Raw genomic sequence first — 57,671 nt, 5'->3', positions numbered from 1 at the left:
CGCACAGTTCGGCGTCAAGGTTGCAAACTTCGGCGACAGCACTGGCATGCTGAAAATCTCCTAGTCCGGTCGTATTCCCATATTATGGCTCGACAGACTTTGAAAGATGCCAACGTTCTTAATTGCTCCGGTAGCTAAATTTCCGGAGTACGAAAAACCTTGAGGCGACTTTCAGTGATGAAATACTGAAAGAAAAGCAGATCTAACCAACGATTAAACTTTCGGGCGACCTGTCGCATTTCACCGCATTCTTCGAAACCGAATTGCAAATGCATTTGGATACTGGCCGAGTTCTGCGAATCTATGCCGGCGATCATGCAATGCTTGTTTTGGAGACGAGCTTCCTCAACTAATTGTGATAACAGCCAGCGTCCCAGACCGCGTCGACGATACGAACTGGCCACGTAAATCGAATGTTCTACCGTCGTCTGGTACGCTTCGAATGGGCGGAAAATACTGTAACTGCCAAACGCTCGCACTACGTCTTCGTCATCGACCACAGCGATTACCGGCAAGTCGGATTTATGCCGCGCCACGATCCATTCTCTTACGGTCTCGACACTACGTGGAGAACAATCGTAGATGTCGCACGTCTTTTCAATCGCATCGTTCAAAATTGACGCTATATCCTTAGCATGTTCTTCGTCACATTGAATCAGTCTCAGGCTGCTCATCTTCATGATTTTCCTCGACTCCTTTCGCTTGTGATAACATGCAGCGATTCACTGTTGAACGTTGGTGACTTCGAATGAGAGGTCATTGTATGTCATTTCCAGACGCTCATGGTAAACCGCAAAACAATTTCTTACGCTCTAGTTTGCCACCTACTTTGACTTGCAAATAGACTGATGCTCCAACATTGTCGCAACCAAAGCGGTCCATCCAGTTTGATGGCTTGCTCCCAACCCTTTGCCGTTGTCTCCATGAAAATATTCATAAAAGAGTAGCAGGTCTTGGCAGTTTGGATCGTTGGCATGAAGCGAACAATCTCCATGACAAGGAACTTTGCCCGACGAGTCCAGCTGGAACACGGAGATTAATCGGCGCTCTAGTTCTTGGGCAACTTCCTCTAAGTTTAACAAGTTTCCGGAACTGGTCGGGCATTCAACTTTAAAGCTCTCGCCGTAGTATTCGTGGTACGTCCGAAGTGATTGAATAATCAAATAGTTGATCGGAAACCAAATCGGCCCGCGCCAATTGCTGTTTCCACCAAAGAAGTAACTATCGCTTTCACCGGGGACGTAACTTACACTTTCTTTGCCACCTTCGTGCTCAAAAACAAATGGCTTTTCACCGTGGATAGCCGACATGGACCGAATGCCATAGGCAGAAAGGAATTCGCGCTCGTCGAGCATGTAGCGCAAAAGCCGTTTAAAGCGATCTGCGGAAGGAATCGCTAACAGGCGTTTTCCAGGCATGCCATCACGAGTTCCATTCCGTTCCAAAATCGACATATGCTCCGATAGTTCTGGCTTATTTTTCAAAAACCAGTTCATTCTTCGCTGGAACCCCGGCAGTTCAGAGATCAGATCATCGTTCAATATTACCGGCGTGCACAGAGGCATTAACCCAACCAACGATCGCACTCGTAAGGCCGTGCTATTGCCATCGCGATGGATATGATCATAGTAAAATCCATCTTCCTCTTCCCATAGACCAGTCCCGTGCAGAGAATTCATAGCAGCCGCGATCGAGACGTAATGCTCGAAGAACTTGCTAGCCATGTCACCGTAAGCTTGATTTTCTTGGGCGAGCTCCAATGCAATTTGAAGCATATGCCCACAAAAGAAAGCCATCCAGGCGGTGCCGTCCGCCTGTTCAAGCACACCTCCACCAGGCAGGGGCTTGTTACGGTCAAAGACTCCGATGTTATCCAGTCCGAGGAATCCACCGCTGAATAGGTTTTGCCCACGGGTATCCTTTCGATTTACCCACCAGGTAAAATTCAAAAGCAACTTGAGAAAGACTCGTTTCAGGAAATCACGATCGCGACCTTCAGCTTGACCACTCATCTGATAAATTTGCCAGCATGCCCATGCATGAACGGGCGGATTGACGTCACCCAATGCCCACTCGTACGCAGGGATTTGCCCGTTTGGATGCATGTACCATTCACGTAGGAATAGTATCATTTGCTCCTGAGCGAAATTCATGTCAATTCGAGCCATGGGGACCATATGAAACGCAAGGTCCCACGCCGCATACCAGGGATATTCCCATTTGTCGGGCATTGATATTACATCGCGGTTAAACAGGTGCTGCCATTCACTGTTCCTCCCGCGAGCGCGCCAGTCAGGAAGTTGTGGCAATTCGGGATCGCCGTCCATCCAGCGTTCGACAGCATAGAAGTAAAATTGTTTCGTCCACAGTAATCCGCCATACGCCTGCCTCGCGATGCGTTTCTCTTCGTCAGTAAGATTGCTTGGAATACGTTGTGAATAAAATTCATCAGTCTCTTTTTTTCGCAAGCTGAAGACCGATTCGAAACCGGACTGTAAATCAAGCTGCCCAGCCTTAGCATCATCGACCTTGGACAGTCGAGCACGCATAACAAGCGGACTCCCATGTGCAATCTCAACTTGCAGATCTACCGTGCATTTTGTTCCAGTCTGCTCTGGATTGACTGCTTCGCGTCTTCCGTCGACAACGTACTCATGAAAAGCATCCTTGTAGTACTTACTGTCCGAAGTAATCTTGGCATGACGATTCGGATTTGTTTCGTTCTCCGTAAACAACCATGGCAATTCCAATATCTTGCTGTCGTTGCAAGTAGCTTCTAGGTCGCACCGAAAAGTACCGAGCGTCGAGTGCTCGAAGATCACGCCGCCATCGCTGGTCGCAAAACACTGCGGCCGCTCGAGCGTATCTTCTGACATTTTCCCCCACGCCCAAGTATTGCGAAACCAGAACTGAGGTAGAAGGTGTAAAAGTGCTGGATCTGCACCTCGATTGTGAATCGAAATTTCAATTAGAATGTCATCGGGCGATGCCTTGGCATACTCAATTGAGCAGTCAAAGTAAGCGTCGTTAGCAAATGCGTCGGTGTCTACAAGCTCATACTCAGGTTCGGAACGTGAACGTGTTTTATTGGTCTCCGACAAGTCCTCGTAAGGAAATCTCGCGTGCGGATACTTGTACAACGCCTTCATATACGAATGAGATGGCGTTGAATCAAGATAATAGTACAACTCCTTTACATCTTCACCATGATTGCCCTCGGGACCCGGAACTCCAAACAGACGTTCTTTAAGAATAGGATCATTCCCATTCCAAAACGCTGGCGCAAAGCACAAACGGCACTCACGATCACAAATTCCGAGCAACCCATCTTCACCCCAACGATAAACCCGAGAGCGGGCATGATCGTGAGGAAAATAAAACCAAGGCTCTTGTGATTCTGAATAATCTTCTCGGACAGTTCCCCACTGTCGCTCTGAAAGGTATGGCCCCCATCGCTGCCAGTTTTCGATCCTCTTTCTGGCCAGGGCCAAGCGTTGCTCTTCAGCAACCCCTGGTACCTGCGCAGCTTGATTGCCCCTCTTCGTTGTCGCTTTCGCCACTGTTGTACACCCCTATGATGAGAGTCGTTCATTCTTACTGGTTACCAAGCTCCGCCTGATAAACCACTGCGCTGCTCTGCCTGCGTACCGTCAAGTCAACCTTCTCGCAAAAATAGGCGGAGCCCCTGAGTCACCGTTTTACCAAGCGGAGCCTGGGAACGAGAAGCATTTGCTCAATACTATTTAATGCTGGAATACTGCCCTTTTGATCAATCTCCAAACAGCCAGCATGGCTCCCATGAGCAGGAACAATGCGACGAAAATTATGATGAGCTGATAACCCATTGCGAACCGCTCTTGAAGCGTTTGATTCCAAATCGCGTCCCAACGGAGCAGGCAGTAAATCGTTGCAGCGCACAGATATGGCCCAAATGGCGTTGCCGTATTCCCAGTGATGATTGCCTTAACCAAAACAATCCCAAGAGCAAAAAACGGAGCGTAGAAGAATGATATCGCAACAGGTTGCCAACCTAAAAACGCTCCGACCATGGCCATCAAAATGACATCACCAAATCCCAACGCCTCCATGCCAAGCGCAAGTCCAGCGACGATCCGAACAGCCCAAACAATTGATCCGCCGATAGCGATTCCGCCAAGCGAACAGAACAAAGAATTCCATGCTGTAGCGCTTGCCGCAGAATAAACGACAAGGATTAGCAACGAACCGACAATTGCCATCGCCAAAAGAAACAACCAAGTTGGACGTCGAACAAGCCCCGCAAAAAAATACTGAATCGACTTTTTAAATCCACGCCGCAAAATGATACGACGATCGGCAAGCGCGAAACACCATCCCAAAAAGATTCCAATTGCAACGCAAAGTCCAATCCAACTTCCCGCCCAAGTCGGCATCTGCCCAGGGCTGGTAAGCTGAAGTTGATGAGGCCATCGCCCATTAGGTCCAACGAGGTCGATCCATAAATGCCACTGTGGGATTAACACACTCCCTACGAGCGCAAACAACGTCCCTGGGATGGTAATCGCGTCAGGGATAAGCATTTCGTCGAAGTCGATAAATGTTGCGGCGACAAGCAGCAGCATAAGAGCAAGGTGCCCAACAACTTGCCAATGCAAATCCACGCTAGTTAACGGCATGGGTGCAACGGCTAAGGTGGGATTGGGTAGCAAGCCCCCTGTTACTTCCCAGTAGTAAACGAAGGTTATGGCGATTGGCACCAATAGCTCAAGCAGCAAGGGGCGGACCCAGTAATGTTTTGACCAGCCTTCCTGGTGATCCTTTCGAAATAGCCAACCAATGATTGGCACAAAGTAAATGAGTTGCCTTGAAGTCTGGGGCTCTCTTGTTGTACGGCTCCAGGGACTAACCCTCTGCCCAAAATACGATAGGCTTGAGATCGCCCAGTTAACCAGCGGGCCGCAAAACAGCGTAGCGATCAATGCTACGGTAAAGATGCGTTGCTCAAGCGGAAGCTGCGCAAACCAATTCATCGGAACCGGATTCCTATAAGTATTCTGTAAATCATTTTTGGTACGCGTATGCTACCGCGTTTTCTGCCGCTACAGCACCCTGGCTCTGACATAAAAATCACTTGCCTGCTACAGCTTCAAATCACACCATCAAACAAATATCACTTGGCCAGCACAACCCAAGAAATTTAATCGCATCTAGCCGTTCTCAGCCAGTGCTGGATCTGCCTTGCAACGCGATAAGTTGACCTTTCTTCCGTATCGATCTGCAGTTGAGCACACTCGGCGTACAGTGGGTAGCGTTTAGCGAGAACCGTTCTAACTTCGGCCAACATCGACGACTCGGCTGTGAGCTGCGGGCGGCGCCCCCCTGAAGTCTTGTCACGCGTGATACGTACCGCCAACGTTTCTGCACTTGCTTGCAACCAGACGACTAATCCCTGCCTAATCAATCGCCGATTCTCTTCACGCAAAATTGCACCTCCGCCAAGCGATATTATTTGACGCTCGGGGGATCCTGAAACGAATTCGATCGCCTTGGTTTCCATATCCCGGAAAGCTTCTTCACCGTCATTTTCGAAGACTTCACGAATTGTCTTGCCAGCCATTTGTTCAACAATGTCGTCCGTGTCAACCGAAGTCGTCCCTAACAGTTCAGCAAGTTTTCTACCGACGCTCGATTTTCCGCATCCACGGTAGCCTATCAAATAAATATGCCTCATAAGCCCTCACTCCGGCTCACGCTTGTGTTTTTTAAAAATTGCTCAAGACTACTCTTTTGAACCATCGCGAGCCTCCTTACTAATCTTCTGCTTCGCCCACACATGGGCTGTTCCCCGATAAATTGCATATTCTCCCAGCTTGCCTGTAATTTGGTCAGAGACCGCATCGAGCCGATGATTGGCAGCTTTCTCTTGTCGGTCAAAAAGGTCAAGTTGCTGCGGAACATTTTCCGCAGTAAGTTCAGAGACAGCGATTCCAATCAGGCGTACGGGAGCTTGAGCTTTCGCCTGCATAGCCCGGACAAGCGAATCCACTATTGGCCACACATCGTCCAAATGACAAACTATCTTCTTAAAGCTATGCGAACGAGTGTGTGTTCTGAAGTCGTGCGTGCGGTATTTGAGCGTTACGGTTTTTGCAAAACGTTGGCTTTGGCGCAAGCGTCGGCATACTTGGTCGGTCAAAAAATTGGCAACCGCCAAGATCGAGTTTAGATCATCGATATCCTCCGAAAATGTTCGCTCATGGCTAATCTGTTTTGCCGAATGGTCCGTTTCAACTCCGCGCGGATCGATACAGTTTGCAAGAGCGAACAGATGGTCGGCCCAGTTACCTAGCAGCGACAGATGTTTTGTTGACAGCTTGCGCATATCGGCGATCGTTCGAACACCGAATCGCTCAAGTCTTTTTTCAGCAACAGTGCCGACACCCCATAACCTTGCAATTGGTAAGGGATCTATAAAGTCCTGCATGTCGCTCCCATCGACGATTACACAACCATTTGGTTTTCCAATGTCGCTCGCTATTTTCGCGATGAACTTTAAAGGTGCCGCGCCCACGGACGCGGTTAATGAAAGTTCATCCTGAATCGTTTTTTTAATCTCCGCGGCAATACTATGTACGGAAGCAAAATGTCGCAATGTACCAGCAATGTCAAGAAAAGCTTCATCGCATGAGAGAGGCTGGATCACCGGCGAAAACCGTTGCAAGATTTCGCGAACCTGCTTGCCAACCTGAGAGTAGAAACGACCGTTCGATTTAACGAAAATGGCATGCGGGCATAGAAGTGCTGCCTGCCTGCCACTCATTGCCGAGTGGATACCGAACTTGCGGGCTTCATAGCTAGCCGCCGCTACGACACCTCGGCCATACTTGGATCCCCCTACGACTACGGGCTTGCCTCGCAATTCCGGATTGTCACGCTGTTCGATGGACGCAAAAAACGCGTCCATGTCGATATGCAGGATCATTCGAAAAGTGTTCCAGCGTCTTCTGCTTCTTGAAGCGCTTTGCTGTACTCACGAAGCTCTTCAGGCATCTCCTTTATAAGCGTTGCCGCTGAGACATTGCCTACCTCAACGGTTGGCTTAGAGTCGTCCGACGCCTCTGAAGTCCACTGCAGATTCAACGTTGCACTGCGGTAGTTGATATTCAAAATGTGTTGTGATGGAAAAACACTGGAGGCAAATCCGATTCCTTGTTGCGTCGGCAGATAGTCATTCTGATAGAGCAGCTTACCAGTCTTCAAATCGATAAACGCTACCGACGAAAGTTTAATCCGCCTGTTCGCCTCCAGACGCAAGTTCAGCTGACGAACAAGCACCATCGCTGGTGAGATTCGCGGCTGACGGACGGGGAAATGAAAATGGTAAACGTCCAATGGCTTTTCCCAAATCGGTTTCCCAGTCGCGATGTCAACTGCGAGCACTTCACCGGCGACTATATGCGAATCGAGCTCCGCTTCATCCTGCACAAACTCCAGTTTTTTACTGGGCACGTAAGACATCAGCACGGCGACGTTTTCAAAGCGTTCAAGTCGGATTTGGTTTATCCTGGAACTAGCTACCAGTGGATACGAAAACCTTTCCGCTGACTTCAGATTCCAGTATTCCAGCTCTTGGTCTGGGCCCCATATAGCCAATGACGTATCGTCCAGAAGCTCCGCTCGAGAGCTACCGGGCGTTTCCAGCTTCAACAGCGATTCGCCGGTTTGTGCATTAAATAGCTGGAACTCGTACTTACGTTCGCTCGTTTTGCGGCCGGTCAGAAATTTCCCCTCGGTCATCAGCCAAATACTTCCCGAACTTTCGAACGTACCGATTTCGTCGACGGCACCGGTGCTCGCCTTGATATTAACCCGAGTGCGTCCTACCGCGTCGATGGCCGTCAAAATGCCATTGTCGAAAGTCAGATAGGGCTGCGAGGCAAACCCTGACCGGTTGCTGCCCGGGAACTTCATCGCTTCGACATTCACTGTCCAGATAACTTCTCCGCTTCGGAAGTCTTTGCATTGGATCGTTTTATCAGTCGCTACGATCAAGCCAAAAGGGTAAGCGACTAATGCCGTAAACCCAACGGAGGCGCGTGAATTTTCCGCACCCCAATCAAGCGTCTCATTCCTTCGATTGCGATCTATGCCCAATCGGCCTGTATTTGCACGCCCGAACTGCTCTTGCCATAACACAGTGCTAGAATCGAGAAAATCAGATTCAAGCCCTCGACCACTGGAGGCTTCTTTCTGAGCCGCGAGTGTATCAATTGCAGTAAGCTCGCCACCTTGCTCGACAATCAGAATAGAATTGACCATGTAGGCGGAAGCTTGGTTGGTTGTAAAACCACTGTTGCTTGGGATTGAGATCTTGCGGCGATGCGCTGCATCGACCAGATCAATGGAACTTGGCATCATTCTTACGGTCCAGCCCTGCAGAGCGTCACCAATTCGCGTATTGATGCGGCATACAGATTCGGCAAATCTCATGTCGCCAACGCTAACATTTTCCTTTGATACAACTACTTTCCCCTGAGGCCAGTCCTGACTATCGCTGTTGGCGAAAGCTTCAAGTTCCTCTGGCGTGTAAGTTTGCTCAGCATATGCCTCCGCTAACCAAATACTCCCCCCAAACTCTTCCTCAATACGACTGGGCGAAGCAATTTTTTCCACCGGCGCAAAGCTAGCGAACTCTGACAGCGCACCATCGGCAAGGATCGAAACTTCATCTATTTCATTAATTTTATCGACGGGAATCCCAATCGTGAGAGCAAGCTTTGCCGCCGTCTGAACTCTGCCAACTTCGTTGTAAAGCATCACTCGCAATTTCTTGGACGCAAGCGTTAATCTGTCGGCCTCTGCTTTGTCTTCAAACAGTTGCGCAAGTGACTCGCATCGAACAGCTCGTATTTCAGCATCGAGCAAATCGCCAGCCCGATACGCTTGAATCGCCCGCACGAGAAAGTACGGACTCGCTTGTGGAACATAACGAAAGTGCAGATCCAATACCACGCTTTCGTCGATTGAACTGATCGATTTCTGCAGAATCGACTTAACTTGCTCAACTGCCTCGACCTTCATTTCAGGCGAAGCCTTTTGCAGCAAAGTTGCAAGCGTCGAAGCAATCCACTCTTCTTCGCGTATCGACCAGTGTTCCTCTAAATCGATTGTTTCGGCATAACCACTGTGAACTTTAACGGCATCACGTTTCAATTCCGTCAGCTCTAACAGTTGCCCAAGAGCGGCGTCATAGGACTCGCGCAGGAGCAGAGCTCGTACTAAACTTGCAACGTACTGACTACGATTCGGTCCTTCCTCCATCAACGCGTTAAGCTTTTCAAAACGAGGTTCGAATGATTTGAAATCTTCTTTAAGTACTGCCAGACCAACTTTTCGAACGACGCTCTTGATTTCGTCATTCTCGGGCGCTGCCTCGTAAGCCTGCAACGCAAGGTCAAATGCCGCCTCCCAATCGGAATCACCGACCGCCAACTCGGCACGCCTCGCTAAAAGCAAGGGACTCTGCTGGTTTGACGCCAACTCGTTCTGCAACTGCAAACGCACTTGATCCCGGATGGGATAGCTCGCTAGCACCACGGGCCCGAGGGAAATTAGTGAGTCCGCCGTAGCGACTAGATTTCCAAGCGGTTTTTCGGCTCGAACCACGTCGACGATTTTACCCTCCTGCGCGTTAACTTGTAATATAGCTTGACTAGTTGTCGGGAAAAAGATCTGGTCGTTGTTCCGTGCGGAACGCCCTGCGACTTTACCATACTCGGAAACGTTAATATCCCAAACGCGTTCGCCGGTTTGTAAGTTCAAGCAAGTTACAGCGTCGTGAGACGCAAAAACCACGGTGGAATTCAAAACCGCAGCTATGTAAAGAACTTCGGAGTTGGGTGAATTCCAAAGAGAGACTCCACTGTGCAAATCAATCGCGGATAGCCCCTTGCCATCAGGTGGAGCATGAATCACTACACCGTCGCCGATAACAACAGAAGTCTCCGATGACCTAGCCTCAAGTGGCTTGAAATCCCGGTTCGGTGCAATCCCGAATACATTAATCCGATCATTTCCACGCGACTCGCTATTCTGCGCGTAACGAGTGGACCAACGCAAGCTCCGCGAGGCAAGGTCGACCGCTACGAGTTCGCCACTGAGTGTTGGGCAAACGACAACGCCAGCGTGAACGGCAGGACTACAAGCAAAATTGCGTCGCACTACATCGGCCGCGATCGTCGATACGCTATTCGCCGCTAGCTGTTGCTTCCAAAGCAGATGCCCATTATTTGGATCGACACTATAAAGAATTAACTCGCCATTCACTTCGCCAATAATCAGCAGTTGTCCATCGTAGGGCAGGGGAGGGCCCAGAAACAAAACGTTAGCCAAGAGTGGTTCGCTAAGCCCCTCTTCGCCGCCGACTTCCCATGCCAAACTGGCTTCACGCTTTATGCTGTACGCTTGAAGCACATTGAAATTCTTCTGGGGAATGGGGACCGTGATGCTTGCATTAGCACCACGCCTGAGGCTTTCCGCCGCGTCGACCGAAGCTTGCTCAACGACGACATAAATATTTTGATCGTCCGAGGTTAGCTGCCCCGTCGCTTGTTGGCCCCAAATGCGCTTGGCAAGATAATCGACGATCGGCAGTTTCGTACTGCTGAATTCTCGTCGTGGATAGACGTTGTCCGATTCTCGGGAGGCACCGGCAAACGGCGTCGCCCATTTCAGCTGCCCCGTGCGCATGTGCACTGCATGCACGCGTTGGTCGTAGGTCATGGCGATTACATATGGAGGAACAACGATGCTTGAACGTGATGGAATCAAGGAAATCTTCTCGTTCTTCTTCGACTGCTCCTGCATGGTTTTCAGAGCGTCATTCTCGTGCAAGAGAGATTCATGGAGCAACGAATGCCAGGAGACAAATGGCAAAGGCAGACCAGCCAACGAATCTGCATTCCGATCGGGTGCACCGCCAATCACATTTGGAGACGTTTGTTTTTCAGAGCGAGACTTTAAGTCTGCTGAACGCAACTTCTGAATCGTTTCGTCTTGATTCGCAAGGCTCAGCCGCACCGAGCCGACCGAGACGTCCTTGTTCGCAAACTTTACATTGGCATCCGCAAGGACTTCCCGGGCGCGAGTTTCGTTTCCAGCGGCTAACCAAGCAGATGCCGACGCAACCCCCAGGACCGGGCCAAACTGCTCTCGTGCGCGACGGTATCTCAGCAGCTGTTGCCATCGCCACGCGGCCCACGCCGGGTTGCCCAGTGCCGTCTGATGTTCCGCCGCCAGAAAGCTTGCTTGTCGCCCAACCTCGGTCATTAAATAGCGGCTTGCAATCGCATCAATGCGTTGCCAGTCCCCTGTCGCGATTGCTTGGTCGAGCTGTTGTTTGGCTGACACACCGTAGCGAAGCTCAACCGTGGCTTGGCCTTCTTCAGGAATCGAATCGAATAGCTCCAGAGCCCGTTCGTGAATTGTTGCCCGAGCGGTATCGGCTTCCATTTCGCTCTCGCGGAAGTAATCCTGGCCTTGCCCCTCAATGCGAACCGCGTCGGCCTCGATTCCCAGCACGAGGCCTAGCGATTTGGAAGCCTCGCTCCAAGCCCGGTTTTTGATTGCGTTTTCGGCTTGAGTCAGCAATCGCTCGATTTCGCGCGGCGGGTTGATCCGCGATGAAAACTCAGAACTCGCTTCAGAAAAGAAGGCTTGCCCCCGCACTTCCCTGAGTGAACTCGTGAAAAAAATGAGCGACGCCAGAAAAAGCGAGCCGCGTAAAAGTTGGCATCGATACAACCGGTAGTTTTGATTCATATGGATCGATTACACGAGGTCCAAAGTCCGTAGAAGTGTCAGTCACAACGATTATATCAGACACACCGTCAACAGATCAGACGCACGTTGCATCACTTCGTTGCAATTCCAGTCTTCTTTACCATGAAATTGCCGCAGTTGAGGTCTCCCACGAGCTTCATTTGGCCTCCAAAAGATTGGAAAACAGGCTTTCTAGAAGGTGACAATTCGAAAATGCGCACGCTGGTATGTACAAGCTAGACTTGAAAGCAACGGTCGAAAAACCTCGATCTGCTTGCGATGATGGGAACGCCATCGTCGCAAAAGCGTGTCCCGGATAGCGGTTGAATTATGGCAAAGAAGCACTTTGTAAACTACCAACAGATTCCTAAGATCGACGATGTCGAGGTCTTAGATACTCAGCTGTTGCTTGAACGCTGTGAAAACTCCATTGGTGAAGCGGAAGAACAGATTCGGACTTTCTTAGACTCAAATGACCGCGATTTGCCAGAATTGGAGCGAGCTCTATCGTGCGGAGACATCGCTCGGGTCGCATCTATGGCGTACCGAATCCGGCAAATCGCTGAATCGCTGGGCGCAGTACAGACTTGTTTGGTGACGTCGGAATTGGAAAAGAGTTGCCGTCGAGGCACCTGCGAAACTCTTCCGCTTCACATTTCGCAGCTTCGCTACAGCCAGAAGGCGCTCCACTCCGCCATCGCAAACTTCTCTAGCGATATTAAGCATGCTTAACGGCTTGCGACACCCCAACGGTCTTGTGCAATATTGGGTTGAGCTACGATGTCTCCTTGGCTGAAAATTCCTATTGGAATTGGGCCAAAATCTCTTGCGGATTGCCGCTGCATCAAAGAAAATAGCGCCGCGTAACGAAAGTTGGAAATGGGCATTTTTTTCGAATGATCGGTCGTCTAAAATAGCAGCCCCCACGATTCAAGCTCCTGCCCTGCTTGCTGCCGTCTGCGGATACGCAACTCAAATTGGAGTAGATCAGCATGCCTGATTGGTATTATCGCGATACTCAAGATCGCACTGTTGGCCCCATTAAACCCTCCGATCTTCTCAGCCTTATTCGCGGCGGCGAAATTAGCGAAGAAACTCCGGTGCGCAAGGATAACTCACCCTGGGTCCGCTCTGTTGAAATCAATGGGCTATGGAATGCCGCTTCGCGTCCCGACACCGAATTTAGCTGCCCGGTTTGCAATGCTTCGATCTCGAAACCGCCCGTTCGTTGCCCCAGTTGCATGAAATACATCGACAAAGCGGTTGGCAAGATAAAATCACAAAACGTTTCCGCCAAGCAGCTGCAGCGCATGCGTCAGGCGGCTACCGCACCTCAACAGCCTTCCAACAACGCAGCACGGCTAAATCGAGCAACCGTTGAAAACAGTCATGTCGTAACAGCGTCAACCGCAGTGAATAACGTCCAGAAAAACACTCGCTGGTGGCGTTCCTTATTTGGACGCCGCAAAGGCCAATAGCCGACCTTTGCCACAACCAATACCGCTTAGAACGGTGTCGCGAGGCTTCGATCATACAGCCGATAAGTCTTAGTGCGCCGCGCTCCGCCACGCTCCAGAGTCCCCTTAGACAACTGGTTGCTCTCTAGCACCCACGAGAACTCACACTGATTGATTCCACGTGCGAGACAGTCAGGTGTTATGCGGTCTGCTGCGACTAGGCCTAACCCCCAACGCTGAAACTCGGGTAGCACATTGCTGCTCACCATCCGAATCTTCTTCAGATGCTTGCGACCAAATAAGATCTTTAAAAAGCCAAAAGGGAACAGCTTGCCGTCAATCTGCTTAATGATCGGATTGTAGTCGAGCAAACCAAGGACTACGCCAACAGGCCTGCGATCAACTTCGATAATCGTTGTCAACTCTGGGACAAGAAGCAATCGAAGTCCGTCAGCGGTATGGGCCGCTTCAGCATCCGACATCGGCACGAACCCCCAAGTCGAGACTAACGCTTCATTGTAAAGCTTTACAAACAGTTTAGCCTCTTCTAACAGGTTGCTGCGATCAGCCTTTCGCAACGTTACGTTGAATCGCCGCTTCACTTCCTCGATGACAAAGTAAAGTTTGGTATCGAGTGTTTTCAGCATCGAAGATTCGGCTTCAAACGCGTACAAATCCTGCGTTTTCTGAAAACCGAGCCTTGTTATTAGCGCTTCATAATAAGGAGCGTTGTAGGTCATCATGAAGGCAGGTGGCGTATCGAAACCTTCGACCAACAATCCAAGTTCATAATTGAGAGACGGGTTGCAAGGCCCCCGAACGTCGGTCATGCCGTACGACCGCAAATAATCCGAGGCCGCAGCAAACAACAGTCTGGCCGCTTCCGGATCATTCTCACAGTCGAAAAAGCCAAAGAAGCCACGCTTTTCGTTAAAGCGTTCGTTATGACCAAAATTGACAATCGCCGCAATTCGACCAACGACTTGATTGTTTTTGCGGACGAGGAAAGTCCGGATTTTGTTGCGGTCGTAAAACGGATGCTTGCGAAAACCAGCCAGTTCCTCTTGGTTCAACCGGATCGGTGGCACCCAGTTTTGATCGTCCTTATAAAGTCGCCAAATCAGCTCAATGAATTCGCGTTCTTGCGGATATTTTTCGACGGTTTCTACGCTATACAACGCTATTGCTCCCGCAACTTTAACTATTCAATCGTCGCCGGCAAACAGGCTGCTCGCGACAGAGGAGCTAACACTATAGCTTTTCAATCGTTTCCTCCAACGCCACAACTTTGCAACGCACGGAATAACTTCGATCCCACACGTAAGAAACCGACCAGTTTACTGACAAAGAGCCATGGTATAGCGATTCAAATTGAGTTCAATCGCCGCTTGAAACGGTTGGCATTTTTAAGATCTGGCCATCGCTTTCCAGTTGCCGTTGGAGAGCATCGTACGGCACATCTTGAACCGCGATGTTGGAGTCCAAAGCCATCGCCGACACCGTCGCTGCACTTTGCCCCAAAATCATAAAGACCGGTTCCATTCGAATCGAACCGAACGCCACATGCGAACTGCTGACACAAACAGGCACTACGAGATTGTCACAATCTCCCTTCATTGGCAATAATGAGCCGAGGGCGATTTGGTAGGGGCCGGGCGTATGAACGCCAATATCGCCTTCGTTCTGAACAACCCCCTCGGGCGTAACATAGCGTTGAACATTGTGCGAGTCGATCGTGTACGCCCCCATACCAACTGAATCAGGAGTTGCTTTCTTACCCAGCAAATCGTGTTCTGTCATGACATAACTACCTAGCATCCGACGAGCTTCGCGGACATAGATTTGGTGGGGCCAATTCTGATTGTCAGTAAACTCGTCTTTTGCCAAGCCCCATTCCTGCATCGCCTGCTGCACTTCCGCAGGCACACTGGGATCATTTGCAATAAAGTAGAGCCAGCCAAGTTGGTAGTTGCGATGGGCGGCGATTATTTCCGCGCGACGAGCGTAGCTAGCTTCAGGGTAGTCGTAGTTTTCACCGAGAAAGTCGGTGCTGACAGGGCCATGGTTGTTCGTGTCCGTTTTGTAGTTCGGAATTGGATCGAACTTTTGAAATGTTTCACGCCAGCCTGCTTCAAACACCCGTCGCAGAAGCTCGTATCGATCGGGATCGTATCCCTCAGGCTTGGGAAACGCTACTCGATTCTCCGCATGCTTCGTCAGACACATGCGAAAACAATAGGCTTGGATTCGTTTATCCGCAGAGCCGAAATCGCCGGGTGGCTCAGGACTAATTAATGGTAATAGGTCGCTGCTTGGATCGCCAGGAGTCTTGTATGGGCTGATCGACGGCAGATTTCCAAAATGATGGCCATGGTGTAGCACACCAGTTTGCACTCCGGCCCATCGCTCGTCGTAGGTGCTTTGCGATTCGCGACCAACGTGATACGGCACTTTGCTAGCCGCCATCAAGTCGCCTTCGTAAGTCGCATCAATGTAGACTTTTGCTAGGAATTGAGTTCCGGAAAGCGTTGTCAACGATTCGATACGCGATCCATTTAGCGTGACGCCGTGCTCTCGGTCAAGCCATTCGTTACGAAAGACGGGAATAGCGTTCTCTCGGACGAAGTCTTCAAAGATACTTTCGGCCACATGCGGTTCAAAGATCCACATCGTCCGTTGTGAGCCATCGATTGCCGGCGTACCTTGCCCGACATTGCCATACTCAGCGGCTTTTTGCCAACGCCATGCTTCTGGCTTCTGGTAATGTAGCCAAACACGATGATAAAACTCGCGAGCGATGCCACCAATCACGGCCTTGTTCCCAGTGTCTGTGAACCCCAAGCCCCCGCTGCTAAGACCACCTAAATGCAAAACTGGAGACACGATGGCAACCGTTTTATCCATCCGTTTCAATTGAACCGCAGCGGCGACGCCAGCACTAGTACCCCCATAGACAACAACGTCGAATTCATGTTGCTCACCGCGCAGTGAAGCAGCCATGATAGATTGCAATCCCAACACAAGGCAAAGCCCGGGAGCAACAACACGGTTCATAGTCGATACATACACTTGGTGGATTTTCGTTTCAGCCAGCACATTCAACTATACCATACCGCCAGCCTTAAAATCGGGGAGCAGGAACGGAGCAGCTCTTTGGTCAGCCTCCGTTGTCTCCGCAGGATGGATGGCTCCGGAATGAGAGAACACTAATAAGCATCAATTGAACACTAGGATTGAAGGCACAAAGCCACAATTTCGGCCGGGCGCCGCATTAGTGAAGATTAGTGTTACTAGCTTCTTCCAATTCTAGGCAAATTGGTGTTAACCAATGCGCAGCAAAGGACGACGAGAAGCAAAGGAGTGACGACGGTTGCCTTCGATGAGGTTAGACGGCTGGCTTTCCGGGCAAAGCGGCGAACTTGCCTGTCTCCAGCAACGCGTTTTTCGCAGCGATTGCCGGAGAGCGGAGAAAGTAGCAAAGAGCGGAAATCATCAAAACGGCGCTGATCGCATGCCAATTGCCTGTATACTCTAGCCCCTCGCTTCCAGCCTGGACAAATGGCTGAAGCACAGCCGGCGTACTTTCCGTCAATGTCGCCATGCGGACCATCAACATCGATAGCGAGTTGTGGCATACGTGAATCAGGATACAGCAAACAACGGAACCTGTACGCCAAGCTACTACGCCCAGCACCAGACCCATCACCGAAGCCGAGATCGATTGCTGCAAGACGCCGTGAGAAAGTCCGAACAACAACGACGTTAAGAATATTGCACGCACGACACCTCGATTGTGCGCTAAGCCGGCGAAGATAAAACCGCGAAACGCAAGTTCTTCACAAATCGCTGGAATTACAGCTAGAACCATGATCAAACTAAGCAATGGTGCACCAGCGAGCACTTGATCGATCCCAGCGAGAGCTAGTTTCGTCTCGTCGCCAAACGGAAATTCGATTTGTATTCTCTGAGCCAAGAAGATGTAAGTCGGATGAATGCTTACAGCCAGAACCACTGCTACAGCAAAATCAAGTACGCTAACTGTGTGGAGTCTAAGAGCCTTGCGGATGGATGTGGTCAAGAAGATTGCCATGATAAGGCAGGGCGCTAGAATCATCGCTAGTTGTGTAGCGATCGTCGATTGAGCGATACGGTGCCAAGTGATCTCGCCACCAGCCGATTGTAACCTTCCGTAAAACAGTGCAATCAGTACGATTGCGCCACACACGACGGCCATTGACGGCGAAGCGACACTTGAGCGGTCTCGCCACAGGTGGTGAAGCCAGGCAGCCATATCAAACCTGTCTGTTTCTCGAAAAAGGACAGTCTCAGTTTCGAACTGGCGGACCGCCCAACGCGTTGCCAGCCAACAACTGATGCCTGTGACGAGAATAACGAGCGGCGAATACATTACAGCTTGTGCATATTGTCCTTCTACTAACGATCTAGCCAACAGGATAGCGCCTGCTACCGGGAACATACTTGTGCCGACAGAAAGGCGAATGCCTGGCATCATTGGCAACATGACCAAGGGCATGCCAACAATGAGAAGCGGCATGAGGTAATATTGCCCCTCTTTACTGCTTCGCGCGAGAGCGGCTATGGCGAGTGCAACGGCGCTGAAGAGGATCGAAATCGGCAACAACATAACCAATAGCCAACCAATGGAACCGAGAGGTAACGGTCCCATGGTGATAGCTAGGTCCGGGCTCAAATTTGAGAACTGTCCAGCGACAATCGCAATCGTCACCTGCATGCTCAATAAGTTGAGCACCGCGGTTAGCACACTGAAACAAATTACGGCAAATAGCTTGCCGTAAACAATCTCGCGCCGTGTGGCAGGTCCGCTTAATAGTGTTTCAAGAGTACCTCGCTCTTTTTCGCCGGCGCACAAATCGATCGCCGGATAGAACGCACCGGTCAGTGCCCAAACAAACATAACCAACGGGAGCACTTTCGCCCACAGCATGACTTGGCGGGTTCGATCTTCGGCCACATCGATCGTCGATACACTTGCCGGCTCCAGCAGCATTGGATCAAGGTCACTTTCAAGCAAATTGGCTCGCAAATTTCTTTGTCGCCAGCCTTCGATCATATCAACAACATGGTTGTGAGCTATCTGCGAATCGTCCGACGCAAGGTCAGCAATTATTTCGAATCGCGGTGCATCATCTGCAGATGACACCAACAAAATTGCGTCTGCGCCGTAGCGATGCAACCATTCTTTTCGAATCGCCGAATCCAACTTCTTTTGAACGTTAGCAGGGGAAGTGGAGTTCTCTTCGACGGCGACGATTTCGGAGGAAGGATACTGCAGCCATTTTATTTTGTTTCCTGACGCGTCCTTGCTATTCAAAGCTTGCGATGGAGCCACACTTTTTTCGCTCAAGTCGATTTTTTGGACTTCTTCGGCGTCAATAAAGTGCTCGGGCAATAAATCGGCTCCAAGGATCGCAACATCAAGTTGTCGAGGAGTGCGGAGCTGTGCCACTTGCAGCATCAAAAGCCCCATCAATGGATAGAGCAGTAGCGGCAAAATTAGGATCGTGAACATTGTTCGACGATCCCGGAACTGATCTTTTGCTTCTCGCAAAAACAGCCATCGAACGCGATTCCAATTCATCACACGCTCCCTCCCTGAACCGAGTCGCTAAGCTCAGCATGTACTGTGGCGAGCCCAATTGGGATGTCATGCCCCAAAAAATGACTGACTGCATTTTTGGGTTCGCGAGATTCGGAAGTGAGCAATTGGATAAACAATTCTTCGAAGTCCTTTTGCTGATGACGTTCGGCAAGCTCTTCTAGTGTGCCACTATCAAGGATCTTGCCGCGATACATGATCGCAACATGATCGCAAAGCCGTTCAACTTCACGCATGATATGTGTTGAAAAGATGATGCAACGCCCGTCCTCTTTCAGATCTGCAATGATTTCTAACAGCGATCGAGCAACTAAGACATCTAATCCGATCGAGGCTTCATCAAAGATCAAAACTGCGGGATCGTGAATCAACGCTCTTGCAATCGATACTTTTTGCTTCATCCCAGTCGACATTTTTGCGCCTGGGCAATTCCGGATCTCATCGAGTTGCAAACGTCGAAAAATTTCGTTGCTTCTAGTGTCGATTAGGTCTTCAGGCAATTCGTGCAGCCTTCCGAAGTACCGAACAATCTCCCAAGCGGTCATGCGATCATAAATCGCGGTGTTGTTAGACACGAAACCGATATTCTGCCGAACCAAATCCGCATCGAGGGCGACGTCGATCCCATTGACGAGCACTTGCCCGGAGGTCGGCGGAAGAATGGTGGCTAGGATGCGTAGAGTGGTTGATTTGCCGGCGCCGTTTGGTCCCAACAAGCCAAAAATCGTTCCCGAATCCGCCTTAAAGGAAATATCGTCCACGGCTCGAAACTCGCCGATGCGGAGATCCGAATAGGTTTTGGTAAGATTTTTGACGCTAACTCCAGCCACAACACACTCTCAATTCGGGGGCTAACAGGGGAGCGAAACTCCGGTTATGCGGATTTTTCAGCCCTATTCCAGACGCATCTTGACTTGTCGACCCTTTAAAGTGCGCTCCGCAGAGGGGCCGGGAGCGAAGACTTTTGCCGAATCAGCAAAAAAGCGCAACTGTGTGAGGGGCAATTGGAAAAATTAGTTAAAATCGGCAAATTCAGTCGACTTGTGAACGGACCTGTCTATACTGTCAGTGCTCTCAAGATCGAATTTTGTCACATCATGAATTGCGATGGGGTCTGAGCTTATTCGGTAAGCTTTTTGACCTGACTACTGATCCAAACCGAACGAGATAAAAATGACTGTTCGAAAAAATATCCGAAATGCATTTTCTGCGGCCCTCGTCGTTTGCTGTGTCTCTTCGGCTTTCGGCCAGGAAGCTGTGCCAGCTGAACCTGAAGGCAGTTCGTCGCCCGCCGTGCTGACTAACGCGGTAGCAAACCGAGCTCTGAACAACTTGTACGTCCACCAATGGGTGCAAGGCCGTCCGAGTGGCGAACTAATTGGCCGTGTCGTTCGGGTCCAGGGCGAAACAGCTCAACCTGCTGACGAAATGCGCGTAGCACTGACACAAAATGGACGTGTTGTTTCGGAAAGCGTCACAACCGCCCAAGGCTCATTTACACTCGAGAATGTACAACCTGGTCGATATACGCTTGTTTCCCGAGGACAGAACTCGATCGGTCTGTTTTCCCTCGTAATCCTTGATCCACAATCGGGTCGCCATTTGCCTGCAGAAGTCAATGTTCCTGTTGCAAACGTGGCAGAGTCCGTTCTAGAGAAAACGTTCGCTTCGCAAATCGTACCTAACGCGATGCCGCTTCCTGCAGCATCGGGTGGTGATCCTCTGGGTGAAAATCGTAACGTTTGGTCTCGTGATTTCCGTGTAAGTTTGAATAGCAATGGCGGGCTTGATGGCCAACTGTCGCGTGCTGGTGTAGCACCCGTGGAAAGCGACATTGCTGGTACCAACGTCATGCTCTTTGAAGATGGCCGCGAAATCGCTCGAACGCAAGCAGATTCGAACGGCAGCTTTACATTCAGCTCGCTTGAAGCAGGTTGCTATGGACTTGTTGCTTCGGGTCGTGCTGGTGTTGCTGCAGTAGGCTTCTGTGCTGTTGACAACGAATCGTTATCGCTGAACACGTCTAATGGTGGTGAAAGATTTGTTGCCGCTGTGCAAGACTCGACGCCCGGCGTTTTAGGTGTTGAAATGGGTGAACAATCGCCAGCGATCGTTGAATATGCACTGGAGCCGATTCCTGAAGAAGAAGACGAAGGAGCGTTTGTACCACTTGGAGGTCCTCCCGGTTTCGCTGGTGGAATCCCTGGTGGCGGAATCGGCGGCGGTGCTGGTGGCGGCGGCGGTGGGTTGCTTGGTGGTATCGGTGGAGGCCGTTTTGGCGGGCTTGCTATGCTGGGAGCGCTCGGTGGGATAGCTGCCGCAGTCGCATCGAACAATGAAGACGACGTGGCTCCAGTTTCGCCTGGTACTATCATCGTGCAACAGCCGTAGTAAGAAGCGATAATTTATAGAAGGCGAGTGTTCAAACTACTCGCCTTTTTTATTGGATACTTGTTGTGGTACCGAGTGCAAAACTCGGAACCCAGCTTTCTTAAAGAGAAGTAGTCGAGCTAGAAGTTTGGATCTAACCTCGGACCATCCCTACTGGTTTGTTAAAAACGGCCTATTGAATGCCTATCCGTTTTTAGAGCACGATCTCGCTTGCGACGTTCTTGTCGTCGGTGCAGGCGTAACGGGCTCGATGATCGCCGATCGACTTGCGGCGCGCGGTATGTCCGTCGCAGTCGTTGACCGTCGCGACGTCTGCCGCGGTAGCACCTCGGCGAGCACCGCGCTATTGCAATACGATATCGACGTTTCGTTGACGGAGATGGCGGTTAAGATTGGATTAGAGAAGGCTACACGTGCTTACAAACTTTCGTACAGCTCGATAGATCGTATCGCGGAGCTTATTGCAAGCCTGCCTGCTTCGTGCCAGTTCGAACATAAGACCAGCCTGCATTTTGCCGACGATCGCCGCGCGGCTCGCAGCCTCGCTCTCGAAGCTAGGGCTCGCAAAACTGCAGGTGTACCCGTGCGTTACTGCAACGCATCCAAATTGAAGAGTGAATTCGGTCTGAATGGAGTCGCTGCGTTAGTCACTGACCAAGCAGCTTCATGTGATCCATATCAGTTGGCACACGGCCTGTTGTCTCGCGTTCTTGCCAGTGGCGGGCAAGTGCTCGATCGGACGGAAATCGATCGGTTTGAGCCAAACGGAAATGGAGTCGACGCGCACACTACGCGAGGACCACGCATTTCCGCCAAACGGCTCGTAATTGCCGCAGGCTATGAGTCACAATCCTTATTGAAGCAAAAGGTCGTAAACTTCGACAACACTTACGCCCTCGTATCGCAACCGCTCAACTCCCTCGGTTCCTGGAATCGCAACTGGATGCTATGGGAAGCCAAGCAGCCGTACTTATACATGCGAGTTACCCGAGATAATCGCCTGCTCATTGGCGGCGAGGACGATGCGTTTCACTCCCCCGTACTTCGCGATGCATCTTTGGAAAAGAAGTCCGAAGTGATCGCGCGAAAGTTCCGTAAATTAGTGCCAGACGTTGAATGGGAGACGGAGTTTTCCTGGGCAGGCACTTTTGGGAAAACGTCCGACGGGCTAGCCTACATTGGTTCGCCGAAAGAGATGCCCTATGCCATCTTCGCTCTTGGATTCGGTGGCAACGGAATAACCTTCAGTTCGATTGCTACCGACTTGATTGAAAACCTCATTATCGATCAAGACGACAAAAACTTCGATCTTTTTGCTTTTGATCGAAATTGAAAACTTGGCAACGTGGGCCGACCTTCAACGCGAACGCTACGGCTTGATGGCGATGCACAATTGCGTCCCCCCTCTCGATGACTAAACTGAATCAGTCGAGTCGCGGAACCTAACCAATCACCTTTCGTCGCAACATGCTGCCTCATCCCTACTTAGCCATCGTCGTGTCTCTTGGGCTAGGAATGCTAATCGGCTTGCAAAGGGAATGGAAGAAGTCAGACATCGCTGGAATCCGCACGTTTCCACTTATATCTTTGTACGGATGTCTATCAAGCTTATTCGTGGAAGTCCAAGGTGGTTGGATTCTTGCCGCGGGTATACTCTCCATCGCAGTCCTCATGTTGGTCAGCAACGTTTCGAAACTGCAGACGGTAGGTGCAGAGTCGGGAATGACTACAGAAACGGCAGCACTGCTCATGTACGTCATTGGTGCTGCAATCGGGCTTGGCCATCTCGGACCGGCAATCGTGACGGGTGGCATGATGGCAGTGCTATTACACTGGAAGAAACCGCTTCATAGTTTCGTTAGCAATCTTGGTGAATCTGATTTTCGCAGCATCATCCATCTAGTCTTGATCGCTCTTGTCATACTGCCTGTTCTGCCAAACCAAACCTACGGTCCCTATGACGTTATCAATCCGTATAAGATTTGGCTAATGGTCGTGCTGATTGTCGGGATCAGCATGACAGCATACGTTGCGTTTCGGATCCTCGGCCCAAAAGCGGGCAGCATCGTTGGAGGAGTCCTAGGCGGCTTTATTTCCAGTACTGCAACGACTGTAAGTTATGCTCGTCTGAGCAAGAATGATGATTCAGCAACTTCGGTTGCCGCTTTGGTCATCACCATCGCATCAGCAATCGTAAACCTTCGCGTTCTCATCGAAATTGGCGTTGTTTCACCATCTCTACTACAAGCCACTTGGGTCCCAATTTCCATCCTACTCGGGATTATGCTACTGGAAGCAATTGCGATCTACTCGATGATCTCCAGTGCTGAGACAGAGCCGCCCAAGCATGACAACCCGACTCAGTTTCATGCAGCTGTTATATTTGGGCTGCTTTACGCCGTCATACTTTTCGTCGTCGCTGTTGTCCGGGCTAATTTTGGAAACCAGGCGCTGTATGTCGTGGCCGCCGTGTCTGGACTAACAGACGTTGATGCAATCACGCTTTCTACGGCTGAACTCTACAACCAAGGCACGCTACCAAGCGACAACGCGTGGCGGATCATACTAATCGCAATCATGTCGAACCTTCTGTTCAAGACCGCCGCGGTCATATTCCTCGGCCATCGTAAACTCCGAGTTTATATCGTCACGATTTTCGGATTAGCGTTTGCCGCCGGGCTCGTCCTGTTCTGGTTATGGCCTACCATAGAGTAGTCGCTAACAAGAACGAGCCTATGTCAGAGTCTGGCACTCCAAGCTAAAGACGGGCATCTAGTGCGACGCGTCAGCCGCTTCGGAAGAATGTGTCTCAAGTCCAGTTTTAGGAATGGACGCTTCCAGAGTGTCCGCATTAATGATATCGCGATGGTAACCGGCGGCATCGGTCAGCGTAAAACCTAGGAATAGAGCGACGAAAATCAAAGAGCTGAAAAAGATGATCCCGTTCATCAATTTGTCCCACAGCATATGCATGAAGAACATGATAACCAATCCAGCCTTGACCGTCGCAATGAACAACGACAGATAGATTTCAGAATCACCGAGATCCCAAGTTGATTGATATACAGTAAGTCCAGTAAGCGCAAGCAGAATCACGAAAATGATCAGCAGCATAGACACCGGCGCTGGATGAGAAAACTCACCATCGTGATGTCCATGACTGTGTGAATCGTGATTTTCGACCGCAGCGTGGTCAACGGAATGTGACATATTAAGTTATCAAATAAAGCAGTGGGAACAGGTAGATCCAGATAAAGTCAACCAAGTGCCAGTAAAGCCCCACATTATCAACAGGGCCAAAATACTGCGAATGAAATTCGTTTCTAGCGGCGCGGAAGATCAGCCAAGTGATGACTCCCATTCCCGCAAGAATGTGAATCGCATGGACACCGGTCATTGCGTAGTAGATGCTGAAGAAGATTCCAGCCATGCTTTTTTGGTTCACATCCGCACGAGGCACATCTGCCGCGACTGGATCGATCGCCACTTGGTTTGCGTAAGCTTGAGACGCATACATTGAAGGCAGTGCTATTGCATCAGACGAATGGCTCGGTTCGGTCGTTGTATGTTGATCGACTGATGCTTGGAGTTCGCCGGGTGAAGACACGTGGGCCGTTTCTCCGTGTGAATCGTGCGCTTCGGCTTCGGTCAAGACCGTTCCTAAGTAAACCCCGCCGAAAAAGCAGATCGCGGCAGTCAAGATTGGACCGGCAACATGCATCTGGTACTTGTCTTTTTTGAGCAGCGAAGAGGCGTACCAAAACGCCGTGCCTACCACGATAATAGCTGGTATAACACACAACCACGCAAGGTAATTCGAGTGTTCGACAGTCTGCCCCATCTGTGCAACATAGTCACGAGCAGCAAACAAACCTAGGTCCCATTTGTGTGTGTATTCTACTGCTTTAACACCGAGAAAGATTGCAGCACAAGAGAGGGTTGCCCCTAACATTCCGACTAATGTTTTATGCTGAGACAACTGGGCTGCACGTACTGCCCAAGCCATCGTTAAGGAGCTAAACAAGAGAATGCCGGTATTGATAGCCCCCAAGAACTTGTTGAGGAACTGGCTTGCAAATTCGAAAACTTCTGGGTGCTGGCTGCGATACATCGCGTAGGCGCAGAACATTCCACTGAAGAAAAGAACTTCCGTGACCAGAAACAGCCACATTCCTAGTTTGCCAGAATCATACTGTTGTTCAGCAGATTCGAAATGATGCGCTAACCATGATGGATGATCATGGTGTTCATCACCGTGCGTTTCGTGCTGCAATTCATCTACAGTTGCGCTCATACTGGCCGTTGGCCCCTAATCAAATCTCTGTGGAAGCGTAATGTTAAAGTTATATTATTCGGTTGGAGCAGACGTTAGTTTCTAAGTGGTCGTCTTCGTAACATACTCGCCCTTACGTTCATCGTACTCCACACGCCTGAAATCGTACGGATCGCCAACTGCAGGAGTATGGCTGAAATTGTCGTGTGGCGGAGGCGAACTGCAAGCCCACTCGAGCGTTGCTCCACCCCATGGATTCGCAGGAGCCTTCTTACCAGTGAGTATGCTCTGAATCAATACGCCCAACGCGATGAACAAACCTACGCCCAGTAAGAATGCCCCGTAAGTCGACATCTGGTGCATCGACTCAAACTCCGGCATGTACGACGCATAACGCCGAGGCATACCGCGGCTGCCAAGCACAAACTGTGGAAGGAATGTCAGGTTAAAACCAATGAATACGATGATAGCTGAGATCTGACCACCCAACTCGTTAAACATTTTGCCAGTCATCTTCGGCCACCAGTGGAATAGTCCACCCAAGAATGCGACGAGCGTTCCACCCATCATGACATAGTGGAAGTGAGCCACCACGAAATACGTATCATGAAAATGACGGTCGGTCGAAAGAGCGCCAAGTGGCAGTCCAGTAAGACCACCGATGGTGAACAGTACGATGAAGGACAACGCATAAAGCATCGGAGTATTCAACGTTACCGTGCCACCGTACATCGTCGCAAGCCAATTGAAGACCTTAATGGCCGAAGGGATTGAAACAGTGAACGTGAGTGCGCTGAAAACGATCGTCGTTACGGTTGCCATGCCGCTGGTGAACATATGATGTCCCCAAACAAGGAAACCAAACAGCGCCAAGGCAATTGAAGAGTAGGCAATAAAGCGGTATCCAAAAATACCCTTGTGGCTGTGAACGCTCATCAGTTCGCTAATTACACCCATCGCAGGCAGAATCATGATATAGACTGCAGGGTGTGAGTAAAACCAAAAGAAATGCTGGTAAGTTACCGGGTCGCCGTTGTAGTCAGGATTGAAAATCCCAAGACCTAACAGGCGTTCTCCAGTCAACAGCAGAACCGTGATTCCCAAAACAGGCGTTGCGAGTACTTGGATAATCGAGGTTGCGTATACCGCCCAAAGGAACAGCGGCATCTTGAACCAAGTCATGCCCGGTGGACGCATCGTGTTGATAGTCACGATGAAGTTCAGACCGGTAAAAATTGAACTAAAGCCTAAAACGAAAACTCCCAAAGTAGCCAGTACAACGTTAGCAGTCGTGTCCAGCGAATATGGAGTGTAGAAAGTCCAACCGGTGTCGAGATTCAGGGTGATCATCGTCGCGAGGAAAAAGATCGCCCCAGTAACCCACAGATAAAAGCTGCTCAGATTCAATCGCGGAAACGCGACGTCCTTAGCTCCAAGCATGATCGGCAACAGGAAGTTGCCCAACGCTGCCGGGATGCTAGGGATGATAAATAAGAACACCATCACCGCGCCATGCAAGGTAAAGACGCGGTTATAGGTTGTCGGATCAGTGAAAAGAGCTCCGTTAGGCGAATACAAATGCGCGCGAATCAGCAACGCAAGGATGCCCCCTAACAAGAACGAAGCCATAATACCGACAAGGTACATGATTCCGATTCGTTTATGGTCGAGTGTCAACGCCCAGCTGAGCACACCTTTAGAGTGTGTCAGGTAGTTGCCGTGCGGCGCCTCTGGCTGCGTGATGATGTCACCCGGATGTGCGACAACAGTACTCATAATGCTTATCTCAAATTTTGTAATGCGTAGGATAACAAACGACTTGGCTTACGATCTATTCGGCCAATGTCTTCATAAATGCGATTAGCTTGTCGATTTCAGAATCTTTGAGCTGACCTCGATACGAGTTCATCTTGACGCTCTCGAACCCCAGATGAATCTTTGATTGAGGATCTAGAATTGATTCGCGAACGTAGTTTTCGTCGTACTTAACACTGAGTCCACCGGTAAGCGGGACATCTTTGCCCCAGGCACCTTGCCAAGTCGGACCTGTGTTCTTGGACCCGTCAATGCTGTGGCATGCCTTGCATCCCTTGCGTTCGTAGAGCCACTGGCCGTGTTCCGCTGCTCCCGTCGGTGGCTGAGCCGCCTCAGCCAACCACGCTTGGTAATCTTCTTCGCTATGCACAATGACGCGAACATTCATCATGCTGTGCTTTTGCCCGCAGTATTCCGTACAGAACAAGTGATAGAATCGCTCACCCTTTTCAGTGAAGCCCAGCCCAACGTAGTCCCATGGAATATCTTTCGGCTCGACGTTCTTTTCAGCCGCCGCAGCCGCCCGCGCATCGACTGCCGCTTGCAGCTCCTCTGGCGTTACTTTGTCACACACCCGCGTTGGTTGAAACCACATGTAGGTGTAACGACCGGGAACAATGTCTTGCTTGACGCGAAATACCGGAATAAAAAGACTGTGAATTACATCTTCGGACCGCATCGTCAGACGGACAGGGCGGTCAACCGGCAAGTGAAGCTCTTCGGCTGTGACCGCACCGTTGGGGTATTCGAACTGCCAGGACCATTGGCGGGCCGTGACCGATACATCCTCGGTGTCGACCGGAGCCTTCATCATGTCGAGGTAACCGACGACTCCTTGAGCAAACATCCAGACGACCATAAACGTCGGCAGGACGGTCCAAGTAATTTCCAATGCGTTGTTATGCAACGCTTCTGGTGAACCTTCGTAGCCTGGGCGTTTGCGGAACGCGATAGAAAACCAGATTACTGCGACGACGATTCCCACGAAGAAAAACATCGAAATCCAGAACAGGACGTAGAAGAACCAATCAACTTCACCTGCGAAAGTAGATGCTTGCTCTGGAAAAAAGTAGTCGCCGCCGCGAGTCGCTGCCAAAATATTCATGTCCAACCTGTCCAAGACAGCTGAATTCGAAAGTAAATTTAAACTAAATCGTGTCACAACTCACTGTGAGCCTGTCACACTGAATTCCATCCGTACAAACCGCCGCCCGAAATCATTTTATCGAGCTCGTCAAACTAGCTATGATGCGTCGCCCGGAACGCTTTCGCCTTCAGACCTAGACGCGGGTGGTTTTCCCCTGCGGTTAAGCCAAAACGGAACAGACGCGGCGAGCACAATTGCGACAAAAAATCCACCACCGATCGACATTAAACGCCGTGCACTGGTCACATAACGATTGTCGGTCTCATCGAAGTGGTAACACCATAGCAGAAGTTGCTCACCGATACTCCCCAATTTACCCTCGGATGTTTCCACCAGCGCGAGACGCAATGTCGCACCACTGAGTGCCAAGTCATACAAATAGCGGGTTATGATTCCAGTCGGTGAGATTCCGATGGCTACCGCAGCATGGTTATACTGACCACTTTCTGCATCGTACGTGTAGCGAAATCCAGTTCGATCACAAACCTTCTTTATCTGAGAAGGCGATCCACGCAGAAAGTACCAACCATCTTTCGAGTGCCGTTCGTCCAACAAGCCGGCATACCGGTCCTTCGTTGAGGCTAACCGCTCATTCGTTTCACTTGGGTCTATGCTGATTGAAACAAGCCGAAAATCTTTGCCGAGCGTCATTCCCTCTAGCTCATTGATCGTCTTCGTCAGATTGCCTAACTGGCTGACACAAAGCCCCGGGCAATTGCTGTAGTTGAGCGTCACGAAAACAGGCAACGTACCATCGAAAATATTTTTCAGCGGAACAGGTTCGCCCAACTCGTTAAGGAACGTCAAGTCCGTCGGAAACTGGCCTCCGATGTGGGGATCGATACCGATTCCTTGTGCATTCTTCGGCACGCCGTACTGCACTTGCGCAAGGACGCTTGAGCAGTTAAACGCTGCAAAAACGACCATCAAAGTTAGCAAACAAAAACGTTGCATCGCAGTTCGAAATCGATTCGTTGATCCAACCAGGAACAAAATAGTATTATGGATTCTAAGTTCCAGCTCCAACCATCTCAGCAAGGATTACTTCCTGTGCCCTCTCGATGGGAATGTGAAGCTTCTTTTCGGCAGTTTCAGTGGGGGCTGGTTGGCCTTCTTCTTGCTCAACTTGCGGCACCACCCATTTGTAACCGCTAAGGCTACTGCGTTGTTCACGAATTGAATTGACGCTTGACCTATATTCGAAATTTGCAAGCGCTCGTTCTTCTGCTTGATTCGTCCAGAAGTACGTCAAAGCCTGTGTCGCCTGAATGACAACGAACAGAAAAACACAGGAAATAATTGCCGCGTATGCGACCATCGGTGCATTAATATCGTCGTATCGTGCCATGATTTTCTTACTGTCTCGAAATGCAGAGTGAACTATAGAATCGGATTGGCATAGGACAACGCTTCGTGCAGTCGCGGGTCCCCCTTAGCGATCAACGGTATATGGTTAGCCCGCATAATTGCGATGCCCAAGAATATGCACATCATTCCGACGCCACCCACCGCGTGGGCGATCAACATGGGAGCGTTCAGTACGCTTGCATTTGGCATTACCAAGTAAGCCATATCCATCCAGTGGACCACCAAGCACCAAATCGCACCGATCATCAACCCCGTTCGATTGCGTCGAACGTGTCGGCTGAGCATAAACAAGAACGGAATTGCAAAATGCACCGCAATCAGACCAAGGCTGTAAACGTCCCAGCCATATTCCCAACGAACGCGATACCAGTTCGTTTCTTCTGGAATATTCCCGTACCAGTACAACAACAGTTGCGAGAACGCGATGTACGACCAGAACATGATGAAACCGAACAGGAATTTAGCCATATCATGATAATGTTCAATCGTGACAGTCTTCTTGACTTTGCCAGCGGCTTGCAACATCAGGTAGCCTAGAATCATCAACGCAAACATGCCAAACATGCTGGCGGCAAAATAATACACACCGAAAATCGTGCTGTACCAATCTGCGTCCAAGCTCATCACCCAGTCGAATGATGCGAACGAGACCGTCAATGCAAAGAGCATGATAAATGGCCCCGACCACTTTTGGCGGACGAGGGTTGAATCGATGTCCTTCGTCGTATCCTGACGCACAGACATGCGGAAATACCAAACGGTGATTACCGTCCAGACAACGATATAGAATATTGATCGAACCAGGAAAAACCACGCATTCAAGTAATCGGTCTTCTTAGCGACCAAGCCGTGCACGTCAGCTCCATTCCATTCGTAAAGTGCTGCGCCGTTTGATAAAAACAACGTCAATGCAATGGGAATGAATAACAGTGAGACCCAGGGAATTGTAACGGAAAGGATCTCAGCCATACGTCGAATCGACGCGCTCCAGCCAGCTCGTGTCAAAAATGAGACAAGCGTCAGAAACATCCCGCCAATCCCGAAACTCAGGATATACATAAAATTGGCTAAGTAAGAATGACAAAACAGCGAGAAAACGCTGCTGCCTTCTTTCACTGGCGCCATCGCGAACAGCGGCCAACTTGCTACAACCAAACCGACACCCACAAGGGCCATCGGAATGCTTAGCGTCTGCCATTTTGCAGGCAGCAGGTAGTCTTCAGGTTTTGCTTCAGTAATTTCCATGGAATTCAAATTCACGCTGTCTAAATTCTATTCTGGCCCTTCGATCGATCCACGTTGCTCTTTTGGAACATCGTCAATCTTCGCATTCTTAGATCGTTGCAAAGCTTTAACATACAACACGATAGCCCAACGCTCATCTGGCGAGAGAACCGGACCGTAGCTGCCCATTTTGCCTTTGCCGTTTGCAATCGTGTAATAGGTCTCTCCGACCGGTTGCGCGGCAACTCGTGCATCGTGCAGTGAAGTTGGTGGCAGCCAATAGCCTTGTGCCAGCGCGGCCGCTCGCTGGGCAACTAGGCCATCGCCATCGCCTGCAAATCCATGGCACGCGGAGCAGTATGTTTCATATTTCAGTTTACCCAGCGCCATTCGCTCGTCAGTCGCTTCGAACGGAAGCTTCTTCAGGAATGGCAACGCTGGCTGCGCCGCAGGTGGAACTGCGCCTCCGACTTCGGGAGCCGCAACGGAGTCTGTGGCAGGCGTAGCTTCCGCAGCAGACTCAGACTCGGTCGCGCTGGCTGCTTCCGGTTCCACTGCGGCAACGTCCGAATCATCATTAGCAACTACGGTCGACTCATCCTGAGTTGCTTCAACCGATGCTGCCGGAGCCTCGGTTGCAGCCTCGGACGTCGCTACCGATTCATCCTCATTTGCATCGACTTGATCCTGCAAAGCGACAAACTTCTGTTCGCCTTTGCCCAGAACTGCAAGTTGTTCGGGATCATACCCAAGAATGTAGGGATCCACTTCAAGCAATTGCCCACGAGCAACTGTTCCTAACACTTGAGGTCTACTAGCTCGACCATCTTCGAAAATCGCTGACTTCGACTGAGCCTTTAGCGAAGGCTGAAAGTCCATGTCGAAAAATACGTGGTACCGTGGTTCTTCAGACCGACCAGCCCTAATATTCAACAACATCGCAACGGGGACCAAGGCCACACAGACCAGCAAGACCACGCCAAGCCAAACAGCTTGAGGAATCGCAGTTGGTGTATTGTCGTCAACTACTTCATCCAAGCTGTCGGGAGACGAGCTTGACAATAATTCCTTAACCGAGTCGCGGTTGAAGTACTTGTCTTTAGAGCTGACGAACAAGAAAAATCGATCGTCGGTCGCTCGGTCAAATTTCGGATTATTAAAAACAGGATTGCTGAATCGGAATAATCCGTTCAACGCCAACATGCCGATTACTGTGCTGAATGCACTGAATAGAATGGTCAGCTCGAATCCAACCGGTACGTACGCCGGAAGCGAAATAAAAGGCTTACCAGATATGATGTAGGGATAGTCATACGCATTCATCCATATTTCCATGGTGAACGCAGTAATGGTCCCAGTCAGACCGCAGGCCAATACGATCCACGGCAGAACCGTTGGCTTGATTCCCAACGCTTCATCAATTCCATGGACAGGAAACGGAGTATAAGCATCCGTTTTCGTGTAGCCTGCATCGCGAACCTTCCGCGCTGCTTTCAGCATCACTTCTTCGTCTGCGAACTCCGCCATCCAGCCGTGAAATTTCGGCGGTTGTGGAGCGGCTTTTTTGTGGGGAGCGTGATCTGCCATCGATACTAGGATCAAAATTGAGAACTACGGGATTGGATGCTTCGACTAACTTCGGCTAGTCGATTCTTGTGTCAACTCAGTAAGGAACATGCGCCCCAGGTCCATGGCCCGAATCTTCGTGAGACTCACCATGACCATGACCATGTCCATGCTTTTGGATCGCCAAAATACCTTTGACTTCTGAAATCGCGATCGTCGGTAGGAACCTGCAGAACAACAAGAACAGCGTCATGAACAAACCGAAACTACCAAAGAACATCAAACCATCGAACATCGTTGGGCTAAAGTACCCCCACGAACTTGGCAAGAAGTCTCGGCTCAAACTAGTTACAGTAATAACGAAACGTTCGAACCACATACCGATATTCACGAAGATCGAAACCGTCCACATCATCCATGGAGTCGTCCGGAACTTCTTGAACCAGAACAATTGCGGCGAGATTACGTTGCAACTAACCATGATCCAATACGCCCACCAATAGGGGCCGAACGCACGGTTGATGAACGCAAACTGCTCGTAATCATTAAACGAATACCACGCAATGAAGAACTCCGTCGCATAAGCAAGTCCCACCAGCGAACCGGTCGCCAGGATGATCTTGTTCATGTTCTCGAGATGACGAAGCGTGATCAAATTCTCGAGCTTGTAAATCTTTCGCAGCGGAACCAGCAAAGTCACAACCATCCCGAAACCGCTGAAGATTGCTCCCGCAACGAAGTATGGCGGGAAAATCGTCGTATGCCATCCAGGCAACTGACTGACCGCAAAGTCAAAACTAACAACGGTGTGAACCGAGAGAACCAGCGGCGTCGCCAATGCAGCAAGCAACGTATAAGCTTTTTCATAACGCAACCAATGTCGCGAGGACCCGGTCCAACCAAAGCACAGAACGCCATAGATTAGACGTCGGAATTTTGTCGTACTGCGGTCGCGGTACGTGGCCAAATCGGGAATCATACCCATGTACCAGAATACTAACGAAACCGATGCGTACGTGCCCACCGCGAAAACGTCCCATAACAAAGGGCTGCGGAACTGAGGCCACATCCATAAGTTGAGCGAAGGGTAGGGGGTTAGCCAAAAGGCTAGCCAAGCGCGGCCGACGTGAATACCAGGAAAAATACCAGCGCACACGACAGCGAAAATTGTCATTGCTTCCGCAGCACGGTTGATACTGGTTCGCCAGTTCTGACGGAACAGAAACAAAATCGCAGAGATAAGCGTCCCTGCGTGACCGATACCGACCCAGAATACGAAGTTAACAATAGGCCACGCCCAGAAAACTGGGGACATGTTACCCCAGATACCGACGCCCGTATAAATCAGATAGCCGATCAACGAAAAGAACATGATCGCTGTCAGCAACGAAAACCCAAACAGCACATACCAAATCGGCGGCTGCGGCCTCTCGGCCACTTGGCAAACCATCTGAGTCAAGCTGCCGTAAGTCTGATTGCCGGTGACCAGGGGCGCACGCGTACCCGGCATTTCGACCGTATTGTCGATTTCGCGGGGATTGAACGAGGTCGCTATCGAAGCCATGGATTTTTGTCTTGGAGGTTACGTTGATCTACTTAAAAAAGGTCCAATGCAAGCAATACGTTACTCTGCATGTGCCGCTGCTGACGATGATTCTGCATGGTCAGCACTCGTGTGTTCTTCTGTATGCGAAGCAGCATGCTCCGCATCGCCGTGCCCTTCAGCACCATGGCCATCTCCGCCGTGACCGTGATCACCATGCGTCTCGCGAGCTGGCGGATTCAACTGCACAGCCGTCATTAAGCGATCGGGCACGTTTCTCACTCGAGCCAAATACTGTGTTCGAGGCTTGACATTCAACTCTTCAAGCACCGCGTAGCAACGTGGATCGTTGTGATTGGCGTACACTCGGCTGGTCTTGTCATTCAAGTCACCGAACACGATGGCTTGAGTCGGGCAAGCTTCCTGGCAAGCCGTGCGGACATCGCCGTCATGAATCGTACCGTCTCCGGTGTTCCTCGCCGCGATCTTCCCATTCTGAACCCGCTGCACACAGTAGGTACACTTTTCCATAACCCCGCGACCGCGAACAGTCACTTCGGGATTAAGAACCAGCGATTGCAACTTGGTGTTGACCGTCTCACGCTTGTCTTGCCAACCGTAGAAATAGCCATACTTCTGGTTGTAATTGAAGTAGTTAAAACGGCGAACTTTGTATGGACAGTTGTTAGCACAATATCGAGTCCCTACACAACGATTGTATGCCATCGCATTGATACCGTCGTCCGTATGAACCGTTGCTGCCACCGGGCAGACTTGCTCACAGGGAGCGGTCTCGCAATGCACGCACGCCATTGGCTGCGTTACAATTCGCGGGTCCACCGGATTAGTAAAATCCCCTTGCTCCTTCGTAGCAAGCTGATCCGACGTGAAATAGCGATCAATCCGCAACCAGTGCATTTCACGGCCGCGAGAAACTTGTTCTTTACCTACGATCGGAATATTGTTTTCCGCTTGGCAAGCAATCACACACGCACTGCAACCGGTGCACTTATTGAGATCAATCGACATTCCCCACGCGTAGACTTTGGAAACGTCCGGCTCTTCCCACAACGATTCGGCCGGATGGTGCAGCTCGATGTGCGCAAACTGCTGATCTTTTTCGAAAGCCGACAGCGTACCTTCGCGCACCAAGGTCAGCGCACGCTTAGGAATTTCGCTCATCCCTAGCTGATCGGAAATCGCGAAGTGATCCTGAGTTGTCGCCAGCTTGTATGGCACACTGGTCGAGGCAGCTTCGACTCCGGTCAAAATGAATGCTTGGTTCCAACGTCGAAGACTCTGCACTGAATGGCCGACATCAAACGATCCCTCGATGCCTCCCACCGTACCAGCACGACTCCGACCATAGCCCAACGCAATACAAATAGTGCCTTCGGCCTGCCCCGGAACTATGAACACAGGCACCTTCGCAGAAGCTTCGCCTTGTCGGATCACTAACACATCTGCAGAAGTGCGATCTTGCTTGAGTCCAAGCTTGCGGGCAGTCGCCACGCTCATGGTAGCAGCGTTGTCCCAAGTCAACTTAGTGATTGGGTGAGGACACTCTTGAAGCCAACCGTTATTGGCCAGTCGGCCGTCATACACGGTAGCAGATGGCAGAACGACAACTTCTAAATTCGTTAGGTCGACATTGTTTGGATCACTAACTAAAACGCTAGGCAAAGCAGATCCAGCAACGGGCGGTTCGCCACTCTCGTCATCAAGCTTGTAAGGAACGCCCAAGGCCTGCTCAGCGGTGGTCGCAATCTGCGCGGACGATGGCTGCGCCTCACTACCCTTCAAGAAGCCGTCATGCAGCGCCTCCTGCCACAGCCGGTCACTGAACGAACCACCAACCAACCCCTTAGCCGTTTCTTTTACGACATCCTGAGGATCCAACTCGTCTAAACCCGCAAGAATCGACACAAGCTCAATCGCCGAGCGAGCACCCGTTACAGGCGAGACCAGCGGCTGACAAACTCCGTAAGTCCCATCCGCACTACGAACATCCGACCAGCTCTCAAGCGGATGCGCCAGAGGAGCCGACCACGTCGCGTAAACGGACGTCTCGTCATCATAATCAGCGGCGTAAACAACAGTTTCGATCGCTTTAAGGGCAGCAACCAAATCAACGTCACCCGCCACGGAATAAACGGGATTTGGAGCGAAAACCCACGCTTGCTTGAATGCCCCATTCCGGGCCAAATCAACGAACTCATTAAGTTTTATCGTCGCAACATCAGCAAGCTCATTCTTCACATCGAGCAACATCACCGTCTTGCCGATATTGCCAAGCTTCGCATTCAATCGCGTCGCAATGAGATGAGCAGCCGGATCCTGCTGATAACCAACCGCGATCGCACTAGCCCCCTTATTGGCCAGCAAATCTGTGGCGATAACTTCGATCACCCGCTCCAGCTTTTCAGCTGGAGACAACTCATTGTATGGCTTCTCACCGGTCGCCGCCATGAAAGGCGTGCCGGCATCAATAGCTGCCTCCAAACGCGTCAAAAACGCAACCATTTGAGACGACTGCAGGGCATAACGAAAGTCTGAAGCCGAACCAGTAACACTATACTGCGACTCGACACAATACAGACGATTCATTCCGTCGCCACCCGGCGCTCGATTCTTAGCAAACTGCCTAGCGCTAGCCACAGCCTCAGGTTCACCGCCGAACAAATCTGCATCGATCGAGACGATTACCTTCGCGCTATCAAAGCGATAATGCAAGGAAGCATTCTGACCACCTGCCGCCTCGACACCCTTGACGCTATTGCGACGATAAATCGAATCATAGCGAACCAAAGTGGCCTTCGGATACTTGCTCGCGACCGCAGCCAAAAGCCGATTAAACGACGGACTTTGACTCGACTCAAAAACCAGCGCCAACCCTTCGCCTTGGGATTGAGCAATAGCCGCACTATTCTCGACAGCAAATCGATCAAACGCCGACCAGTCCATCAACGCAGACTCCGGCGTCTCCGACTTCGCCTTAACCGCCGACACTGTCGACATTTCGCTGACAGGCAAACTTCGATCAGCGCGATTCAACACAGCGCCGATTCGGTCCGGATCGTAAAGCGATAAAACAGCAGCCTGAGTGTAAATATCAGAGCCCGCCTGAGCGAACTTCTCATCCTTCCCGTCAGCAAAACCGGAACCCTGCGACATCGCATACATCGGATGCTTGGAATTCCCATCAAGCTTGATAGGGCGACCGTTCAACGAGCGCGCAACCGCATTGACGACGCGCCCAGCCCACTCAAAGTTTGTCGCGAAAATCTGAGGCACACCAGGTACACGACCATCTGGCGGCACCACAAAACCAGCAAACTCTTGCTTGTGGTAACGACAACCCGAAGCCCCAGCGAATGCGATGGAAGCACCCATCAGCTGAACCCATCGCCGACGCGAAACCCCTTCCGGGAATTCCGATGCCGCGACAGGAAACTCTCGCTCGAGTAATTCGTCAACCGCAGGCGAACCTTCTAATTGGTCGATACTGCGAAAAAACTGCTTATTGGATGGTAAGACAGGCAAGCTCATCGATGGCACGTAGCGCAATGGTCCGAGGGATGGATATTCTTTTGCTCCTTGAGAAACTCCCCAAGAGCAGCTTGGTCGTTAGCAAATTTGCCTAACACAGGATCAGCTGGATCAATATCCGCGGCCGTCCAATCTAACTTGGTCACATACTCAACAGGGCGTAGATTTGGCTCTGGATTTCGATGGCAGTCAATACACCAAGCCATCGATTGGTTCTCAGCCTGGTAAACCACTTCCATTTTATCGACGCGACCGTGACAACTTACGCAACTCACGCCACGATTGACGTGCGCCGAATGATTGAAAAAGACGAAATCAGGAAGCCTATGTATACGAACCCACTCGACCGATTCGCCCGTACGCCAACTATCATGAATTGGCTTGAGAGACTTGTACGCAGGATGTGTTGCCGAGTGAACCGCAGAGAGAACTGGAGCCCCATCTGGCGACATAGGCGAGTGGCAATTGATGCAGACCTTAGTCGCCGGCACAGTCGAGTGCGCCCACTTATCAACACTCACGTGACAATAACGACAATCCATCTTCAGCTCGCCAGCGTGCAGCTTGTGACTGAACGGAACCGGCTGATTTGGCTGATACCCTGTGTTCAAGGTATCAGGACTGGTACCGAGCATAAATAAAGGCCCGGCATACAATAGGCCTCCGCCGAGGATCAAAAGCCCTAGAAGAGCCATGAACTTATTGACCCAGCGTGGGAAGATAAACCGCTGCATTGTCAAAATTACCGCACCAAATCAGTTTCAAGTAAACGCCCGTCGGGGGCACCATAAGCAAAGACGACCTGCAAGTTGTCGCAAAGGATAGCAGAACTGCGTTCCGCAATAAAGCCGCCTTTGAGACACATGCCGCTACAACAATGTCGCAGGCAATGAGGCCGCGAGCAAAACTGAAATAATCCGAACTGCAATCCCGACCCATCGGCGACTCAGTTGAAAACCACTCCGAAGACCAAAGGCCTTCCTTTTGCTCGCTGCCTAGATTCCTCTCCATCCGCCAACCACTGTCGAGTTCGCCTAGATAGCAGATCGACAGTATGGGCGTCTTGGTCGATTACGCACAATATGGGATCCCACTCTCGCGACATTTAGTCGCAGAACAGACCTACAGAACGACCGACTCTATAACGATCGGCTCGACGGGCACATCACCATGACCTGCTTTCGTCCCGGTCTTAACCTTTTCGATCTTATCAACAACATCCTTACCATCGATAACCTTGCCGAATACGGCATAGCCTACACCATCGCGAGACTGGTCCTTGTCGAGGAAATTATTGTCGCTGGTGTTGATAAAGAACTGGCTCGTGGCGCTGTCTGGCACCGAAGTGCGAGCCATTGCTAGCGTATACTTTTCATTCTTCAGCCCGTTGGAAGACTCATTCTTAATCGGCGCGCGGGTCTTCTTTTGTTTCATATCTGGCGTCATACCACCGCCCTGAACCATGAAACCATCGATAACGCGGTGAAAGATCGTCCCATCAAAATAGCCTTCCTTGGCATACTGCTCAAAATTCTGAACCGAGACCGGAGCATTTTCGCTGTCAAGTTCGATAGTAATGTCGCCTAAGCTGGTCTTAATAACCGCCATGAGTTTTTGGTTTCCTTGGTAGATAATTTAAAAAATTTGGAAAGGGGGAGAACTGGCCTCGCATACGAATGCAGGACCAGACTAAGGCTTGCTCTCGAGTTCTGGCTTGTCAATAACTTTGACTTCTTCGATGATAAGCGGTCGCAGCGGAAAAGATCTCTCGCCGTTCTTCATAGTTACCGGGCTGGCAGCAATCGCATCCACGGTCTTTTCACCGGCGATTACTTTGCCAAAAACCGCGTAGCCGTAGCCATCAGGATTGGGCCGATTGAGCCCAGTATTGTTTTTTGTGTTGATGAAAAATTGCGATGTTGCCGAATCAGGATCCGATGTTCGGGCCATGGCAATCGTGTACTTGTCGTTCTTGAGACCATTGCCAGCCTCATTCTTGATCGGAGCATTCGTTTTCTTTTCGCGGGTCATATCCCCTTTATCAAAGCCACCGCCCTGAATCATAAAATCCTGAATAACGCGATGAAAAACGGTGTCGTTGAAATGCCCGGCTTCGACATACTTCACGAAATTCTCTACCGTGACTGGCGCGCGTTCGGCATTCAGTTCCAAGGTGATGTCACCTAGCGAAGTCTGTATTATCACGTAGACATTCTCTCGTTTAGCTGGCTCGTCGGCCTGTCCCAAAACATTTGGTGAGAAGCATAAACAAACGACTACAGCGGCAAAAACGTTCAATATGCTGTTACATCTAAAAATACTCATAGCAACCTCAATTGTATGCTCATCGCCTCATGGCTTACCCGATTCTGAGAACCAAAAAACCTGATCCCCGAAGTCGCAAGATTCTACCGCATAGCGATTCTATATCCCAGACCATTCAAGTGAGCGAATGCGCGGAATCAACTATTTGAATCGAGCCGCTTGTTATATTGCAATCGATATTCACGACGATCACCGATTCAATTGTTCACGTAGGTGGGGGGCCGTAAGGCTCGTGCGGTGCTCGGCAACAGTCGCTGGTGCTCCGCTTACAACGATTTGACCACCCTCACTTCCGCCCCCCGGCCCAAGATCGATCACCCAGTCGGCCACCTTCGCAACATCCATTTGATGCTCGACGACAATGACGGAATTCCCACGATCAACCAAGCTCTGCAGTACATTGATAACGCGTCCGACGTCATCGATGTGCAAGCCCGTCGTCGGCTCATCCAATATGTAAAGCGTTCTCCCGGTAGACGGCCTGGCAAGCTCGCTCGCCAACTTGACCCGCTGCGATTCGCCACCGGAGAGCGTTGTCGAAGGCTGTCCAAGTTTGACATAGCCAAGCCCCACTTGCTCGAGCGGCCTGAGCAGTCGAATCAGCTTGTCAAAATTCTCAAAGAATGCCAGCGACTCGGATATGCTCATGTCCAACACGTCAGCCACGTTCTTGTGACGATATCGAACTGAAAGAGTCGGCCGATTAAATCGGCGGCCATTGCAAATCGGACAACAAACAAAAACATCCGCAAGAAAATTCATCTCCAGCTTCTGCTCTCCTTGCCCCTGACAATTTTCGCACCGCCCTGCGCCCGAGTTAAAACTAAACCGAGAAGCAGTAAAGCCTCGTGCTTTGGCGTCTCGTGTGCTTGCGAAAACTTTGCGAACTTCATCCCATAGCCCGCAATATGTCGCCGGAGTGCTGCGAGCAGTGCGGCCGATTGGCGACTGATCGATCGCAATAAGCTTGTCCAAGTGTTCGATGCCCGAAATCGCACCATTGAATTTCACTCGACTCTGACCACTTGCTATGCCGCTCTGCACAGCAGGCTGCAACGTGTCATTGATCAGCGAGCTTTTACCGCTGCCGCTAGGTCCTGTTATACAAACAAATACACCTAGAGGTATCTCAAGACTGACATTCTGAAGGTTATGTAGCGAAGCGTCCTTGATCTTCAACGCCTGACGCCAGTCGATTTGCCGATAGTTAGCGGGCAATGGTATTCGCTGGCGATTGGATAAATAGGCCCCCGTGAGTGATTGCTCCGAACTGCTGACTTCGTCGGGCGTCCCCTGAGCCACAATTTGCCCGCCATGCTCCCCGGCCCCTGGCCCCATATCGATCAACAGATCGGCCGCGCGCATCATGGCTTCGTCATGTTCGACGACAATAACGGTGTTTCCAATCTGTTGCAGCGACCTAATCGCACTGATCAGTCGTTCGTTGTCGGAAGGGTGCAAGCCAATGGAGGGCTCATCCAATACATAGCAAACTCCGATCAGTCCGGATCCGATACTCGTGGCCAACCGAACGCGCTGCAGCTCCCCACCGCTCAACGTGTCCGCAGATCTTGAAAGCGTCAGATAGCTTACTCCAACACGATTCAAAAAATCGATACGGTTACGAATTTCGCGTACGATCGGCCCCGCGATTTCTCGCTTTTCCTTGGTAAACGACAAACTATTGACCCACTCCACGAGTTTCGGCAAACTGAGATCGCTGACTTCGGCAATCGATAATCCTAACAATCTTACGGCAAGCGACTCGGGGCGTAATCGTTTGCCATCGCAAGTTGTGCAAACCTCACGCAGCAACGTCTGTTCGTCGCTGCCTTCTTCAACTTTCTCGCGTCCAGTCCCGTCGCAGGCAGGGCACGCACCGTAAGGGCTGTTGAAGCTGAATATACGAGGTTCGACTTCGGCATAACTGATTCCACACTGCGGGCAGGAGTATTTTGTGGATAGCGTTTTCTCTTGCCAAGCACTTGGGTCGGACGCACGCGAGACTTCGTCAGCACCAAGAATCGAAACTGAAACGAGACCGTCAGCCAGGCGCAAAGCCAGCTGGATAGCGTCGTCGATTCGGCTCAGGCTGTCTGGCTTGATGGCGATCCGGTCGACGATCGCTTCGATTGAGTGGTTCTGCCGCACAGCCAAGTCGGGGGCCGCATCGATTTCGTAAGTTTCGCCGTCGATTCGAGCCCGCAACAAACCAGCTCGCCGGATCTCAGCCAGCACGTCCAAGTGCTTACCTCGCCGCCCGCGAACCATCGGGGCCATGACCACCAGCCGCGATCCTGCCGGCAGTGACTTGAGTGACGCAACGATCGAGTCGGCCGACTGCTGTTCGATCGGCGTGCCGCACTGATAACAATGGACAGTTCCGAGCCTTGCCATTAGCAGCCGCAAATAATCGTAGACTTCGGTGACCGTGCCCACGGTGCTGCGAGGATTGACGCTACTTTGCTTTTGATCAATGCATAAGGTCGGTTGCAAGCCCGAAATTGCATCCACGTCGGGCCTTTGCAACTGGTTAAAAAAGCGACGGGCGTAGGCTGACAAGCTATCGATATACTGCCGCTGGCCTTCCGCAAAAATCGTGTCGAACGCCAATGAGCTCTTTCCGCTGCCACTTACCCCAGTAATGACCGTCAACGTGCCACGCGGGATATCAAGATTCACCGATTTTAAGTTGTGCGTACGAGCTCCTCGGACGGAGATCGAATCCAGGTTGAATCGGTCAAGATGAACCAACTTTTTCGTCTTTAACGTCATTTTTGTAGCACCAACTCTGCTTGCGGAGCCAGTTATTTCTTGGGAGCGAGTTTGAAATTCTGAGGGCAGGGGCCACAGCTTGGCCCGTTGACGCTCACGTTTAGGTTACGGGGCAAGCAAGATTTCGTCGCCCACTGGATGGCCGCGGTTAGGCAGGATCTTCAAGGTTTGCCGAAAAATCCATACTCCGACCGTGCCGAAGACGGGGAGAATCCACATAAATGGCTCGACAGCGGGGGCGGCTTTCCCCATAATGATCGATAGTGCTTGTTCTGTCGAAATAGCCGGCTAGGCAATTTTCTTGTCCTCCCGATTGCAATTTTATCTTAGGGTCCATCGTCATGCGCTTTCGCCCCATCTACTACGCGTTTTTCTTATCCTCGTTAGTTTCAGTTGGGTGTTCGAAGAAAGAAGCACCTGTCGTGGCGAAAGTGGAACCGACGCCGACATCCAACACAACGACCTCAGAAAGTGCCCCATCCGCTCCTTCATCCACGTACGGGGAAAGCAGCTCTAGCAGTAGCAGTGGTTATGGCGGAGCCAGCGGAGGCTACGGGGGCGCAAGCGGCGGTTACGGCGGTGCAAGCACCAGCCCAAGCAGCGGCTATGGCGGTAGCAACAGCAGCTACGGCGAAGGCTACGGCGGCTCTTCCAGTAGCTATGGAAGCAGTTACGGTCAGTCAGGCTATGGTAGCAGCCAAGAAGGTTCCAGCAGCTATGGCAGCGGTTATGGCAGTTCCTATGGCGGCTCACAAGAAGCCAAAGTAGCAGAACCTCTAACCATGATGGAAGCGGCCGAGAAAGCTTTTGAGCAAGGCGATGAAAGACTGGCTGCGCGCTTTGCTAAGGCCGCAGCTCTGTCGGGAGCCGAAGATAGCTCCAAGATACTTGATGCCACGCGCTGGGCCACTGCAGCGCAGCAGCCCGACCTCTTCACTCAGATCGCCGTCGCAATCGATGTCGATGCACCTGAGAAAATAACAGAATACAATCCGATTTACTATTCCAGCAGCAGCGGCGACTCGAACAGCGGTGGCTCCGCTTACGGGTCGTCCTATGGTGGAGGCAGTAGCTATGGCAGCTCTTACGGTGGTGGCACATCCAACCAAGCAAAAAAATCGACGGCGAAGGAAGTGAACTACGCCACAGACGCTTCGAAGAACTTCCACACCGACGTAGAAAAAGCAGCAGGCTTGATGGCAACTGAACTGCTTACATATATGACCGAACAGCATGCGGCTGGAGCTTGGCTGCCTTTGTTTGCGGAAAAAGAAGTCGAAGTGAAAGCTCCGACACAAAGTAGTGGCGGCGGCGGTGGATATGGCGGCGGGTACGGCTCTTCCTACGGCAGCAGCTATGGCTCCGGCTATGGTGGAGGTTATGGCGGTGGCGAGCAAAAGGTGGTTCCCAACGAAGACGATCCTTTACAGAAGAAGTTAGGCGAAAAAGACGAAAACCGAATCGCGGCTGGCTTACATTACCTTGGGTCGGGCAAGACCGTCGAGATGATCAAGAAAGCAAAGGAAGAAAAGTATCCTGTCTTGATCGTCTTTGAAGTGACCGTCAAACCGAATTTGCGCATCAACTATACGATGAACGAATGCCGCGCGAAAGTGATAAACGTGGCGACGGGCAAAGCCATCATCATGTCCAAGAAACTTGATAATCGAGCCGTTGCTAAATCAATGGCAGACGGAAAAACGGAAGTAGTAAAAGACGCGATGGCAGTTGTCTTCGAAAAACTAAAGCTGGCCGCTCTAACCGATTTGCCTGAAGGACTCACCGCTGAAGTCATCAAGTCGAAACGCTGGCCGACGTTAGTCGACGACGCAAGCCGCGATAAGCTCGATAGCTTGTATGAGTTACTTCTTTACAAGCAGAAAGGTTTGCTCACAGACGCCGACTACCAAACTGGCTGCGAGAAGATTCTGGGAGAATCGGGCAATCAACTCGCCACGGGTGGCGCAGAAGAGAAGGCTGCCGTATTGGTCGATCTCATCTAGTCCGTTTCGATTTTGGAACCTTAGCTTTATTTCGCCGATTCTAAGAACGCGAGCAGATCGGCTAACTCCTTGAGGGTTAGCTGATCTGCCAGTCCCGATGGCATGATCGAAATATCGCTGGGCTGTTGCTCCTCGATGTCTACCATGCGGATCGTAACAGATTTGTCAGCACTGATCTGCAGCTCGATTCGTGTCGGATCACCCTGATTCTTAACCAAGCCATTAAAAACTTGACCATCCGTTGTTAAGATCTTCGTAGAGCGATAACTCTGTTCCAACCGAGCGTTTGGAAACAGAATCGCTTCCAATAGCGCATTGCGAGTACGAGTCGAGCCGATTCGAGTCAACTCCGGGCCGATCTCGCCGCCAACGTAGCCAATTTTGTGGCAAGAGCTGCAAAGCGCCTTGCTGCTGCGAAACAGCTGAAACCCCGCAGCAATATCACCGTCAGGCAAATTTGCCAACGCGGATATGACAGATGACTCCACACTTTCCGGCGACTTTGACAAGAGCGTCAGACGCTCTTGCGCAAGCGCCTGCAGTGAAGCGCTGCGAGTGCGGTAAAGATTTGTAAGCTGCGAAGCGGATATGGTTTTCGCGGCAGGCACATTGCCGAGCATCCCAAGCAGCTTGACATCCAGCGAGTCATCGCCGAGCCGATTAATCGCGTCGATGTAAGCAAAAACATCTTGCGCGGAAGTCTGCAAAATACTGTCCATCAAGAGCAAAGCACCTTGTGGGCTCAGTTGGATACGCCCTAACGCGATTTTGGCCTTTTGAACGAGCATCTGATCTTCCGATTGAAGACATTCCATGATCGTTTGCTCGAGTGACCTTTGAATTGGTGCTCCTTCAGTCGGCAACGCGGCGAGTATTTGGATACTTTCACTGCGAGACTCCGTCTCCGAAGCAAGCCGGAGTAAAGCCTGACGCAGCTCCTCTGCGTTCTCAATGGAAAAGTCTTCCAACGTTTTGCAGATCTCGAGCTGCATCGTCCGATCGGAGCGATCAAGCCAAGCAACAAGAGAATCGGTCCACTCGGTTGGCAACGAATCATGCGAGTATAGATCTAAAGCCTTGAGTAACGATCGCTGCTGCTCGATAGGCAATTTGGCCGCTCGGGTCAATCTGTCACCCAACACGTCTTGGACAACCTCCGTTTCTCGCCAGCCCGCTACCAATTTAAGAGCTAGAGATGAAGCGTGTGCTTCGTCTGCTGGGCGGTCAAACATCGCAACCAACGACTCGCGATAGCTTTCGGCCAGCTCAGGCTGCTGCGAAAGAATTCTCGCTGCTGATTCTTGAATGCGACTGTCTGTCGCGCTAAGCATGTCTAGCATATGCGTCACAGGTAGCATGTCATATGCCTGGAGCTGTGACATCGCTACAGTTGCTGCGTGACGCTGGTTGATTGACCGTTCGCGTGAAAGATAGGGCTGTAACGCGTGTGTGTCGCCCAATTCAATCAAGGCGTAAATAGCAGAATGCTCGAGCGTGCGGTCGACAGTGTCATCTGCCAATAGCTCCATCAAGCCTGCTACCGATTTCGGATTGCCCAGGCGACCAACGGCTTCTGCGGCGGCACGCCGAATCGCAGGTGATTGATGAGACAACATGCACTCTACCTGTGGTAGCGCCGGAGCAAAACGCTGCACCGAGATCGCATGGCAAGCAGCTTGGAGCAAGGATTCATTCTCGGTCACCATCGCGGTAGCAATCGCCTGAAGCGATGCCGGCGAATCCAGTGCACAAAGAGTCCATAAGGCTTGCAATCGCTCACGAACTGGCGCCCCTTCGTCCTGCAATCGTTCACTTAACAATTCAATCGATGCAGCGAGTTCTCCCTCAGATCGTTCGCGCAGTTCGAAAGTCGCTTGACGAGCAATCCATGGCCGCGGGTCATAAGTTAGCTGCACAAGATCTTCAAGCTCCTGCTCGGACCAATTCACGATGCGCGATGATTGACTGCGAGGTGTTTTAGTATTGGTCGTGCTCGACAAACGATATATTCCACCTGAAGCTGTCGTTTGATCGATTTTCGAAGTAGGACAACACAGGTCATACCACCCGCCCGTATCGACAATCAAAAGACTTCCATCGGCATCTTCTAGAATATCGGTCGGATGGAAATCGATCCGATCCGCTACCACCATATCAACATCCGCAGTCGTATAAGTGCTCCCGTTGGGCATCAGGATATGTGCAGAAACTTTTTGAAGATTGAATAGCGCTGCGGCCAGAACACGTGAACCACTCGCCGTTTTGCCAAGCAATTCGTTGTTTTCAAGCATCGCTAGGCCGCTGGGAGCGGCCGGGCCAAGCTCGGTCATAATCGGCATCAGAGAGCCGGTCTGGACGTGCGTATAAATCGGCGCATGCTCTTTGCCATATAGTCCACCGTAAATGGCGTGAGCAATTCCGTCTCGTAACCCGTTGCCAGGATGGTGAAGAAATGTGCTCGTGAAAAAACGCTCTCCCTCAGGCGTAATCGCTACTTCGACTGGATTGTCCATCCCGCCTGACATAACGGGCTCAATTGCACCGCCGCCGGCCTTGCGGCGAAAAATATGTGCCGCCTCGGAAGTGAGTGTTCGGCCATCTATAAGCTCATGGCTCTGTTTACCAAACGCACCTTTGCACCAGTAAATCCAGCCATCGCGTCCTAGGTATGGACCGTGCAAATCATTAGCACAAAAGGTAATCGTCTGGCCATCAAACCAGACACTTTCGTCTTCGTAAATTCCGTCTTGATCGCGATCTGTTAGCTCTAAAATGTGAGGTGGCGAGCATGCTAACAAGCGATCGCCCAAGCATAGTACTCCTTCGGTAAAAGGTAGCTTGTCAGCTACAACCGTTCGCTGATCGAACACTCCGTCTTGGTCCAAGTCTGCCAAACGTACGATGCGATGTAGTCTTCGTGCGTTGTGTTCTTCAATCGGCGAGCTAACTCCACCGGACTCCACAACAAGCAGATTGCCTTGTGTATCCCAGTCAGCGACTACAGGCCATTTTACAAGTGGTTCCGATGCGACTTTAGCTAGTTTGGTATTTTCGGGGATCTTGAAAGCCAGGTTTTCAATCTTAGTGACTTGCTGGGCAAGGGCATGCGGAGATAACCAAATCGCGCCAACTACCGTGCACGTTGCCGCGGCAACCGCTATAGATCCTCGGAAAACTCTCATGGGAAAAGCCCTCAAGACAACTAGGTACTGAAGATCGATATTATCGAACATCGTAGTCGTCTACGCCAGATCACAAACGAAAAGTGTTCTCAAGCAATGGCACTTTGTCAGGATGATTCAGGCTTTTGCTCGTCGGTTTTCGCAGGAAGCCGCCCCGCTTCCTTTAGTGCCTTGTTCAGCAAATATTCAATCTGAGCATTGACGCTCCGCAGTTCATCGTCGGACCACTTGCGCACTGCATCCAGCACGCGAGGGTCGATTCTTAGAAGGAAGCTGTCTCTTTTGGCCATTGGAAAATCAACCTGCTCAATACCAGCAGTTACACAAAATTTGCTGGCGGATGAATCGAAATCTTAATACAGTGAGCCTGCATTGACGACAGGTTGAGTATGACGATCACTACATAATACGACTAGCAAGTTCGATACCATTGCAGCGCGGCGCTCGTCGTCCAGTTCGACAATCTTTCGCTCGGACAAATGATCCAATGCCATTTGGACCATCCCAACGGCACCTTCAACAATCTTGGCCCGTGCTGCAACAACAGCATGCGCCTGCTGACGCTGCAACATCGCAGCCGCAATCTCAGGCGAGTAAGCCAGATGCGAAAGCCGAGCTTCTACAACATCGACTCCCGCTTTATCGAGCCTTTCCTGAATGTCATGCCTTAATTCACTACTAATCTCTGTGGCACTGCCGCGAAGACTGACCTCGTGATCTTCGCTGTCGTAAGGATGGCGGGACGCCAAGGATCGAAGAGCCGCTTCGCTTTGCACCGCAACATAGTGTTCGTAGTCGTCAACTTCAAAGAGCGCCTCGGCGGTGTTCACGACCTTCCAAACTACGACCGCGGAGATGTCGATTGGGTTGCCGTCGCGATCGTTGACTTTCGAAGGCCGCCCGCTGGACCGAGTCTTTGGATGCGTCACCTTCCCGTGCTGGTCTCGCTCTTCTTTTGTTTCAGTAGATCCGGTCTCAAAGTTCCTAACTCGCAAAGAAATCTTGGTCTTGGTGTAAAAGGGATTAACCCAAAAGAACCCAGACGCCCGCACGCTTCCGATGTAACTTCCAAACAACAATAGCACTCGTGCTTCGTTCGGCGGGACAGCGATCAAACCGCACAGACCGATAATGGCTGAAATCAGAATCGCAAAACTAAGTACCACGAACCCCAACACCTCCATTCCACGAATCAGCCCTCCGTCGGCACGGATCATCGTGTTGACAAATAGTGCGACCGCCAACGGCATTGCGACCAGAAATACAAAAAGTGGCAGCCACCCAGAATATGGAACGAACGCTTTTTCTTGACTCATGTTTTGCCTCTCGAACAGTAAAAGCCCCAGAACAGATATCGATATGATATCACTTTGATATGCGAAAGTCCACATTGAATCTGAAGTTTTTTCGGAGGTGGTGAAGAGCGGCAGCGTTTTGCCGCCACCAGAGCTGGCGAGTAGAAACGCTAACGGACAGAAATTGGCCACGAAGACGGGATCGAAACCCCGGTTGCTTCGCACCTGCCGTCAGCAGAGGCTCACTTAGCCGCTGCGCTTTTTGCCAGTTTCGGGTTTTGCTTTAGCGCTGACGCGACTTTGGCAAGCTTTTCTAAGAGCCCTACCAGGGTCTGCAATTCACTCGGCTCCATAGAATCCGCGAGTTGGTCGCGAAAATTTCCGGTCGCTTGCCACATTTTCTTAAACGCTCGTCGACCACCGGGAGTCAAGGAAATAATCCATGCACGTCGGTCCTGCTCACTTACCTCGCGAGCGATTAGGCCATTGCGTTCGAGCACGACCAACATGCTGCGAATCGTATTCGGATCGGACGAGGCACGGCGAACGATCTCTTGCTGAATCAACGGACCATGCTCATAGATCAGCGACAAGATCACAAATTGATTTGCCGTTGCCCCCATGCCAGCGAGAACTCCATCGGTGGCGCGGTGCATCTCCCAATAGGCGCAACGGAGAGCCATTGGAAGTTTGTACTTAAGTTCGGTCATCAGGTGCTATGCGCTCTGTCTTCGAATTTCATTGGATGCCTTGCTTCGCCATGCATTCAAAAGCAAAGCGTGCTGCTCGCCAAGTTTAGCATGCAGCGACGATTGTTTCGAGACTCGACAGGGCGGCAAGACATCAAGCATTCAGTTGCCAACCCGGCCGATAGTCGCCAGCGATAATCTGCTCAGCGTTCTGCACGCCTGGGGCACGCATATTCTCGGCGTCCCAACGAACTAACGCGCCAGTTCGCAATGAAAGCAGCCCCAGCAATGTTATTTCCGTAAGTCGGGCGCCATATTCGAAATTGGAACTCGCCGCCGGACCGCCCTTGATTGCATCGATCCAATCGCGATGATGCCCGTTCGAACGGGGGATCGTCTCCTTGGCCGGTTGCACGCTCGCAGCCAGTGATTCGGGATAGATTGCCGGTTTACCGCCCGCACCGCCACAGACCATGATACCGTTAGCACCTTCAAACAAGACGCCGCGGTTGGGCAACGATTTGTTAGAGGGGAGCGATTCGGGCCGCTGAGGCTGCAAACCACCACTGTACCAATGGACGAGCAGGTCGGAGTGCCCTTCGCGCGGAAAACGGAAGTATCCTATTTCACCGTATGGTGCCGTGTTTGAATCGACGCGACCCGCTGGAAAAAATTCGACTTCGCTTGGAAAGGAGAGGTCTAGCCCCCACACGGCCGAATCCAGATCGTGGCAACCAAAATCGCCCAGTGCTCCACAACCGAACATCCAAAAATCTCGCCACGCAACAGGCGCGTATGCGTTGTTGAAAGCGGGTGGCGTGCGAGGTCCACACCACAAATCCCAATTAAGTCCCTGGGGTATCGGATTTGAAGCAGTCGGCAGCGCAGCAAGTTCAGGATTCCATCGCGTCGCCGGAACCCAAGCATGAACCTTGGTAATTTGTCCAATCGAACCTTGCTGTAGTCTTTCGCAAGTTTCGCGGATGCCATCGGTCGAATGTCCTTGGTTGCCCATCTGCGTTGCAACCTTCATCTCCTTTGCGACTTTCGCAACTAGCCTAGCTTCAGCGATGTTGTGCGTTAGGGGTTTCTCGCAATAGGCGTGCTTACCATTCTTCATAGCAGCAATCGTTACGACAGCGTGAGCATGATCTGGCGTTGCGCACAAAACTGCGTCGATGTCGGAGTCGGCCGATTCAAGCATGACACGAAAGTCTTCGAAGCCGGCACATCGAAACTCCGGTTCGGCCGCTTGATAGTGCTTTTCAATTTCGGCGATTGCAGGAAGCCTACCGGCGACGCCTTTGTAGTAAAACTTTTCTAGACTCCAGTGCTCTGCTGGATCGGCCACTGCGGTAATGCGAACATCCTTTAGTTGCATTAGCTCGCGCGCGTTCTCTAGCCCGCGTCCGCCAGCACCGACCAAAGCCACATTGACGCGATCACTAGGCGCGATATGTCGTTGACCACCCAGTACATGGGGCGCCACGATTGTAAACGCTGAAACGCCTGCGGCGGATTTTAAGAAATGTCGACGGCTCTTACCGAGATTGCTCATAGTGTGTCCCATCATGAAAAAACGATCGCGTCATCATAAGTTTGGACGCGAATCGTATTATCAGGGATAATGAGCGACAGGGCAACTTGGCAAAATCGCTACTTCGTGCTGAATGCAAAGACTGTCTTGGTTTGGTAGGTCTCGCCTGGTTTCAGAATTGTCGAAGGGAAGTTCGGCTGGTTAGGGCTGTCCGGAAAATGTTGTGTCTCGAGGCAAAAGCCGCCACGATTTACATACGGATTGCCCGATTTCCCTTTCAACCGACCATCCAAAAAGTTCCCACAATAGAATTGCACACCAGGTTCCTGAGTTGTCACGGTGAGCTTTCGTCCCGTCGTTGGCTCGTAGACTTCCGCAGCTAACTGCATCTGCTTGGATTGGGACTGATCTTTCAGCACCCAGTTGTGATCATAACCACCACCGAATGTAAGCTGTTCATTTTGAACGCTAATATCCTTACCAATCGCTTTCGCCTGAGTAAAGTCGAACGGCGTTCCTTTGACGGGTGCAATCTCACCGGTCGGAATGAGCGTTTCGTCCACTGGCGTGTAGTGATCGGCGTTAATCATCAACTGATGATCCAGAATGGTACCTTGCCCTTCGCCTTTTAGATTGAAATAGGTATGCTGCGTCAAGTTAACAGGCGTGGCTTTATCTGCCGTCGCTTTGTAATCGATTTCGATCGTATTGTCGTCTGTTAAGGTGTAGGTAACCGTAACGTCAAGATTGCCCGGATAACCTTCTTCTTTGTCTTTCGCCAAATAGTGCAGGCTGATGGCGTTGCTGGCAGCATCTTCTTTTACTTCCCAGATCACTTTGTCGAACCCGATAATCCCGCCATGCAGCGAATTCGGTTTGTTGTTGATCGGCAGCTCATAAGTCTCACCATCAATAGTGAACATTCCCTTGGCAATGCGATTGCCATAACGCCCGACGACAGCCCCAAAGTAAGGTTTATCGACTGCGTTGATGTAGCTCTCTAGGTTTTTGTACCCAAGCACAACGTCTCCCATTTTCCCGGTGCGATCAGGGACGAGGATCGATGTGATGATCGCTCCGTAGTTAGTAACCTTGACCACCATTCCGTGGCTGTTCTTAAGCGTGTAGAGCTTGACCGTGTCAAAATCCTCCGAAGTTATTTCGGCTGACGCTTTAAGGGGCGACAGTATCAGGAGAAGCGACATCAAGCTGAGCTGCAGCAGGGCTTTCATTGGGTTCGGCTTTCTTTTCTTGAAGGACACTAAAATCAGCAAAGGTGACGTAAATCGAGATGACTGCGGCGATTAACAGGAATCCTGCAACTCCCGCGAACTTCCAGGGCGTCATGTCGACAGCCCCAACATCTTGTTGAACAAACTCGGTTTTACGCGGATATAATTCGCCGCCAATTAATTGGAAAATAATAAGCCATGCAAACACCATCCCGAGGAAATGATACTCATGCAGCGATTCCACCACCAAACTAAATGGGGATATAAAGTATCCCAGGAATATCAATATGAATCCCATCAATAATGCCCAATTTGCCACAGCGGCGGGCACTCGTTTTGTAACCATCCCGACAACGACAACTGCGAAGATCGGAATGAAGTACATGCCGTTCATCTTCTGCAAGTAACCGAAGATGCTGTCGAATTGATTGAGCAGCGGCGCGACAAATATCGCAATGATAGTTATGATCACACCGAACAAGAAACTGGAGGCGACAACTTGGCGATCCGACGCATTGGGTAATGCTTTCTTGTAAATCCCCAAACTGAATAGCGTGCAAGAACTGTTCAATGCCGAATTAAAACTCGACAGAATCGCTCCCAACATCGCGGCTGCAAAAAAACCTGTAAGGCTGCTTGGCAGCACAAAGCTGACGAGTTTTCCATATGCCTGCTTAGCCTCGATACCTTGGCCTGCAAAGATTGTATATGCAATCATGCCGGGCAGCACCAAGTACAGCGGCCCCAACAACTTGAGTGCTCCCGTGAGCAATACGCCTTTCTGACCTTCGGCTAGACTGCTAGCGCCGAACGTTCGCTGAATGATCTGCTGATTCGTTGTCCAGTAAAATAGATTCAGCAAGAAGATGCCCGAAAAGATAGCGCCAAACGGAACGTTGGTTTGCTTGGAACCGATCGAATTAAAGCGATCTTGCTGGCTATCGTAGACCGCTTTCATGCCAGCGGTAACCCCCTCGTCTCCGCCCAGATGCTTAAGCGCAAAGTAGGTAATCAAAAACCCGCCCGACAGGAGCAAGATGCCGTTGAGGGTATCGGAAACGGCGACCGTCTTCAGACCACCAAACAATGCGTATATCGATCCAATTATACCAACGACTGCGACAACAGTACTGATGGCGAATGTGCGATCCGACATCGAGTCGCCCAAGAAGTTATATTGCGAAAGCGTTGTCTCGACATTCAAAATATCGATCAGTCCAACGGCGCCTGTAAACAAAATGATTGGCAACAAAATACCAACATAAGCGATTAGAAAAATAACGTTCGTTATTACCTGAGTTGAACTGCCGAAGCGCAATTCAAGATACTCTGGCACAGTCGCCACGCCACTCTTAAGAAAGCGAGGCAGAAAAAACCAAGCCATAAAGACGAGCGCAATAACGGCCACGACTTCCCACACCATGACGCAGAGGCCATATGTGAACGCATCTCCATTTAGGCCAACCATTTGTTCGGTCGACAGGTTCGTCAGTAGCAAAGAACCGGCAATGAGCGGAAAAGTTAGCGAGCGGCCTGCAAGAAAAAAGCCAGAGCTACTGTCATGGTCGTCCTTACGAGTGAAACGCCAAGTCAAGAATGCGACAAGGCCCGTGCAAAGAAGAAACGAAGCGACGGTAATAAGAGTGTTGCGGTCCATTCAAGGCAGACTGTAGGCTGGAGAGGGATGGGTGGGTTCGAAGAGTATTCACCAAATGTTGGCAGAATACAAGCAGGCGCAGCGGGAGTAACAGAAACTCCCCAGACTTCAGTTGCGATGCCGCGAATCCAGTTTGCTTCGCCCGAAACGCCCCAAACCTTACTTCCCGCAGTAGTCGATCGCTTGAGCGATTTCAGTCTTCAAGCGGCTGCGGTCTACGATGCGATCGATGTACCCATGTTCCAGCAGAAACTCGCTGGTTTGAAAGCCAGCGGGCAGTTCAACGCGAATCGTCGCTTTGATCGTCCGAGGACCAGCAAAGCCAATCAACGCTTTGGGCTCGGCAAAAATCAAATCGCCCAGCGATGCAAAAGAAGCAGCCACGCCGCCCATCGTCGGATTCGTCAACACACTAATGTAAAGCCCACCAGCGTCATGGTATCGAGCCAGGGCCGCGGTAACTTTGGCCATCTGCATCAATGACAAAATGCCCTCGTGCATCCGAGCTCCACCACCCGAAGCGCTGATAATGATCAGCGGCAATTGCTGTTGAGTCGCTCGTTCAATTAGCCGCGTCAGCCGTTCGCCAACTACAGAACCCATAGAACCCATAATAAAGGCTGAGTCGGTAATACCAATTGCAACGCGTCGAGCGCGAATCATGCCGCAACCCGTAATGGCAGCGTCGTCCATTCCAGTACGTTTCTGTTCAGCAGCCAAACGCTCAGCATAAGGCTTCTTGTCCGCAAATTTTAGCGGATCTGTAGGATGAACATCCTCATCCCAAGCTTCAAACGTACCTTCGTCCAGCACATGGCAGATGCGATCTTTTGCCGAAACATACAGATGAAAACGGCACTGTGGGCAGATGTTAAGTTGGCGTTCGGCTTCTTTTTTGTAGATAGAACTCCCGCATCCAGGACACTTAATCCACAGACCTTCGGGAACACCTCGTTTTTTGCCGCTGCTCAATGGTAAAACTTCGTTGCGATCAACAATCGACACTTTGAATACCTTCAACCACCGCTAGGAATGTTGGAGCCACGTGAATTTGACTCAGCACGAACCAAAGCCCTCGTACTGGCCTCTCGCAACGTGCTGGTCGGAATGTTTGCAGAACGCTATACGATAACTGGTTTTGCGACGTTTAGCGAGATTATTTCCCAGCTTGCTTGGTCATGTTCCGACTTCCAAGGGTCGCCAATCTCCGTATGGCTCAAAAGATGTTTCACCAGTGATGCCAACGGGTCGGGAACGATAATCGCCACCGTGCCACCGCGGTGTTTTTTTACCAGCTTGTGCAGCATGCGTTCAATACGTCCCGCTGCTGTCCCCATGCTCTCACCGCCAGGGGGACAGAAAGTTAGCGGATTCGCCTGGAATTGGCGATAAACGGTAGGCTGCAAGCGACGCAGTTCGTCAACGGTTCGGCCCTGCCATAGCCCCAGATTCAAGTTCTTAAAGCATTCGACGACGCGGACTTTCGCCTTGCTTTTGGCCGCAATAATCGAAGCAGTCTGCCGCGCAGAATCGCACGGCGCGCAGTAGACAACTTCCAGTCGGGACGGAGTGTCACTGCACCGCGAGAGGTGCTCGTTTAGCTCTTCGCAACAGCGTCGAACCTGCGCTTGGCCGCTGCTACTGAGCGGAAAATCTAAACAACCCTTGATGCGTCCCTCGTCATCAAAGTCTGTTGATCCTGGACGGATCAATGCAATCGAAACCATACACTAATGAACCGAAGAGTTACGAATCAGCTGATAGTTTGCTACGCAGCTGGGCAATTGCCTCTGAATATTCAGGCTTGCCAAAAATTGCGGATCCAACCACAAACAAATCTGCTCCCGCGTCATAGCAGGACCTGATAGTTCGTTCGTTGATCCCACCATCCATCTCAATCAAAAATTCGGGGCCCGCCTCGGCTCGCACCTGACGGACCCGCTCCAACATTGCATCATTAAACGACTGGCCCCCAAAGCCAGCCTCTACACTCATAATCAGTGCCAAATCACAGTTCGGCAGATGCGGCAGCAACCGCTCGATTGGCGTCGAAGGATTAATCGCTAACCCAACCGCAGTACCGCTTTCTCGAACGGACCGTAACAGGCTAGTTGGATCCTCGATCGCTTCGACGTGAAACGTTATCAAATCAGCGCCGGCCTCTGCAAACTGAACCGCGTATTTGCCAGGGTCCGCAATCATTAGGTGAGCATCGATAGGCATTCCCGTCAGCTCGCCGAACGCTTTCACAATCGGGAAGCCGTACGTCAGGTTCGGCACAAAATTGCCGTCCATGATATCCAAATGCAGCGCTTCAATCCCAGCTACTTCCAGCCGCTCTATTTCTCTTTCCAAATTTCCGAAATCACACATCAACATCGACGGCAGAATCACCGGTTTGGCGTTCCGCAACGATGCGAGCAGCGTCGCCATGCTGGAAGATGAACTGGTTGATGGTGTAGAAGACATACCGAGCAGCTATCCGCTGCAATATTCCGTCTCTTGGAGTACTTCTTGAATCGCTCGAACGAGACCAAAGTCGCCCGTTAAATGCTATCAAACCTCGATGTCACAAACGGCGAATACAATAACAACTTCCAGGCCATTGAGAAGAGAGAAAAAAAATCGCGGCGAGCGGAATCGCTCGCACGCGATCACAAGTTGCTTCTTTATGGAGGTTTAGGCTTCCAATTTTTTAAGGTACGCATAACTCTCGGCGATGCTTTCCAATGGCGCAGGCGATTGATCCTGCTCCACATGGCACTGCTGAACACCAATTTTTCGCGCAGTCTGGATGATGGCCGCAAAATCTAGAAGGCCGTTACCCAGTTCCTGGAATGCGTCAACAGCGACAGCACCTTCATCGTAAACCGTTCCAGTACCAGACTTTAAGTCTTTGAGGTGCAACTGGCTAATACGTCCATCCAGCCGCTGCATTGTCGCTACTGGCTCCCAACCGCCAATCGCTGCCCAGAACACATCGAGCTCGAATTTCATCTGGTCGCTGAAGTTGTCGATGAAGATATCGAACCCGGTCTTACCGCCTTCCAGAGGCTGAAATTCGAACGAGTGATTGTGGTAGCAAAGCTGAATATTGACCGCCGCGCACTTCTCTGCTGCTGCGTTCGCTCTTTCAGCAATGCCCTTAAACTGGTCGGCAGTTTCGCGAGCTCCCTTGCCGACGTAGCCAAAAACGAGATGCGAAA

General features: G+C 51.0%; 43 protein-coding genes (2 of these 43 cut by a window edge). 7 read left to right on the top strand and 36 right to left on the bottom strand.

From position 1 onward, the window contains the following. Positions 1-64: the final stretch of a DUF1552 domain-containing protein gene (locus SH451x_RS03135; protein WP_479360913.1), read on the top strand. It extends 1,280 nt beyond the left edge of the window; only the last 64 of its 1,344 coding nucleotides appear in the window; the start codon falls outside the window, past its left edge; it ends in the stop codon at positions 62-64. 70 nt (positions 65-134) lie between these two features. Here the strand turns inward: SH451x_RS03135 and SH451x_RS03130 are convergent, their stop codons facing one another. The 6 genes from SH451x_RS03130 to SH451x_RS03105 all read right to left on the bottom strand — a co-directional run bounded on the left by SH451x_RS03130 (position 135) and on the right by SH451x_RS03105 (position 11,799). Next, positions 135-680 carry a GNAT family N-acetyltransferase gene (locus tag SH451x_RS03130; RefSeq protein WP_479360912.1) on the bottom strand — a complete coding sequence of 182 codons (546 nt, stop codon included), beginning with the start codon at positions 678-680 and terminating at the stop codon, positions 135-137. Between the two features lie 144 nt (positions 681-824). Beyond that, positions 825-3,560: an MGH1-like glycoside hydrolase domain-containing protein gene (locus SH451x_RS03125; protein ID WP_479360911.1), complete on the bottom strand. Its 2,736-nt coding sequence runs from the start codon at positions 3,558-3,560 to the stop codon at positions 825-827. Positions 3,561-3,743: 183 nt separating this feature from the next. Further along, positions 3,744-5,009 carry a prepilin peptidase gene (locus tag SH451x_RS03120; protein ID WP_479360910.1) on the bottom strand — a complete coding sequence of 422 codons (1,266 nt, stop codon included), beginning with the start codon at positions 5,007-5,009 and terminating at the stop codon, positions 3,744-3,746. A 167-nt stretch (positions 5,010-5,176) separates the two neighbouring features. Next, positions 5,177-5,710, bottom strand: a complete 534-nt coding sequence (locus tag SH451x_RS03115; protein ID WP_479360909.1) for a shikimate kinase — start codon at positions 5,708-5,710, stop codon at positions 5,177-5,179. 48 nt (positions 5,711-5,758) lie between these two features. Further along, positions 5,759-6,961, bottom strand: coding sequence for a DNA polymerase IV (gene dinB / locus SH451x_RS03110; RefSeq protein WP_479360908.1), 1,203 nt, complete (start codon positions 6,959-6,961; stop codon positions 5,759-5,761). Continuing rightward, positions 6,958-11,799, bottom strand: a complete 4,842-nt coding sequence (locus SH451x_RS03105; RefSeq protein WP_479360906.1) for an outer membrane protein assembly factor BamB family protein — start codon at positions 11,797-11,799, stop codon at positions 6,958-6,960. Before SH451x_RS03105 ends, dinB begins: the two co-directional genes overlap by 4 nt. A gap of 330 nt (positions 11,800-12,129) precedes the next feature. Between SH451x_RS03105 and SH451x_RS03100 the strand changes: the two genes are divergently transcribed. Both SH451x_RS03100 and SH451x_RS03095 read left to right on the top strand, forming a co-directional pair. After that, positions 12,130-12,531 (top strand): Hpt domain-containing protein, encoded by a 402-nt coding sequence (locus SH451x_RS03100; protein WP_479360904.1) that lies wholly within the window; start codon positions 12,130-12,132, stop codon positions 12,529-12,531. 260 nt (positions 12,532-12,791) lie between these two features. Next, on the top strand, positions 12,792-13,277 hold the full coding sequence (locus SH451x_RS03095) for a GYF domain-containing protein (protein WP_479360903.1): 486 nt from the start codon (positions 12,792-12,794) through the stop codon (positions 13,275-13,277). 26 nt (positions 13,278-13,303) lie between these two features. Here the strand turns inward: SH451x_RS03095 and SH451x_RS03090 are convergent, their stop codons facing one another. From SH451x_RS03090 to SH451x_RS03075, 4 genes are all read right to left on the bottom strand, one after another. Then, positions 13,304-14,434: a GNAT family protein gene (locus SH451x_RS03090; protein WP_479360902.1), complete on the bottom strand. Its 1,131-nt coding sequence runs from the start codon at positions 14,432-14,434 to the stop codon at positions 13,304-13,306. Between the two features lie 199 nt (positions 14,435-14,633). Further along, positions 14,634-16,256 carry an FAD-dependent oxidoreductase gene (locus SH451x_RS03085; protein ID WP_479360901.1) on the bottom strand — a complete coding sequence of 541 codons (1,623 nt, stop codon included), beginning with the start codon at positions 16,254-16,256 and terminating at the stop codon, positions 14,634-14,636. Between the two features lie 385 nt (positions 16,257-16,641). Beyond that, entirely contained in the window at positions 16,642-18,876 is a 2,235-nt protein-coding gene (locus SH451x_RS03080) for an ABC transporter permease subunit/CPBP intramembrane protease (protein WP_479360899.1), read from the bottom strand. Then, a complete protein-coding gene (locus tag SH451x_RS03075) occupies positions 18,876-19,724 on the bottom strand; it encodes an ABC transporter ATP-binding protein (RefSeq protein WP_479360898.1) in 849 nt (282 codons plus the stop codon). Before SH451x_RS03075 ends, SH451x_RS03080 begins: the two co-directional genes overlap by 1 nt. 343 nt (positions 19,725-20,067) lie before the next feature. Here SH451x_RS03075 and SH451x_RS03070 point away from each other — a divergent pair, with 343 nt between their 5' ends. The 3 genes from SH451x_RS03070 to SH451x_RS03060 all read left to right on the top strand — a co-directional run bounded on the left by SH451x_RS03070 (position 20,068) and on the right by SH451x_RS03060 (position 24,000). Then, positions 20,068-21,285, top strand: a complete 1,218-nt coding sequence (locus SH451x_RS03070) for a carboxypeptidase-like regulatory domain-containing protein (RefSeq protein WP_479360897.1) — start codon at positions 20,068-20,070, stop codon at positions 21,283-21,285. 127 nt (positions 21,286-21,412) lie between these two features. Continuing rightward, on the top strand, positions 21,413-22,618 hold the full coding sequence (locus SH451x_RS03065; RefSeq protein ID WP_479360896.1) for an NAD(P)/FAD-dependent oxidoreductase: 1,206 nt from the start codon (positions 21,413-21,415) through the stop codon (positions 22,616-22,618). Between the two features lie 134 nt (positions 22,619-22,752). Next, positions 22,753-24,000: an MgtC/SapB family protein gene (locus SH451x_RS03060; protein WP_479360894.1), complete on the top strand. Its 1,248-nt coding sequence runs from the start codon at positions 22,753-22,755 to the stop codon at positions 23,998-24,000. 57 nt (positions 24,001-24,057) lie between these two features. On the opposite strand, the gene SH451x_RS03055 is transcribed toward SH451x_RS03060, so the two are convergent. The 15 genes from SH451x_RS03055 to SH451x_RS02985 all read right to left on the bottom strand — a co-directional run bounded on the left by SH451x_RS03055 (position 24,058) and on the right by SH451x_RS02985 (position 43,122). Beyond that, a complete protein-coding gene (locus SH451x_RS03055) occupies positions 24,058-24,495 on the bottom strand; it encodes a cytochrome C oxidase subunit IV family protein (protein WP_479360893.1) in 438 nt (145 codons plus the stop codon). A gap of 1 nt (position 24,496) precedes the next feature. Then, positions 24,497-25,579 (bottom strand): cytochrome c oxidase subunit 3, encoded by a 1,083-nt coding sequence (locus tag SH451x_RS03050; RefSeq protein WP_479360892.1) that lies wholly within the window; start codon positions 25,577-25,579, stop codon positions 24,497-24,499. 81 nt (positions 25,580-25,660) lie between these two features. Beyond that, complete coding sequence (locus tag SH451x_RS03045; RefSeq protein WP_479360890.1) at positions 25,661-27,334, bottom strand: cytochrome c oxidase subunit I; 1,674 nt, start codon at positions 27,332-27,334, stop codon at positions 25,661-25,663. A gap of 55 nt (positions 27,335-27,389) precedes the next feature. After that, positions 27,390-28,478, bottom strand: coding sequence for a cytochrome c oxidase subunit II (locus tag SH451x_RS03040; protein WP_479360889.1), 1,089 nt, complete (start codon positions 28,476-28,478; stop codon positions 27,390-27,392). A gap of 138 nt (positions 28,479-28,616) precedes the next feature. Further along, positions 28,617-29,474, bottom strand: coding sequence for an SCO family protein (locus SH451x_RS03035; protein ID WP_479360888.1), 858 nt, complete (start codon positions 29,472-29,474; stop codon positions 28,617-28,619). 55 nt (positions 29,475-29,529) lie between these two features. Beyond that, complete coding sequence (locus SH451x_RS03030) at positions 29,530-29,868, bottom strand: hypothetical protein (RefSeq protein WP_479360887.1); 339 nt, start codon at positions 29,866-29,868, stop codon at positions 29,530-29,532. A gap of 32 nt (positions 29,869-29,900) precedes the next feature. Continuing rightward, positions 29,901-31,133: a quinol:cytochrome C oxidoreductase gene (locus SH451x_RS03025; RefSeq protein ID WP_479360886.1), complete on the bottom strand. Its 1,233-nt coding sequence runs from the start codon at positions 31,131-31,133 to the stop codon at positions 29,901-29,903. Positions 31,134-31,160: 27 nt separating this feature from the next. Further along, the gene (locus SH451x_RS03020) at positions 31,161-32,699 is read right to left on the bottom strand and encodes a quinol:electron acceptor oxidoreductase subunit ActD (protein ID WP_479360885.1); all 1,539 of its coding nucleotides are present in this window, start codon (positions 32,697-32,699) and stop codon (positions 31,161-31,163) included. A 76-nt stretch (positions 32,700-32,775) separates the two neighbouring features. Further along, the gene (gene nrfD / locus SH451x_RS03015) at positions 32,776-34,242 is read right to left on the bottom strand and encodes an NrfD/PsrC family molybdoenzyme membrane anchor subunit (RefSeq protein WP_479360884.1); all 1,467 of its coding nucleotides are present in this window, start codon (positions 34,240-34,242) and stop codon (positions 32,776-32,778) included. 60 nt (positions 34,243-34,302) lie between these two features. Continuing rightward, positions 34,303-37,770 (bottom strand): TAT-variant-translocated molybdopterin oxidoreductase, encoded by a 3,468-nt coding sequence (locus SH451x_RS03010; RefSeq protein ID WP_479360883.1) that lies wholly within the window; start codon positions 37,768-37,770, stop codon positions 34,303-34,305. Next, positions 37,767-38,504, bottom strand: coding sequence for a cytochrome c3 family protein (locus SH451x_RS03005; protein WP_479360882.1), 738 nt, complete (start codon positions 38,502-38,504; stop codon positions 37,767-37,769). The genes SH451x_RS03010 and SH451x_RS03005 overlap by 4 nt, the downstream gene beginning before the upstream one ends. 388 nt (positions 38,505-38,892) lie before the next feature. Then, the gene (locus SH451x_RS03000; RefSeq protein WP_479360881.1) at positions 38,893-39,378 is read right to left on the bottom strand and encodes a peptidylprolyl isomerase; all 486 of its coding nucleotides are present in this window, start codon (positions 39,376-39,378) and stop codon (positions 38,893-38,895) included. 81 nt (positions 39,379-39,459) lie between these two features. After that, the gene (locus tag SH451x_RS02995; RefSeq protein ID WP_479360879.1) at positions 39,460-40,095 is read right to left on the bottom strand and encodes a peptidylprolyl isomerase; all 636 of its coding nucleotides are present in this window, start codon (positions 40,093-40,095) and stop codon (positions 39,460-39,462) included. Between the two features lie 189 nt (positions 40,096-40,284). After that, on the bottom strand, positions 40,285-42,870 hold the full coding sequence (gene uvrA / locus SH451x_RS02990; protein ID WP_479360878.1) for an excinuclease ABC subunit UvrA: 2,586 nt from the start codon (positions 42,868-42,870) through the stop codon (positions 40,285-40,287). Positions 42,871-42,975: 105 nt separating this feature from the next. Then, positions 42,976-43,122 carry a hypothetical protein gene (locus tag SH451x_RS02985; RefSeq protein WP_479360877.1) on the bottom strand — a complete coding sequence of 49 codons (147 nt, stop codon included), beginning with the start codon at positions 43,120-43,122 and terminating at the stop codon, positions 42,976-42,978. 170 nt (positions 43,123-43,292) lie between these two features. Here SH451x_RS02985 and SH451x_RS02980 point away from each other — a divergent pair, with 170 nt between their 5' ends. Continuing rightward, positions 43,293-44,873, top strand: coding sequence for a hypothetical protein (locus tag SH451x_RS02980; RefSeq protein ID WP_479360876.1), 1,581 nt, complete (start codon positions 43,293-43,295; stop codon positions 44,871-44,873). A 26-nt stretch (positions 44,874-44,899) separates the two neighbouring features. On the opposite strand, the gene SH451x_RS02975 is transcribed toward SH451x_RS02980, so the two are convergent. The 11 genes from SH451x_RS02975 to SH451x_RS02925 form a co-directional block, all read right to left on the bottom strand. After that, positions 44,900-48,055 carry a DUF7133 domain-containing protein gene (locus SH451x_RS02975; protein ID WP_479360875.1) on the bottom strand — a complete coding sequence of 1,052 codons (3,156 nt, stop codon included), beginning with the start codon at positions 48,053-48,055 and terminating at the stop codon, positions 44,900-44,902. A 107-nt stretch (positions 48,056-48,162) separates the two neighbouring features. Further along, positions 48,163-48,345 (bottom strand): type II toxin-antitoxin system antitoxin, encoded by a 183-nt coding sequence (locus SH451x_RS02970; RefSeq protein ID WP_479360873.1) that lies wholly within the window; start codon positions 48,343-48,345, stop codon positions 48,163-48,165. A 63-nt stretch (positions 48,346-48,408) separates the two neighbouring features. Beyond that, entirely contained in the window at positions 48,409-49,371 is a 963-nt protein-coding gene (locus SH451x_RS02965; protein ID WP_479360872.1) for an SPFH domain-containing protein, read from the bottom strand. A 221-nt stretch (positions 49,372-49,592) separates the two neighbouring features. Continuing rightward, positions 49,593-50,033 carry a MarR family winged helix-turn-helix transcriptional regulator gene (locus SH451x_RS02960; RefSeq protein ID WP_479360871.1) on the bottom strand — a complete coding sequence of 147 codons (441 nt, stop codon included), beginning with the start codon at positions 50,031-50,033 and terminating at the stop codon, positions 49,593-49,595. Positions 50,034-50,193: 160 nt separating this feature from the next. After that, entirely contained in the window at positions 50,194-51,597 is a 1,404-nt protein-coding gene (locus tag SH451x_RS02955) for a Gfo/Idh/MocA family protein (protein WP_479360870.1), read from the bottom strand. A gap of 98 nt (positions 51,598-51,695) precedes the next feature. Further along, positions 51,696-52,808: an aldose epimerase family protein gene (locus tag SH451x_RS02950; RefSeq protein WP_479360869.1), complete on the bottom strand. Its 1,113-nt coding sequence runs from the start codon at positions 52,806-52,808 to the stop codon at positions 51,696-51,698. Next, the gene (locus tag SH451x_RS02945; RefSeq protein ID WP_479360868.1) at positions 52,750-54,465 is read right to left on the bottom strand and encodes a solute:sodium symporter family transporter; all 1,716 of its coding nucleotides are present in this window, start codon (positions 54,463-54,465) and stop codon (positions 52,750-52,752) included. The genes SH451x_RS02950 and SH451x_RS02945 overlap by 59 nt, the downstream gene beginning before the upstream one ends. A 159-nt stretch (positions 54,466-54,624) precedes the next feature. Further along, a complete protein-coding gene (gene accD, locus SH451x_RS02940) occupies positions 54,625-55,470 on the bottom strand; it encodes an acetyl-CoA carboxylase, carboxyltransferase subunit beta (protein WP_479360867.1) in 846 nt (281 codons plus the stop codon). A gap of 116 nt (positions 55,471-55,586) precedes the next feature. Next, complete coding sequence (locus SH451x_RS02935) at positions 55,587-56,192, bottom strand: histidine phosphatase family protein (protein WP_479360865.1); 606 nt, start codon at positions 56,190-56,192, stop codon at positions 55,587-55,589. Positions 56,193-56,211: 19 nt separating this feature from the next. Continuing rightward, positions 56,212-56,934 carry a ribulose-phosphate 3-epimerase gene (gene rpe / locus SH451x_RS02930; RefSeq protein ID WP_479360864.1) on the bottom strand — a complete coding sequence of 241 codons (723 nt, stop codon included), beginning with the start codon at positions 56,932-56,934 and terminating at the stop codon, positions 56,212-56,214. A gap of 210 nt (positions 56,935-57,144) precedes the next feature. Next, positions 57,145-57,671: the 3' portion of a sugar phosphate isomerase/epimerase family protein gene (locus SH451x_RS02925; protein WP_479360863.1), read on the bottom strand. The gene runs 370 nt beyond the window's last position; only the last 527 of its 897 coding nucleotides appear in the window; its start codon lies off the right edge, out of view; it ends in the stop codon at positions 57,145-57,147.

The organism is Njordella aestuarii, from assembly GCF_056494165.1.
Note: the sequence above shows the minus strand (reverse complement) of the source record. Positions and strands in the feature narration are given on the sequence as shown.

Excerpts from the sequence above, each read along its gene's own strand:
- SH451x_RS03130 (WP_479360912.1), bottom strand. The coding sequence starts at position 680 with ATGAAGATGAGCAGCCTGAGACTGATTCAATGTGACGAAGAACATGCT.
- SH451x_RS03120 (WP_479360910.1), bottom strand. The coding sequence starts at position 5,009 with ATGAATTGGTTTGCGCAGCTTCCGCTTGAGCAACGCATCTTTACCGTA.
- SH451x_RS03115 (WP_479360909.1), bottom strand. The coding sequence starts at position 5,710 with ATGAGGCATATTTATTTGATAGGCTACCGTGGATGCGGAAAATCGAGC.
- dinB (WP_479360908.1), bottom strand. The coding sequence starts at position 6,961 with ATGATCCTGCATATCGACATGGACGCGTTTTTTGCGTCCATCGAACAG.
- SH451x_RS03105 (WP_479360906.1), bottom strand. The coding sequence starts at position 11,799 with ATGAATCAAAACTACCGGTTGTATCGATGCCAACTTTTACGCGGCTCG.
- SH451x_RS03100 (WP_479360904.1), top strand. The coding sequence starts at position 12,130 with ATGGCAAAGAAGCACTTTGTAAACTACCAACAGATTCCTAAGATCGAC.
- SH451x_RS03095 (WP_479360903.1), top strand. The coding sequence starts at position 12,792 with ATGCCTGATTGGTATTATCGCGATACTCAAGATCGCACTGTTGGCCCC.
- SH451x_RS03085 (WP_479360901.1), bottom strand. The coding sequence starts at position 16,256 with ATGGCTGCTTCACTGCGCGGTGAGCAACATGAATTCGACGTTGTTGTC.
- SH451x_RS03080 (WP_479360899.1), bottom strand. The coding sequence starts at position 18,876 with ATGAATTGGAATCGCGTTCGATGGCTGTTTTTGCGAGAAGCAAAAGAT.
- SH451x_RS03070 (WP_479360897.1), top strand. The coding sequence starts at position 20,068 with ATGACTGTTCGAAAAAATATCCGAAATGCATTTTCTGCGGCCCTCGTC.
- SH451x_RS03060 (WP_479360894.1), top strand. The coding sequence starts at position 22,753 with ATGCTGCCTCATCCCTACTTAGCCATCGTCGTGTCTCTTGGGCTAGGA.
- SH451x_RS03055 (WP_479360893.1), bottom strand. The coding sequence starts at position 24,495 with ATGTCACATTCCGTTGACCACGCTGCGGTCGAAAATCACGATTCACAC.
- SH451x_RS03050 (WP_479360892.1), bottom strand. The coding sequence starts at position 25,579 with ATGAGCGCAACTGTAGATGAATTGCAGCACGAAACGCACGGTGATGAA.
- SH451x_RS03045 (WP_479360890.1), bottom strand. The coding sequence starts at position 27,334 with ATGAGTACTGTTGTCGCACATCCGGGTGACATCATCACGCAGCCAGAG.
- SH451x_RS03040 (WP_479360889.1), bottom strand. The coding sequence starts at position 28,478 with ATGAATATTTTGGCAGCGACTCGCGGCGGCGACTACTTTTTTCCAGAG.
- SH451x_RS03035 (WP_479360888.1), bottom strand. The coding sequence starts at position 29,474 with ATGCAACGTTTTTGTTTGCTAACTTTGATGGTCGTTTTTGCAGCGTTT.
- SH451x_RS03030 (WP_479360887.1), bottom strand. The coding sequence starts at position 29,868 with ATGGCACGATACGACGATATTAATGCACCGATGGTCGCATACGCGGCA.
- SH451x_RS03025 (WP_479360886.1), bottom strand. The coding sequence starts at position 31,133 with ATGGAAATTACTGAAGCAAAACCTGAAGACTACCTGCTGCCTGCAAAA.
- SH451x_RS03020 (WP_479360885.1), bottom strand. The coding sequence starts at position 32,699 with ATGGCAGATCACGCTCCCCACAAAAAAGCCGCTCCACAACCGCCGAAA.
- nrfD (WP_479360884.1), bottom strand. The coding sequence starts at position 34,242 with ATGGCTTCGATAGCGACCTCGTTCAATCCCCGCGAAATCGACAATACG.
- SH451x_RS03010 (WP_479360883.1), bottom strand. The coding sequence starts at position 37,770 with ATGAGCTTGCCTGTCTTACCATCCAATAAGCAGTTTTTTCGCAGTATC.
- SH451x_RS03005 (WP_479360882.1), bottom strand. The coding sequence starts at position 38,504 with ATGCAGCGGTTTATCTTCCCACGCTGGGTCAATAAGTTCATGGCTCTT.
- SH451x_RS03000 (WP_479360881.1), bottom strand. The coding sequence starts at position 39,378 with ATGGCGGTTATTAAGACCAGCTTAGGCGACATTACTATCGAACTTGAC.
- SH451x_RS02995 (WP_479360879.1), bottom strand. The coding sequence starts at position 40,095 with ATGAGTATTTTTAGATGTAACAGCATATTGAACGTTTTTGCCGCTGTA.
- uvrA (WP_479360878.1), bottom strand. The coding sequence starts at position 42,870 with ATGACGTTAAAGACGAAAAAGTTGGTTCATCTTGACCGATTCAACCTG.
- SH451x_RS02985 (WP_479360877.1), bottom strand. The coding sequence starts at position 43,122 with ATGGGGAAAGCCGCCCCCGCTGTCGAGCCATTTATGTGGATTCTCCCC.
- SH451x_RS02975 (WP_479360875.1), bottom strand. The coding sequence starts at position 48,055 with ATGAGAGTTTTCCGAGGATCTATAGCGGTTGCCGCGGCAACGTGCACG.
- SH451x_RS02970 (WP_479360873.1), bottom strand. The coding sequence starts at position 48,345 with ATGGCCAAAAGAGACAGCTTCCTTCTAAGAATCGACCCTCGCGTGCTG.
- SH451x_RS02965 (WP_479360872.1), bottom strand. The coding sequence starts at position 49,371 with ATGAGTCAAGAAAAAGCGTTCGTTCCATATTCTGGGTGGCTGCCACTT.
- SH451x_RS02960 (WP_479360871.1), bottom strand. The coding sequence starts at position 50,033 with ATGGCTCTCCGTTGCGCCTATTGGGAGATGCACCGCGCCACCGATGGA.
- SH451x_RS02955 (WP_479360870.1), bottom strand. The coding sequence starts at position 51,597 with ATGAGCAATCTCGGTAAGAGCCGTCGACATTTCTTAAAATCCGCCGCA.
- SH451x_RS02950 (WP_479360869.1), bottom strand. The coding sequence starts at position 52,808 with ATGAAAGCCCTGCTGCAGCTCAGCTTGATGTCGCTTCTCCTGATACTG.
- SH451x_RS02945 (WP_479360868.1), bottom strand. The coding sequence starts at position 54,465 with ATGGACCGCAACACTCTTATTACCGTCGCTTCGTTTCTTCTTTGCACG.
- SH451x_RS02935 (WP_479360865.1), bottom strand. The coding sequence starts at position 56,192 with ATGGTTTCGATTGCATTGATCCGTCCAGGATCAACAGACTTTGATGAC.
- rpe (WP_479360864.1), bottom strand. The coding sequence starts at position 56,934 with ATGTCTTCTACACCATCAACCAGTTCATCTTCCAGCATGGCGACGCTG.